We start from the raw sequence: 54624 nt of genomic DNA, 5'->3' as shown, positions 1-54624 counted from the left end.
AGACCGCGGAAGGCGTGAGGATTTTCATCGGTTCGGAGAACAAGCTGTTTTCCTTGTCGGGCTCCTCGACCATCATCTCGCCGTATCGGGATGCCGCCGGCCACATCGTCGGCGTTCTGGGTGTGATCGGGCCGACACGGCTGAATTATGCCCGTGTGATCCCGACCGTGGACTACGCCGCCCGGATCGTCAGCCGCCTTCTGGGGGGCTGACCGGCGGCTGAGGCGATCACGGGCGCTTGATTTTCGGCGTCCGAAGCACGATATCCGGGCCAGAAAAATCCCTGAGACAAATTCGAAAAGAGAGCCGATGACCGATCGAGACCGGCAACCCGAAGACACGACCGCGCCGACCGGCGAGCCCGTGGTGTCGAAGCCCTACATCATGCCCGACGATCCCGAGCCGGGCTCGGTCGAGCTGTTGCAGAAGGAAGCCGCCGAGGCGCGCGACCGTATGCTGCGGACGCTGGCGGAGATGGAAAATCTGCGCAAGCGCACCACCAAGGAGGTCGCCGACGCCCGTCTCTACGGCATCACCGGCTTTGCCCGCGACGTGCTCGACATCGCCGACAATCTCCAGCGCGCGCTCGACGCGGTTCCCGCCGAGGCCCGCGCCGCGGCCGATCCCGGCCTGACCTCGCTGATCGAGGGCGTCGAGCTCACCGAGCGCTCGCTGCTCAACGCGCTGGAAAAGCACGGCGTGAAGAAGTTCGATCCGCAGGGTCAGAAGTTCGACCCGAACTTCCAGCAGGCGATGTTCGAAGTGCCTGATGCGTCGGTGCCCGCCGGTACGGTCGTGCAGGTCATGCAGGCCGGCTACACCATCGGCGAGCGCGTGCTGCGTCCGGCCCTCGTTGGGGTCGCCAAGGGCGGCGCGAAGGCTGCGTCCGCCGCCAACACCAACGAGCCGAACAGCGCGGCGAACTGAGTTCTGACGTCATTCCGGGGCGATGCGAAGCATCGAACCCGGAATCTCGAGATTCCGGGTTCGGCTCTTCGAGCCGCCCCGGAACGACTGATGGCTGGTCTTACGCGCTCGCCGCGATATCCGCAGACTGAATCCGCTTCACGCCGGCCTTGGCCATGTCGGCCCAGGCTTTTGCCAGCGAGCCCTGCGTGTCGATGCCGCGGCAGGCGTCTTCCACGACATAGACTTCGAAGCCCGCCTTGCGCGCGTCGAGCGCGGTCCAGGCGACGCAGAAATCTGTCGCGAGGCCAGCGACGAAGACGCGCTTGATCTTGCGGCCCTTCAAATAGCCGGCGAGGCCGGTCGAGGTCTTGCCGTCGGCTTCGAGGAAGGCCGAGTAGCTGTCGACGTCCTTGTGAAAACCCTTGCGGATGATGAGCTCGGCGTGCGGGATTGCGAGGTCCTTCGACAGCGAAGCGCCGTCAGTGCCCTGCACGCAATGGTCGGGCCACAGCACCTGCTTGCCGTAAGGCAGGTCGATGGTCTCGAACGGCTTCTTGCCGGAGTGTACCGACGCAAACGAAACGTGGCCGGGCGTGTGCCAGTCCTGCGTCATCACCACATTCGAAAACGCTTTCGAGATCTTGTTGATGACGGGCACCACCTGCTCGCCTTCCTTCACCGCGAGGCTGCCGCCCGGCAGGAAGCAGTTCTGCACGTCGATCACGAGCAGCGCGGACGCATCGTCCGGCTTGATCGATGCGGCCGCAAGAAGTGCGGTTGGCGCGAGGGCTACGAGGGCGCTCGTCCCAAGCGCCGCCAAGACTTGCCGCCGATCTAGCATCGTTCGCCTCCCTCCAGGATGAACTCGATTGGGCAGGAGCCTAGTTCCGCTTGTGCACGAACAGAAGCCCGAAAATGCAGCCGGTTTTGGTGAGAGGGTGGGCTCAGCCGCGTACTCGGTGCACCTCTCCCGCTTGCGGGAGAGGTCGGCGCGTATCGCCGGGTGAGGGTTCTCTCCTCTGGGGGAGTCTTCGTTGTTGAGACACCCTCTCCCCAACCCTCCCCCGCACGCGGGGGAGGGAGCGCATCTCGCTTGCGGATGCAGCTACCCCTTCGGCTGGATGCCGTCGCGCACGGCGCGGAAGCGGGTGAAGGCGGCTTGCCACTGGTCGCGCGGGGCGCTGGCGATGATGCGCAGCGAGGCGCCGCCGCTCGAGAAGCGGATCCACTGCACCACGGTCACCGGGGTCTTGTCCTTGCCGCTGACGCCGTCGATCCGGGTCTCGAAGCCCTGCTGGCCGTTGATGCGGATCGGCTCGGACATGGTGACGCGCGATTCGCGCACGCCGGGGATCTGGAGCGCCGCCTCCTGGGCGAAGCGGGCGCGGTCGTCGGCGGCTTGCGGGGTGGCGCCGATCAGGCCGAGGATCATGAACGGCTTCGACTCGTAGCCCGTGCTCTCGTTGCCGTCGGCCAGGATGATGCTGGACCCCGGCGCCAGCGTGCGGATGTCCTTGAAGTCGGCGAGATCGGTGATCTTGAACGGCATCAGCGCGATCTGCTCTTCGGCCGAGACCTGCTTGCGGGTCACAGTGCTCGCAAACATCTGCCGCACCGCCTCGTCGGTGTAGATCTTGGTCGCGTTCTCCGGGATCTGCACCGCGACATAGCCGGAGAAGCCGGCGCCCGGCACGATCATCGAATAGCGTTTCACCGCCGTCTCGCCGGCCTTGCCGCTCTCGGTGGTGAAATAGGCAAGGCCCGCGGGGGTCTCGATCTTGTCCTGCTTGACGCCGTTGACGCCGGCCGGATTGGAATTGAAGGCGCTCACGACCTCGCCATAGGCCGCCGGCGGCAGCTCGGTGATCAGCACCTTGACGGTGCCGTCCTCGCTCTCGAAGCCCGGAAAGGTCTTGGCCGTGCTGAGGCCGACCAGCGGCACCATGCCGAGGCGCAGTCCGGGCGGGAAAACGGCGTCGGCAGCAAAGGCCGGAAGCGCGGAGACGGCGAGGAGGGCGAGCGCGGCGAGGGGACGGATCAGCTTCATGGGCACTCTGATTGGTTCACATTGAGGCCGTTCGATGGTCGGCCACCGGGCCGCTTTGTCGCGCGAAGCAGCCTGGGTGCGGCGCTCCGGCCGGTCCGCCTTTTAGCCGGTTTGGCCCTGCCGCAACAGGGCAGGCCGGATCGCGGTAACGGGGGCTTGCCGAAGCCCGGACCTGTTAATAATTCCTCACCCGCAAGGGCGGCTGGGCCCGGATATGATCTTCCAAAACCCAATGTTTTCACGGCCGAAACTTGCGTTCGGTCCTTGCGGGCCCCTCCCCCCCTCCTATATGAGCCTCAACCATCGCAATATCGCGAATGTTTGATCTTAGGGGGTTTCGGTTCGGGTGCCTTCTGGGCCCAACCAACCTGCCGCAAAAAGAAGGATATCAGGACCATGGGAAAGGTCATTGGGATCGACCTCGGCACCACGAACTCGTGCGTCGCCGTGATGGATGGCAAGAACGCCAAAGTCATCGAGAATTCCGAGGGCATGCGCACGACGCCTTCGATCGTCGCCGTCACCGACGACGGTGAGCGCCTCGTCGGCCAGCCGGCCAAGCGCCAGGCCGTCACCAATCCCGAGCGCACCTTCTTCGCAGTGAAGCGCCTCATCGGCCGCCGCTACGACGACCCGATGGTCGAGAAGGACAAGAAGCTCGTTCCGTACAAGATCGTGAAGGCTTCCAACGGCGACGCCTGGGTCGAGGCCGACGGCCAGACCTACTCGCCCTCGCAGGTCTCGGCGTTCATCCTGCAGAAGATGAAGGAGACCGCGGAGGCCCATCTCGGCCAGAAGGTCGACCAGGCCGTCATCACCGTTCCCGCCTACTTCAACGACGCCCAGCGCCAGGCGACCAAGGACGCCGGCAAGATCGCGGGCCTTGAAGTGCTGCGCATCATCAACGAGCCGACCGCGGCCGCGCTCGCCTATGGTCTGGACAAGACCAAGACCGGCACGATCGCCGTGTACGATCTCGGCGGCGGCACGTTCGATATCTCCATTCTCGAAATCGGCGACGGCGTGTTCGAGGTGAAGTCGACCAACGGCGACACCTTCCTCGGCGGCGAAGACTTCGACATGCGCCTGGTCGGCTATCTCGCCGACGAGTTCCAGAAGGAGCAGGGCATCAACCTGCGCAACGACAAGCTCGCGTTGCAGCGCCTGAAGGAAGCCGCTGAAAAGGCCAAGATCGAGCTGTCGTCGACGACGCAGACCGAGATCAACCTGCCCTTCATCACCGCGGACCAGACCGGTCCGAAGCATCTGACGATGAAGCTCACCCGCGCCAAGTTCGAGGCGCTGGTCGACGACCTCATCCAGAAGACCGTCGAGCCCTGCCGCAAGGCGCTGAAGGACGCCGGCGTCACCGCCGGTGAGATCGGCGAAGTGGTTCTGGTCGGCGGCATGTCGCGCATGCCGAAGGTCCAGGAAGTCGTGAAGCAGCTGTTCGGCAAGGAGCCGCACAAGGGCGTCAACCCGGACGAAGTCGTGGCGATCGGTGCCGCGATCCAGGCCGGCGTGCTCCAGGGCGACGTCAAGGACGTGCTGCTGCTCGACGTGACCCCGCTGTCGCTGGGCATCGAGACGCTAGGCGGCGTGTTCACCCGCATCATCGACCGCAACACCACGATCCCGACCAAGAAGAGCCAGGTGTTCTCGACCGCCGAGGACAACCAGAACGCGGTCACCATCCGCGTCTTCCAGGGCGAGCGTGAAATGGCGGCCGACAACAAGATGCTCGGCCAGTTCGACCTGATGGGCATTCCGCCGGCCCCGCGCGGCATGCCGCAGATCGAGGTGACCTTCGACATCGACGCCAACGGCATCGTCAACGTCTCGGCGAAGGACAAGGCCACCGGCAAGGAGCAGCAGATCCGCATCCAGGCCTCCGGCGGTCTGTCGGAAGCCGACATCGAGAAGATGGTCAAGGACGCCGAGGCCAATGCCGAAGCGGACAAGAAGCGCCGCGAGGCGGTGACCGCCAAGAACGAGGCGGACGGTCTGGTGCATTCGACCGAGAAGGCGCTCGCCGAGCACGGTTCGAAGGTCGCCGAGACCGAGCGCCGCGCCATCGAGGATGCCGTCAGCGACCTCAAGGAAGCGCTGAAGGGCGACGATGCCGAGGCGATCAAGGCCAAGACCCAGACGCTGGCCCAGGCTTCGATGAAGCTCGGCGAGGCCATGTACAAGCAGCAGGCCGAGGCCGACGCCAAGAAGGACGCGGCCAAGGACGACGTCGTCGACGCGGAGTTCACCGAAGTCGACGACGACAAGAACAACAAGAAGTCCGCCTGAACCCCAAGAGGGTGATGATGCGGACGGCTTGGACCCCACACACTCCTTCGGCCTCCCCCTTCGCGGGGGAGGCTCCCGTGTCGAGGTCGGCGGGCTACGCTCCCGTTACGATCGATCAATTTCCAGCCGTTATTCTCAACGCTGCCATGCTGCCCTCTGCCGCGAGGCGGAGGGACGCCTATATCGTCGCGTGGCAGCATTGTTTTGCCCCGACTTGAATCGCGATTGGATAGACCGAGTTCAACATGTCCACGTCCACCAAGCGCTGCTACTACGAGACCCTCGAAGTCGAACGTGACGCCGACGAATCCAAGTTGAAGTCGTCGTTCCGCAAGCTGGCGATGAAGTTCCACCCCGACCGCAATCCGGGGGACGACACCAGCGAGGTCAAGTTCAAGGAAATCAACGAGGCCTACGAGGTCCTGAAGGACAAGGACAAGCGCGCGGCCTATGACCGTTTCGGCCATGCGGCCTTCGAGCAGGGCGGTCCTGGCGGCGGCGCCGGTTTCGGCGCGGGCTTCGCCTCCTCCTTCTCCGATATTTTCGAGGACCTGTTCGGCATGGCCGGACAGCGCGGCCGCGGCGGCCGCGAGCGCGGCGCCGACCTGCGCTACAACATGGAAATCACGCTCGAGGAGGCCTTTGGCGGCAAGACCGCGCAGATCGAGATCCCGGTCTCGGTCACCTGCGAGGCCTGCTCGGGCATCGGCGCCAAGGCCGGCACGAAGCCGAAGACCTGCTCGACCTGCGGCGGCGCCGGCCGCGTGCGGCAGTCGCAGGGCTTCTTCACCCTGGAGCGGACCTGTCCGGGTTGCCAGGGCCGCGGCCAGATGATCGAGGACGCCTGCCCGTCCTGCTCGGGCCAGGGCCGTGTGACCCGCGAGCGGACGCTGTCGGTCAACATTCCCCAGGGCGTCGAGGACGGTACGCGGATCAGGCTCGCCGGCGAAGGCGAGGCCGGTGTCCGCGGCGGCCCGCCCGGCGACCTCTACATCTTCCTGTCGCTGGCCCAGCACCAGTTCTTCCAGCGCGACGGCGCCGATCTGCATTGCCGGGTGCCGATCTCGATGGTGACGGCCGCCCTTGGCGGCGAATTCGAGGTGCCGACCATCGAGAAGGGCAAGGCCAAGGTGAAGGTGCCGGCCGGGACCCAGTCCAACCGTCGATTCCGCATTGCATCAAAAGGCATGCCGGTGCTGCGCTCGCGCCAGACCGGCGACATGTACGTTCAGGTCGTGGTCGAGACCCCGCAGAATCTCACCAAGAAGCAGCAGGAATTGCTGGCCGAGTTCGAAAAGCTCTCCTCCGGCAACACCCAGCCGGAATCCGAGGGTTTCTTCACCAAGGTCAAGGATTTCTTCGGCAGTCGGGCGAATTGACTCGTCTTGACCGTATCGCCTTCGGCCTATACGTCTTTATGACCATTTTCTGACACGCCGCGTCCTGCGGTCCCGTCCGGTCCAGACATGCCATTGCCATCGTCCGCGCGTGCGTTGAAGAAGCCTCGTCTCGATGACGAGGTGCGCTTTCTCAGATCGTGGATCGAAAAGCCGCTCCACATGGGCGCAGTGATGCCGTCGGGCAAGCTGCTGGCCCGGACCATGGCGCATTACGTCGACGTCAACTCGGACGCCCCTGTGGTTGAGCTCGGCCCCGGTACCGGCGCCATCACCTCGGCCCTGGTCGAACGTGGCGTCGACCAGAAGCGTCTCGTCCTCGTCGAGTACAATCCCGGCTTCTGCGCGCTGCTGCGCGACCGCTATCCGCAGGCCAAGGTCGTGCAGGGCGATGCCTATCGCCTGCGCGACACGCTCTGGAACGTGCTGAGCGCGCCGGCATCCGCCGTCGTCTCCGGCCTGCCGCTGGTCACCAAACCGATGCTGACGCGGTTGCGGCTCATTCGCGACGCTTTCACGGCGCTCGCGCCCGGCGCGCCCTTCGTCCAGTTCACCTATGCGGTGGTGCCGCCGATCCCGAAATCGCTGCCCGGCGTGTCCACAGAGGCTTCGGAACGGATCTGGATGAACCTTCCGCCGGCCCGCGTCTGGGTGTATCGCAAGGATTAATTCCGCCGGCATTCCTCTTTGCGCGGCGGGCTCGTTTCGCCGAACGCATGGAAGCGGATGTCCGCACCCAAAATCCTGGTCATTCCCGGCTCGCTACGCACCGGCTCGCACAATGCGAAGCTGGCCGCGCTCGCCGCCTATGAATTCGCCCAGGCCGGCGTCGACGTCACCCGCATCTCGCTCGCCGATTTTCCGCTGCCGATCTACGACGGCGACCTCCAGGCCAAGTCGGGCGTGCCCAAGCACGCGATCAATCTCAAGCGCATGATCGGCGCGCATCATGGCGTGCTGATCGTTTCGCCCGAATACAATGCCTCGGTGCCGCCACTGCTGAAGAACGCGATCGACTGGGTCAGCCGCGTGCATGAGCTGCACGAGGCGCGCGGCGAGGTGTTCCGCAACCGCGCCTTCGCGCTCGCCGGCGCCTCGCAGAGCCGGCTCGGCGCCGCCCGCGCGCTCCAGGCGTTGCGGCTGATCCTGACCTCCTGCCACGCCAATGTGATTGCCAGCCAGCTCACGCTCGCCTTTGCCGGAGAGGCCTATGACGATATGGACAGGCTGAAGAACGAGGGCGATATCGCCGCGTTGAAGGAGCTGGTAGCGCAGTTGATCGACATTTCCCAACGCATGATGTGAGGTGACATGACGCCAGCCGAGATCGCCCCGAAGGACCGCCTGATCGTTGCGCTCGATCTGCCGAGCGTTGATGCCGCGGAGGCAATGATCGCAAGGCTCGGCGACAGCGTCACGTTCTACAAGATCGGCTATCGCCTCGCTTATGCCGGCGGCTTGCCGCTCGTTGCGAGGCTCGCGGACAAGGGCAAGAAGGTCTTTCTCGATCTCAAGCTGCACGACATCGGCAACACCGTGGCGCAAGGCGTCGAGAGCATCACCAGGCTGGGCGCGACCTTCCTCACCGTGCACGCTTATCCGCAGACCATGAAGGGCGCTGTCGAAGGCCGCGGCGGCTCGAACCTGAAGATCCTCGCCGTCACCGTGCTGACCTCCTACAACGAGGACGATCTGCACGCGGCGGGTTTCCGGCTCGGCGTCGCCGAGCTCGTCGAAGCGCGCGCGCAGCAGGCGCAGGTGCTCGGCATCGACGGGCTGGTGTCGTCGCCCGAGGAAGTGGGCGCCTTGCGCAAGATCGTCGGCCACCAGATGAGCCTCGTCACGCCCGGCATCCGGCCGGCGGGCTCGGCAAGTGGCGATCAGAAACGCATCATGACGCCGGGCCGCGCGATCACCGCGGGCGCCGATTATCTCGTCGTCGGGCGCCCGGTAGTGGAAGCCGCTGAGCCCAAGGCGATCGCAGACGCCATCCAGGCTGAGATCGGGCAGGCGCTGGGAGCATGATCCGGACCCGAAGGGCCGCGTTAGCGCAAAGTGTGCAGCGGTTTTCCATCGCGACAAACGCGGAACGCGTTTGCGCGGAGATCATGCTCAAATAGAGACAACAACAAGGGAGAAGAACAATGGCAAAAGGCTACTGGATCGGGCGCGTCGATGTGAACAGTGACGAGGGCTACAAGCCTTATGCCGTCGCCAACGGCGCGATCTTCAAGAAATGGGGCGGCCGCTTCGTCGTCCGCGGCGGCAAGTTCACCACCGTCGAAGGTGCCAGCCGCACCCGCAACGTCGTGATCGAATTCCCGGACTACGAGACCGCGATCGCCTGCTACAACTCACCGGAATACCAGGCCAACATCAAGGTGCGCCAGCCGCACTCGGTTGCCGACCTCATCATCATCGAGGGCTATGACGGCGCACAGCCGTCGGACGGCTGAGGTAGGCCGTCATTCCGGGGCGCCCAAAGGGCGAACCCGGAATCTCGAGATTCCGGGTTCGATGCTGCGCATCGCCCCGGAATGACGGTGGTGTCCCCCTCGGTTGCCGGAACTGCGTCCCCCCGCTACAACGGCCCCGAAGAGGATCACACCATGTCCGACATGCGCTTGATTGTTGCTGGAGCCGGCGGCCGGATGGGCCGGGCGCTGACGCGCGCGATTGCCGAGAGCAAAGGCGCGGTGCTGGCGGGCGCGCTGGAGGCGCCGGGCTCCGAGCTGCTCGGCAAGGACGCCGGCGTGCTCGCGGGCCTGCCCGCCAATGGCATCAAGGTCTCGGCGGATCTCTGGGCAATGTCCAAGGAGGCCGACGGCATCCTCGATTTCACCGTGCCGGCCGCGACCATCGCCAACGTCGCGATCGCCGCCGAGCGCGGCATCGTGCATGTCATCGGGACGACCGGGCTTTCGGGTTCCGACAACGCCGTGATCAAGAGCGTCACCAATCGCGCGGTCGTGGTGCAGTCCGGCAATATGAGCCTGGGCGTCAATCTGCTTGCCGCAGTGGTCAAGCGCGTCGCCAAGGCGCTCGACCAGAGCTTCGACATCGAGATCGTCGAAACCCATCACCGCATGAAGATCGATGCGCCCTCCGGCACCGCGCTGATGCTGGGCCAGGCCGCGGCGGCCGGCCGCGGCATCTCGCTCGACGAGCATGCGGACCGTGGCCGTGACGGCATCACCGGGGCACGTAAGCCCGGCAACATCGGCTTCGCCTCCTTGCGCGGCGGCACCGCGGCCGGCGACCACAGCGTCAGCTTCCTCGGCCCGTTCGAGCGCCTGACGCTGTCGCATCAGGCCGAGGACCGCATGCTGTTCGCGCATGGCGCGCTGAAGGCGGCACTGTGGGCGCATGGCAAGAAGCCGGGGCACTACTCCATGGCCGACGTGCTCGGCCTCGCCGATATCTGAACGAAAGAAAGCAACGGAAAGCAGTCAATGAGCGAACGTCTTCTCGTGCTCGTCCGCCACGGCCAGAGCGAATGGAATCTGAAGAACCTGTTCACGGGGTGGAAGGATCCTGATCTCACCGAGCAGGGCGTCGCGGAGGCCAGGGAAGCCGGCCGCAAGCTGAAGGCGCAGGGGCTCGTGTTCGACGTCGCCTACACGTCGGTGCTGACGCGTGCGCAGCACACGCTCGACCTCATCCTCGGCGAGCTCGGCCAGAAGGGTCTGCCCACGGAGAAGAACCTCGCGCTGAACGAGCGCGACTATGGCGACCTCTCCGGCCTCAACAAGGACGACGCCCGCAAGAAATGGGGAGAGGACCAGGTCCTGATCTGGCGCCGCTCCTACGACGTGCCGCCGCCCGGCGGCGAAAGCCTGAAGGACACGCTGGCGCGCGCGCTGCCCTATTACGTGCAGGAGATCTTGCCCAGCGTGCTCAACGGCAAGCGCACGCTGGTTGCCGCCCACGGCAACTCGCTGCGCGCGCTGATCATGGTGCTGGAGAAGCTGTCGCCGGAAGGCATCCTGAAGCGCGAGCTCGCGACGGGTGTGCCGATCATCTACCGCCTGAATGCGGATTCGACCGTGGCCTCGAAGCTGGATCTGGCGGGGTAACAGACGCCGTCATTCCGGGGCGCCCGAAGGGTGAACCCGGAATCTCGAGGTTCTCAGGTGCGCAGTTGCGCACCATAGTTCGATGCCTTGCATCGCCCCGGAACGACATCAGACAATCACTGCATCCCCAGCTGCCCAGCTTCCCACCCGAGCATCGCCTGCTTGCGGGTGATGCCCCAGTGATAGCCGGTGAGCGTGCCGCTCTTGCCGAGTGCGCGGTGGCAGGGCACGACGAACGACACCGGGTTCTTGCCGACCGCAGCGCCGACGGCGCGTGAAGCCTTCGGGCTGTTGATGTTGCAGGCGATGTCGGAATAAGACACCGCGCGGCCCATCGGGATCTTCAAGAGCGTTTCCCAGACCCGCACCTCGAAATCGGTGCCGATCATCACCACGCGCAATGGCTGGTCCGGCCGCCACAGCTTCGTGTCGAAGATGCGCTGGGCGAGCGGCGCTGTGCCTTCGTGATCCTCGACGTAAGTTGCGTTCCGCCAGCGCCGCGTCATGTCGGCGAGCGCGACCTTCTCTTCACCGGGATCGGCGAAGGCGAGCCCCGACAATCCGCGATCGGTCGCGATCACGATGGCCGTGCCGAAGGGCGAGGCATGGAAGCCGTAGCGCAGGGTGAGGCCCGCGCCGCCATTCTTCCATTCACCCGGCGACATCGCCTCGTGGGTGACGAAGAGATCGTGCAGCCGGCCCGGCCCCGACAGGCCGGAGTCGAGCGCGGCGTCGAGCACGCTCGCGGAATCCCGCAGCAGGCCCTTGGCGTGGTCGAGCGTCAGCGCCTGCATGAAAGCCTTCGGCGTGATCGAGGCCCAGCGGCGGAACAGATGGTGCAGCTCATCGGGCGTGACGCCGGCCGCATCCGCCATCGCCTCGATGGTCGGCTGCGCGCGCCAGTTCTCCGAGATGAAGGCGATCGCCCGGCGCACCGAGTCATAGTCGCGTAGCGCGGCATTCTGGTGGCCCGGCTTGGTCAGGCGCTGGTCATGTATGGCGAGTGTCATCATGACCGGAAATGTAGGAGAGGGGAGGGTTCGAAACCACCCGATTTCCGACGTGAACTCAGCGGATGGGGTTGAAGGTCGGTCCGCGCTTGGCGGCGTTCAGCGCCTCAACCAAGCCATTGTAAAAGCTTGTTTTTTCTTCAGGTCCCAAAAACCCGGCGAGCTGGAGCCGGCGGCCGCGCGAGATCAGGTAGAGGTGTTCGAGGCCAAAATCCTCGTCGATCTCCAGGTCGAGCCGGACCCAGAGCGGATTGAACGTCCATTCGGCGACCTGGCCGCGATGGCTGACGCGCCGCACCCGCAGTTCCGAGGGCGTGACTACGATCTCCTCGCTGGCCCGCGCGGCGCGGAAATTGACCTTGAAGGCCCACCAGATCACCAGCACGTCGAGGCCGAAGAAGCCGAGCACCGGCCACGCGCCCATCATCAGGAAGACGAGGCCGGTGACGAAGCTGACGGCGCTCAGGAACAGCATCACGGCGAGGAAGCCGGTGCGGTTCAGCGAGCGGTGCGGCGTCAGCAGCGCCGAGAAGATTTGAGCTTCGCTCTGATCTTCAGAGTCCCTGCGCTCAATTTCGTTGCCTGTGCTCATCGTCCCTCAGTATATCCCGATCATGGCGAAAATCACCCGCAAGCCGGTCCCGCGCAAAGCAGCTGTGCCTAAGAAAAAAGCAAAGGCGGCTGTGGCGAAGCCGAGGGCCCCCGCGAAGAAATCGCTCAAAGCGATGAAACCTTGGACGCCCGCCGAGATCCGCGAGGTCTTCAGCCGTTTCCGCAAGGCCAACCCGGAGCCGAAGGGCGAGCTCGAGCACGTCAATCCGTTCACGCTGCTGGTCGCCGTGGTGCTGTCGGCGCAGGCCACCGACGCCGGCGTCAACAAGGCGACGCGCGCATTGTTCGAGGTCGCCGATACGCCGCAGAAGATGCTCGACCTCGGCGAGGAGTCCTTGCGCGAATACATCAAGACCATCGGCCTCTATCGCACCAAGGCGAGGAACGTCATTGCGCTGTCGGCCAAGGTGCTCAGCGAGTTCGGCGGCGAGGTGCCGCGCACGCGCGCCGAGATCGAGTCGTTGCCGGGCGCCGGGCGCAAGACCGCCAACGTCGTGCTCAACATGGCCTTTGGCGAACACACCATGGCGGTGGATACGCATGTCTTCCGCGTCGGCAACCGCACCGGGCTCGCGCCCGGCAAGACGCCGCTGGAAGTCGAGCTCGGTCTCGAAAAGGTGATCCCGGCCGAGTTCATGCTGCATGCCCATCATTGGCTGATCCTGCACGGCCGCTATACTTGCCTCGCGCGCAAGCCGCGCTGCGAGGTATGCCTGATCAACGATCTCTGCCGATGGCCGGAGAAGACGGTCTGAGGCAGTATTCGCCGTCATTCCGGGGCGATGCGCAGCATCGAACCCGGAATCTCGAGATTCCGGGTCTGGTCCTTCGGACCATCCCGGAATGACAGTGGTGAGATTCGCGTTCGGGCAAAGTGGCTTTGGGGACATGTCGTGAGTCAGCAGGATCAAGTTACGTCATCGCCGCCGCCTGCCGCTCCAGCCCCATCGCCCAAGCCGATACAGCCTCCCGCCAGCTCGCTGTGGAGCCGCCTCGTAATCCCGCTGTTCGCGGTCATCGTCGCGCTCGCTTTCGTCGCGCTGGCGACGCTGCGCTTCGACGAATGGGTCGGCAACGCGGTGATCCAGACCACCAATGACGCCTATGTGCGCTCCGAGCTGACGCGGCTGGCGAGCCGTGTCTCCGGCGAGGTGCTGACCGTAGGGGTGACCGACTTCCAGCGCGTCAAGGCCGGCGACCTCCTGATTCAGATCGATCCGGCGGACTATGAGGCGCAGGTCGCGCAGTCCGAAGCCGCGGTCGCCGCCGCGCAAGCCATGCTCGACAATCTGGCCAACCAGGTCGAGCTGCAATATGCGACGATCGCGCAGGCGCAAGCCGCGCGGCTGTCGGCCGAAGCCATTGAGGTCGAGGCGCGGCAGGAGCAGGAGCGTCAGCAATCACTGTCGCAGACCGAGTCCGGCACGCGGCAGCGGTTCGAGCAGGCGGTCGCCGCCTACGCCAAGGCGCAGGCCGACGTGCGCGCCAGCCGCGCCGTGATCGCCGCCCAGCAGCATCAGCTCGAAGTCCTGCAAGGCACCAGGAAACAGCGCGCCGCCGATCTCGACGCCACCAAGGCGTCGCTGGCGAGTGCGAGGCTGAAGCTCGGCTACACGACGATATCGGCGCCGTTCGACGGCGTCGTCGGCGAGCGCCAGGTGCAGCCCGGCGACTACGTCAATATCGGCACCAACCTCATCAACGTGGTGCCGCTGCCGAAGGTCTATGTGATCGCGAACTACAAGGAGACCCAGCTCACGCACGTCGCACCGGGCCAGCCGGTCGAGATCACCGTCGACAGTTTTCCGCGCGAGAAGCTGCGCGGCCGGGTCGAGCGGATCGCGCCGGCGACCGGCGCGCAGGTCGCGCTGCTGCCGCCTGATAACGCCACCGGCAATTTCACGAAAGTGGTGCAGCGCATTCCCGTGCGGATTCAACTCGACGACAACCAGCAGCTAACGGCACGGCTCGTGCCCGGCATGTCGGTCGTCACCAGCATCAACACCGCGGGCGCGAATGGCGGGAAATGACGATTCCGATCGCGGACCGCTCTCGCGCGGCGGCGTCGCGCCACAGCCCATGTTCGCCGTGGCGGCGGTGCTGCTCGGCTCGTTCCTCGCCAATTTCGACAGCCGTCTCACCACGGTCGGACTGCCCGACCTGCGCGGCGCGTTTTCGCTCAGCTTCGACGAAGGCGCCTGGCTCTCCACCGCCGGCATCGGCTCGCAGATCTTCATCGCGCCCGCGGTGGCGTGGCTCGCGACGGCGTTCGGGCTCAGGCGCGTGCTCGGGATCCCCAGCCTGGTCTACGCCGCGGTCTCGCTGATCATTCCCTTCGTGCACGATTATCCGACGCTGATTGCGCTCAGTGTCGTGCATGGTCTGCTGCTCGGCACCTTCGTACCGGCGACGCTGATGATCGTGTTCCGCAACCTGCCGATCCGCTGGTGGCTGCCGGCGATCTCGATCTACTCGATCCGCGTCGGCTTTGCGTTGGACACGTCGAGCTCGCTGGTCGGCTTCTACGTCGACCATCTCGGCTGGCAATGGTTGTACTGGCAGGGTGTCGTGATCGCGCCGCTGATGGGCCTGATGGTCTATCTGGGCACACCGAGCGAGCCGGTGAACCGCGCGCTGCTGCGCGACGCCGATTGGGGCGGCATGCTGCTGCTCGGCGCCTCGGTCTCGATGATCTATGCCGGGCTCGACCAGGGCAACCGGCTGGACTGGCTGGGCTCCGGCACGGTGATGGCGCTGCTCGCCGCCGGCGCGGTGCTGTTCGCAGGCTTCCTCGTCAACGAGTCGCTGGTGCGCCAACCCTGGGCGCATGTGAACGTGCTGTTCTCGCGCAATATCGGGCTGTCGCTGGTGGTGATCCTGCTCTACACGCTGACTTCCCTTTCCAATTCATCGCTGGTGCCGAACTTCCTCGGTAATGTTGGCCTGCTCCGGCCGGAGCAGAGCGGTCTGCTGCTGTTGACCTACGGCGCGCTGCCGATGTTCGTGCTGGTGCCGATTTCGATCTGGCTGCTGCGTCATTTCGATGCGCGCGTGGTGACGGTGCTGGGCTTTGCCTGCTTTGCCGCCGCCAACCTCTGGGGCACCCAGCTCACCCATGACTGGGCACGCGAAGATTTCATCGGCATCGTGCTGCTGCAATCGGTCGGACAGTCGACGACGCTGTTGCCGATCATCATCATGGCGCTGTCGAACTCCGATCCGAGCCGCGCCACGTCGTTCGCCGCCTATATCCAGATCATGCGGCTCGGCGGCGCCGAGATCGGCGTGGCGCTGATGGGGACCTGGCTGCGCGTCCGCGAGCAGGTCCATTCCTTCTATCTCGGTCAGAACCTCGGCGTCGGCGACGTCGATGTGGTGCGGACGCTGAAACAGCTCGCCGACCATTTCGCCGCCCATGGCGCCGGCCTGGCCCAGGCGCGCGCGGTGGGGACGCTCGCAAGTTTCGTCCAGCGCGAGGCCAATGTGCTCGCCTATATCGACGGCTTCTGGCTCTGCTTCTGGCTGGCGATGGCTGCGCTCGGCGTCGTCGCGCTGATCACCCGCGCCCCGCCGGGCCCGTTCACGCCGGCGCCGTTCGGCTTCGCCAAGATGCTGCTGCGCAAATGCGGGGCGCAGGTGACTTAAGTCCAGCGTCACCGCATCTGCCGCGCCGGCTCGATCAGCTCCGGCCGCGGGCCGGAGAGCCGCTTGTGCATGTGGACCATGAAGGCCATGCCGAAGATCGGCGTCGCCAGGTTGACGATCGGAATCGAGACGAAGGCCGCGATTATCAGGCCGGCGGCGAAGACGGTCGCGGCATTGTCGCGCCGCATCGCCTTGGCTTCCTCCGGCGAGCGGAAGCGCATCGCAGCGAGCTCGAAATATTCGCGTCCCAGCAGCCAGGCGGTGGCGAGGAAGAAGATCAGGAAACCGGCGCCGGCCAGCAGCACGAAGGGCAGCGCGATCAGATAGACCAGGATGGTCAGCAAGGCGGTCTTGACGCCCTCGTAGATCGCCTGGCTGAAGGGCAGCGCCACGCCCGGCCGTTCGGCGGGATAGTGTTCGCGCTCGACATGGTCGGCGACATCGTCGACGAACAGGCTCGCCACCAGCGAGGTGATCGCCGGCATCAGAAACACGGCCCCGAACACGACGCCAAGTCCCGCCGCGATCGAGACGATCCAGGCCAGGACCTCGAGCGAGGTGTGCCAGCCGGGACCGAGCAGGCCCTCGAGCCACACCTCGCCATAGGTCGCAAACCAGCTGAGCAGCCGCTGCAATCCGATCGCCAGCACGGTGATCAGCACGAGCGCAAGCCCGATCGATCGCCACAGGATCGATCGCATCGGCGGCGAGATCATTTGCGACAGCGCCTTCACGGCGGCATCCAGCATGGGAGTTCCTCTCACGAAAACCACCCGCGAGAGGTAGACATGCCGGATCGCTTCGGCAAGGGACGCTGACCCGCCAGCCCCTGCGGCTTACCGCTCCGCGGCGATGCTGGCCCAGCAGGTGATGGCGCTGCAGACCGTGCTCCAGCGGCCGAACCCCTTGTAGATCTGGGCTGCGACCTGCTCCTGCTGCTTCAGCGTGCCCTCGGCCTTGATCTGCGGGTCGGAGACGTTGCGGATCGCGAGCCAGCGCGGCGCCTTGTCGCCCATCTCCTGGGCCACGAGGCCAAGGATGGCGTCGCCCATCTCGGAGACGTCGCCGAGTCCCTGGAGATGGAAATGATTGTCCGAGGTGTCGAAGCCGAAGAAGTCGGTGGTGACCACGGAGGAGGACAGCCCGCTCGGCTTCACGACGAAGATCTTCGGCGCCCTGGTATTGTCCTTCGGCAATTGCCCGGCATTGGCCTTGAACAGCGTCTTGGCCTGCGCGAATTTTTTCGACACGGCGGGCCTGCTCGAAAAGTGCTCCTGCGCGAAGGGCTGCTTCTTGAATTTCGACAGGCAGTCGAAGCGCACGATCGGGCTGACGACGACGTCGCCGACCTCGAATGCCTTGCCGATGCCGCCGGCGGTGCCCGTGGTGATGACCAGCGTCGGCTGCACCTCGGTGATGATCTGGCGCCAGACGTCGATGTTCGGCAATCGCGGACCGTCCTGCGACATGTGCGAGTCGGATTTGAAGATCACGACCTTTTTCTTGCCGATCGTCGTGGTCCAGTAGGTGCCGAGACGCTTCAGTTCCTTGGCCGGGCAGCCGTTGCGCATCTTCTTGGAGATGGCGGCGTAGTTATGCGTATAGGGCACGTAATCGTTGCGTGAATCCTTGCCCGGCGTCAGCACGCGGCTGAGCGCGTGGCCCTCGTCGACGGTCCAGGTCACGACCAGCACGTCGGCGCGCGGCAGCGGCCCCTTGCCATTGCCTTTCGGCTTCGGCCCGGTCTGCGGCGCGAGTCCCTTTGGCCAGGGAATGTCGGTGAAGCGCGACAGCCCGGTCGAGGTCGAGAAGGCCATGAACGCGCGGCCCTCGGCCGATTCGGAATCGAAATCGATGATCTCGCGCCGAAAGTCTTCCGCGGTGACCTTTGCGGTCTTCTTCGCCGCGGCATCCTTCATGCGTTTCACCACGAAGGTCTCGGGCGGGGGCGGTGTCGTGATCGGATCGAAACCAAGATTTCTCTCAACCCATTTGCGGTCGGCTAACATCGCATCGTCTCCGTCAATTTGATTTTGACAAATGTCTTTCGGTCGACCAGTCGGGCCGACGGGTGCAATCCTAGATCGAATTCATTGGCGTCGAATGGGTCGGAGCTATTGACCGAATCGAGGCCGGTTCGGGTCGCAGACAATTTCTCCTGTCAAACAACAGTTATTCTGAAAAAAATTTGCGCAATGTCTGAACCAAGTGGCGACTGAGATTACACCTATAGTTGAGGTGCGACAATCTGCCTTCCAATCACAAACGGAGGAAGTCATGGCAAGCTCGACTAAGCGAGTTGCGCTGGTGAACAGCGCGAGGAAATTGCCGAAGGGGGCCAAGCTCGTCGGCGCGGCCGATCCCAAGCAGGAAATCGAGATCAGCGTTCGCCTCCGTGCCAAGCGCGCGCAGCCGGCGGAGGACGAATCCGTGATGGCGCTCGGCGCACAACCGCCGCGCGAGCGGCAATATCTCTCGCGTGCCGAATTCGGCGAGCATATGGGCGCCGACCCTGCCGACGTCGCCAGGATCGATGACTTCGCCCACCATCACGAGCTCAACGTCAAGAGCGTGCATCTGGCGTCCCGCACCGTGAAGCTGACCGGTACGGTGAAGGCGATGAGCGCGGCCTTCGGCGTCAAGCTCAACAAGGTCAGGCACGAGGGCGCGACCTATCGCATGCGCAAGGGCAGCGTGCAGATCCCGGCCGAGCTCGAAGGTATCGTGGTCGGTGTGCATGGCCTCGACAACCGCCCGGTGGCGCAGCCGCACTTCCGGCGCAAGATGGCGAAGACGGGTGCGACGGCGCGTGCCGCACAGGGCGGCAGCTTCTCGGTCGAACAGATCGCAGAGCTCTACAACTTCCCGGGCGGCGAGACCGGCGCCGGCCAGTGCATCGCCATCATCGAGCTCAACGATATCGACCAGAAGGGCCATCCCACGGGCGCCGGCTACAAGACCTCCGACCTGCGCACCTTCTTCAAGAAGACGGGCATCCCGATGCCGCAGATCGCGCCCGCGAGCGTCGACGGCGGCGCCAACAAGCCGGGTCATTCCGAGGCCGACGGCGAAGTCGTGCTCGACATCGAGGTGGCCGGCGCCATCGCACCGGGCGCCAGGATCGTGGTCTATTTCGCGCCCAACACCACCAACGGCTTCATCGACGCGGTGAAAGCCGCCGTCCACGACGCCGCGCGAAAACCCTCGGTGATCTCGATCAGCTGGGGCGGACCGGAAGACGAGGACGGCTCGCAGCAATTCGTCGACGGCCTGAACGAGGCGATCCGCGATGCCGCCGCGATGGGCGTCACCGTCTGCGTCGCCTCCGGCGACAATGGCTCGGCCGATATGGGCGAGGATTGGGACGGCAAGCCGCACGCCGACTTCCCGGCCTCGAGCCCCTTTGCGCTGGCCTGCGGTGGCACCAACCTGAGGGCGCCGAACGGTCACATCCAGGAGGTGGTCTGGAACGGCGGGACGCAGGGTGGCGCGGGCGGCGGCGGCGTCAGCGTGGTGTTTCCGCGGCCGGCCTACCAGGCCCATGCCCACGTCCCGAAGTCGCCGTCGCACTCGGTCGGGCGCGGTGTTCCCGACGTCGCCGGCGACGCCGATCCAGCGACCGGCTACCAGATCTTCCTCAACGGCGTCGGCACCACGATCGGCGGCACCAGCGCGGTGGCACCGCTGATGGCCGGATTGATCGCCCGCATCAACGAGGCCACGACCAAGAAATTCGGCAAGACGGTCGGCTTCATCAATCCGCTGATCTACGCCTCGCACGCGCAAGGCGTGTTCCGCGACATCACGGTCGGCAACAACGACATCACCGGCGATCTGCACGGCATGTACAAGGCCGGCCCCGGCTGGGATGCCTGCTCCGGCCTCGGCGTCCCCGACGGCGCCGCGTTGCAGAATTTGCTCGCGGCCTGATTGATCCTCTTCCTCTCCCCGTCCTGACGGGGAGAGGGCTGGGGTGAGGGGCTATTCCGCGGAAATGGTGAAAGCTGTTCGTCCGCTCTCTCCCCGTCATTGCGAGCGCAGCGAAGCAATGACGAACGCGGAGCGAGACGCGGGCTACACCGCGTCCAGCGGTTTGCCGCGCACGTTCGGACCGAACAGCGCCATCGCGATCACCACGATCAGCATCGCCGCGGTGATCAGGCCGAACACGCCGGTGACGCCGCCCTCCTTCAGCATGTAGGCGACGATGAAGCCCGAGAACGTCGCGCTCAGCCGGCTCATCGAGTAGACGAGGCCGGATGCGCGTGCCCGGATCTGGGTCGGAAACACCTCGGTCTGATAGGCGTGATAGGCGTAGGACATCGTGGTGTTGCAGGCCGTCAGCAGCACGCCGCAGACGATCAGCAGCGCCGGCTCGGTCAGTTGCGCGAACGCCATGCCGAAGACGATGATGGCGACGCAGGCGCCGGCGATGATCCAGCGCCGCTCGAATTTGTCGGCGAAGCTCGAAGCGAGCAGCGGCGCGATCGGATAGGCGAAGGCGACGATGAAGGAATATTGCAGGCTCTTGGTGACGTTGATGCCCTTCTCGACCAGCAGCGTCGGCACCCAATTGGCAAAGCCGTAGAAGCCGAAGGCCTGGCAGAGGTTGAACACCATAAACAGGACCACGAGCGAGAGATAGGGCGGCCGGAACAGGTCGGCGAAGCCGACATTGGTGGTCGATCGCACCGCCTGGCGCGCAGGCGACGTCGCGGGCCGTGACCCGGCGCCGCCGCTGGCGGCCTCCAGCGTCGTCAGGATGCGAAGCGCCTCCTCGTTGCGGCCGTGCCGCGCCAGCCAGAGCGGGCTTTCGGGCAGGAACAGCCTGAGCACCCAGATGATCATGCTGGCGGCGGCGCCAATCAGCACCACCCAGCGCCAGCCTTCGACACCGTAAGGCGCGAGCGGCACCAGCCACCAGGCGAGGAATGCGACGACGGGGACGGCGACGAACATGATCGACTGGTTCACCGCAAAGGCGCGCCCGCGCATCCGGCTCGGAACGAGCTCGGTGATGTAGGCGTCGATGGTGATGACTTCGACGCCGATGCCGATGCCGGCGAGGAAACGCCAGAACAGCAGACCTTCCGGAGAGGTCTGACAGGCCATGATCACGGAGGCCGCGGTGTAGCCGAGCAGCGCATAGGTGAAGATGGCGCGCCGGCCGAAGCGGTCGGCGAGGAAGCCGAGGAAGAAGGTGCCGACGAACAGGCCGGCAAAGGTCGCGGCGACGAAGGCGCCGATGCCGGCGAAGCCGAAGAACGCCTGCGTCGTCGTGCTCAAAAGTCCGCTGCGGCTCAGGCCCGGCGCGATATAGCCGGTGAGGAACAGATCGTAGATCTCGAAGCAGCCGCCGAGCGAGAGCAGGATGACGAGGCGCCAGACATAGGGCGACCCCGGCATCGCCTCGAGCCGCCGCGAGATCTCGTCCGGCATGGACGGCGCAGCGCCGAGCTCGAAGCCTGTGTCGATGCCGACAACGCTCATGGTGTCCTCCCCGAGGCGCGCGGATCGCACGCGGTTCCCGGCGGCTCATCTGTGTTGCGTGTCGTGACCTCTGCCGGATCGCGCCATGTTGGCCGGTCAAGGGCGGAAATCCAGAAGAACATATCGATGGGAGCGTTCGAGATTTTCGAACTCGGCTAATGAGAGGCAGGACAGCCGCTCGGCGAACTCGGTCACCTCTCCCGCTTGCGGGAGAGGTCGGCGCGCAGCGCCGGGTGAGGGTTCTCTCCGCAACGGGACAATTCCGATGCGGAGATACCCTCACCCCAACCCTCTCCCGCAAGCGGGAGAGGGAGCGCACCGTTGCTCACCCCACCAGCTCCGCCTGCCATCCGCCGCTGCGCACCTGCTCGGCGATCAATGCGAGCATCAGGCGGCGCATCTCTTCCATGGCGTAGGTCATCGGACGGTTGCGCAGGCGGCAGAGATAGAGCGTGCGGGTCAGCTTCGGCTCGATCACCTTGCGTGCGATCAGCCGGCCGGCCGCGAGCTCCTCCCGCGCGAACAGCTTTGTCGCGATGGTGCAGCCGAGCCCTTCCACCAGCGCGCCGGTCATGCCGGTGATCGAGTTGGCGTGCAGGATGGCGCCGCCCTCCAGCCGCTTGAGCAGGACCGGATCGTCCAGCAACGCGCGCGAGGACAGGCCAAGACCGTAGCGAAGCAGGATCAGCGGCATCCGGCTCAGCTCCTCGAACCGGATCGGGGCCTTGCCCTTGCCGACCAGTTTTGGAATGCCGACCAGGAACATCTCCTCTTCGAGCACGGCTTCCGTGATCAGCTCCTTCTCCGAGGGCGGATTGTAGACCAGCGCCAGATCGACATTGGAGACCATCAGGTGCATCAGCGTCGCGCCAGACAGGCTCTCGGTGAGCGACAATTTGAGCTTCGGATATTTGGTCAGCACCGTGCGCATCAGTTCGACACCGATCGCCTTGACGCCGGAATTGGCCATGCCGATGGAGATGTCGCCGGCAATGACGCGGGCACCCTCGCGCACCTCGGTCTCGGCCTCCGCCATCGCGCGCAGGATGATGCGTGCGTGCTCATAGAGCCTTTCGCCAGCCGCCGTCGGTTCCATGCCGCGCGACTTGCGCTCGAACAGCGGCGTTGCGAACTCGGCCTCCAGGTTCGAGATATGATGGCTGAGCGCGGACTGCGCGACGTTCACCTGGTCGGCCGCGCGCGACAGGTTCCGCTGCTCGTAGACGGCGATGAAATAGCGGAGCTGGCGTGAATCCATGGGCGATCAAGCGTTCTGGAACTGCGAAGGCAATCTTCGACAGATTATATTTTTCAGAAGGCTTGTGAAGGCCTAGTCTCCTCGGTGGACGAACAGGGAGTGACGCATGACTGAGGCCGGATTGCCGCTGGAAGGCGTGCGGATCGTCGAGATGACCCACATGGTCATGGGCCCGACCTGCGGCATGATCCTCGCGCAGCTCGGTGCCGAGGTGATCAAAGTCGAGCCGCCGTCCGGCGACAAGACGCGGAGCCTTGGCGGCATGGGAACGGCGTTCTTCCCGCTGTTCAATCGCGGCAAGCGCAGCGTCGTGCTGGATTTCGAGAAGCCTGGGGATCGCGACAGCATGCACCGTCTGCTCGCGACGGCCGATGTGTTCCTGGAAAACTTTCGCGATGGCCAGCTGGAGAAGCAGGGGTTAGGTGCCGAGGAATTGCGCCGCCGGCATCCGCATCTGATCATCGCCGGCCACAAGGGCTTTCTGTCCGGCCCCTACGAGCATCGCCCCGCGCTCGACGAGGTCGTGCAGATGATGTCGGGGCTCGCGGCCATGACCGGCACCAAGGAGAAGCCGCAGCGCGTCGGCTCCTCCGCCAACGACATCATGGGCGGCATGTTCGGCGTGATCGCGATTCTCGCCGCGCTCTATCAGAAGCGCGGAGGCAAGCGCGACGGCGCCGACATTCGCATCGGCCTGTTCGAGAACTGCCTGTTCCTTGTCGCCCAGCACATGGTCGAATATGAGATGACCGGCAACAAGCCGCGCTCGATGCCCGAGCGCGAGCACGCCTGGCCGATCTACGACATCTTCGATGCCGCGGACGGCGAGCGCATTTTCATCGGCGTCGTGACCGAGGGGCACTGGCAAAGTTTTTGTCGCGAATTCGGCCTGACCGAGTTTCTCGAAGATCCCGCCTTGCGCACCACGACCGACCGTATCCTGGCGCGGCCGCGAATCCTTCCGCGCGTCGCCGAGATCATCCGGCAGCGGAACGTGGCAGAGCTGTCGCAAAAGCTCGACGCGCTCAACATCTGCTTTTCGCCGATCAACCGGCCCGAGGATCTCCTCACCGATCCCCATGTGTTGCGCCCGGGCGGGCTCGTCAGCAATTTCACGGCCGACGGCAAGCCGTTCCATGTGCCGGCTCTGCCGGTCGAGTGGAACGGCAGCCATCTCGGTGAAGGCCTGAAGGTCGCACCGCTGGGCGCCGACACATCGGCGGTTCGTGCCGAGATCGACAAGGATGACATCGCGTCAAAAGCCGCTGGGAGGCGTGCATGAGCCGGATCGAGACGATTTACCCCTCAGATCGCGTCAGCCTGCGCGAGGTGGGCCTGCGCGACGGGCTCCAGCTCGTGAAGAAATTTCCGTCAACCGAGGCCAAGCAGCGCTGGGTACGCGAGGAATATGCCGCCGGCGTGCGGCACTTCGAGGTCGGCTCGTTCCTGCCGGCCAAGACCTTCCCGCAATTCGTCGACGTGCGCGATGTCATCGGGGCGGTCGCGAACCTGCCGGGCGCTCATGGAATCGCGCTTGCGCTCAACGAGCGCGGCGTCAATGAAGCCCTCGAATCCGGCGTTGGCGAAATCGCGTCGGTGGTCTCGGCCACGGAAGAGCACAGCCAGGCCAACGCCCATCGCTCGCGCGACTCCGCGATCGCCAATGTCAGGCGGCTCTGCGAGATGCGCGATGCCAGCTCCCACAAGCCGCTCGTGAATGCCGCGATCTCGATGGCGCTGGGCTGCTCGATCACCGGTGCGGTTGATCCGGCCGAGGTCTTGCGGCTGGTCGACAAATGCCTCGAGGCCGGCGTCGATTTCGTCGCGATCGCCGACACCGTCGGCTACGCGGGCCCGAAGCAGGTCGCCGAACTGTCGCGCGCCGCGGTCAAGCTCGCAGGACAAAAGCCGATCTGCATCCACCTCCACGACACCCGCGGCATGGGCATCGCCAACGCCGCGGCTGCACTGGACGAGGGCGTGCGCATTCTCGACGGATCGCTCGGCGGCCTCGGCGGCTGCCCCTTCGCGCCCGGCGCGACCGGCAATGTCGTGTTCGAGGATCTCGTGTTCCTGTGCGAGAGCAAGGGATTTGCGACGGGGATCGACCTGGAGAAGCTGGTCGGTGTGCGCAGGATCTTGCGCGACGAGATGCCGAACGAAACGCTGTATGGCGGCGTCGCGCGGGCGGGCCTGCCGTGCGGGACGGTGGCGAAAGCGGCGTGAGCTTTTTTTCCTTCTCCCCTTGTGGGAGAAGGTGGCGCGAAGCGCCGGATGAGGGGTTTGTCTCCGCGAGCTCGAAGAGGAGTAGTCGCTGAGACATACCCCTCACCCGTCTCGCCGCTTCGCGGCGAGCCACCCTCTCCCACAAGGGGAGAGGGAGACGCACCGTCTATGCGACGGACTTACTCATGCCGATGCGCGTGCTTCCGCGCCTTCGCCGGCTTGCCTTCGCCCGTCGGAATCATCACCACGCGCCCATAGCGCACGCCGCGTTCGGCGATGATGTGGTCGGCGAAATGCCTGACCTCGTCGGCCGCGCCGCGCAGTGCCGTCATCTCCATGCAATTGTTGTCGTCGAGATGGACGTGCAGCGTCGCCAGCGCGAGGTCGTGGTGGCCGTGGAATTCCTGCACCAGGCGTTTCGAGAGATCGCGGGCGGCGTGGTCGTAGACATAGACGAGACCGGCGACGCAGGGGCCGGTCTGCGCCGTGTCCTCTGAGGTCTGTTGCAGGCCGGCCCGCGCGAGGTCGCGGATGATCTCGGAGCGGTTCTGGTAGCCGCGCGCCGCCGCCGCGGCGTCGATCTCCGCCAGTAGATCGTCCTCGATCGTGATCGTAATTCGCTGCATCAGGTCCTCTCCGCGCGTATCGCTCCTCTTACCTCGCCCCGCTTGCGGGGAGAGGTCGGAATTCAAGCCTAGCTTGAATTCCGGGTGAGGGGGACTCTCCGCGAGTCCGTCTCTTACCGGCTACGTGGTGGCAGCCCCTCACCCCAACCCTCTCAGCGCGAGCGAAGCTCGTCGCGGCCCTGTAAGAACGGGGAGAGGGAGTACGCCCTCACAGCCGGGTCGCACGAAGCCGCAGCGCATTCCCGACCACGCTCACCGAGGACAGCGCCATCGCCGCCGCGGCGATGATCGGCGACAGCAGGACGCCGAAGGTCGGATAGAGGATGCCGGCCGCGATCGGAATGCCGGCGGCGTTGTAGATGAAGGCGAAGAACAGGTTCTGGCGGATGTTGCTCATCGTCGCCTGAGACAGTTTTCGCGCTCGCACGATGCCGGTGAGATCGCCTTTGAGCAGGGTCACGCCGGCGCTCTCCATCGCCACATCGGTGCCGGTGCCCATGGCGATGCCGACTTCGGCGGCCGCCAATGCCGGGGCGTCGTTGACGCCGTCGCCGGCCATCGCGACGCTGCGGCCGGCCTTTTGCAGCTTTGTCACCACCGCGCTCTTCTGGTCCGGCAGCACCTCGGCCTCGACCTCAGCGATGCCGAGCCGGCGCGCCACCGCTTGCGCCGTGGTGCGGTTGTCACCGGTCAGCATGATCACCTTGATGCCCTCGGCGGCGAGGGCCTTCAGCGCCTCCGGCGTCGAGGCCTTGACCGGATCGGCGATCGCAAACAGGCCGGCGAGCCGGCCGTCGACGGCCATGTTGATGACCGTCGCGCCATCGCCGCGCAGCCGTTCGGCCTCGGTGTCGAGGGCCTTGGTGTCGATCCCGATCGACGACAGGTATCGTGCGTTGCCGAGCACGATGGTCTTGCCGTCGACCTTGCCGGTCGCGCCCTTGCCTGTCGGCGAATCGAACGCCTCGACCTGGCCGAGCGTGAGCTGCTTCTCCTTGGCCGCGCGCACGATGGCGTCGGCCAGCGGATGTTCGCTGGCGCGCTCGACGCTGGCCGCCCAGCGGAGAATGTCGTCGTCGGCAAAGCCGGAAGCCGGCACGATCGCGACGACCTTGGGCTTGCCCTCGGTCAGCGTGCCGGTCTTGTCGACGACAAGCGTGTCGATCTTCTCCATCCGCTCCAGCGATTCCGCGTTCTTGATCAGGACGCCGGCCTGCGCGCCGCGGCCGACGCCGACCATGATCGACATCGGGGTCGCAAGGCCCAGCGCACAGGGGCAGGCGATGATCAGCACGCTGACGGCGGCGACCAGCCCGAAGGCCAGCCGCGGCTCCGGCCCGAACCAGGCCCAGGCCGCGAAGGCGGCGAGGGCGACGACGATGACGGCCGGCACGAACCAGCCGGCGACCTGATCGGCCAGGCGCTGGATCGGCGCGCGCGAGCGCTGCGCATCGGCGACCATCTGCACGATCTGCGACAGCAGCGTCTCCCGCCCGACCTTGTCGGCGCGCATGATGAAGCTGCCGGACTGGTTGAGCGTGCCGGCGATGACCTTTGCACCGGTTTCCTTGGTGACCGGCATGGATTCGCCCGTCACGAGCGACTCGTCGAGCGAGGAACGCCCCTCCAGGATGACGCCGTCGACCGGCACTTTCTCGCCGGGGCGAACGCGCAAATGCTCGCCGGCATGGAGCGTATCGATCTCGACCTCGTGCTCGCTGCCGTCAGCCTCGACGCGGCGCGCGGTCTTCGGGGCGAGCTGCAACAGCGCCTTGATCGCGCCCGACGTGGCGTCGCGGGCGCGCAGCTCCAGCACCTGGCCGAGCAGCACCAGCACGGTGATGACGGCAGCCGCCTCGAAATAGATGGCCACCGCGCCGCCATGGCCGCGGAAGGTGTCCGGGAAGATCTGCGGCACGACCGTGCCGAGGACGCTGTAAATGTAAGCGACGCCCGTGCCCATCGCGATCAGCGTGAACATGTTGAGGTTGCGGGTGACCAGCGACTGCCAGCCGCGGACGAAGAACGGCCAGCCGGCCCACAGCACCACGGGCGTGGCGAAGACGAGCTGGATCCAGTTCGAGAGTGTCTGGTCGATCCAGTTGTGTGGGCCCGCGAGATGGCCGCCCATCTCCAGCACCACGGCCGGCAGCGCCAGCACGCCGCCGATCCAGAACCGCCGCGTCATGTCGGCAAGCTCGGGATTGGGGCCGGTCTCCAGGCTTGCCACTTCGGGCTCCAGCGCCATGCCGCAGATCGGGCAGCTGCCGGGTCCGACCTGGCGGATCTGCGGGTGCATCGGGCAGGTGTAGATCGTGCCCGCCGGCATCTCCGGCTCGCTCGCCTTCTCCTTGGCGAGGTATTTCGCGGGATCGGCGGCGAACTTGGTGCGGCAGCCGGCCGAGCAGAAATGGAAGGTCTCGCCGTGATGGTCGAACCGGTGCTTCGAGGTCGCGGGGTCGACCGTCATGCCGCAGACGGGATCGAGCACCTTTGTCGCTGCGTCGCCATGGTCGTGATGATGGGCGTGGCCGGCATGATCGCCGTGTCCGCCGCAGCATGAGGCTGCCGCAGGCTTGTCGTTCGGCGGCGTCGCCGCCTTGCTCGAACAGCCGCATCCGGTGTGACCGTCCGCGTCGTGATGATGCTTGTGCTCGGCGTCGCTCATTTCCATGCTCCGGCTTCGTGCCAGGTCTTGGCGTCAGGTCTTGCAACCCATACCCGGTAGGGGTATATAGACGGCATGCGCAAGGACATCAAGGCATCTGTCGGAAAACGTCTCGGCCGGATCGAGGGCCAGGTTCGCGGCCTGTCGAAAATGGTAGAGGAAGACCGCTACTGCATCGACATCGTGACGCAGATCTCGGCGGTGCGCGCCGCGCTGCGCCGGGTCGAGGAGGAGGTCCTGAAGGACCACGTCGCCCATTGCGTCGAGCACGCCATCACGAGCGGCGACAAGGCCGACCAGCGCGCCAAGATCGCGGAGCTGATGGCGGTGATCGGACGGGCGGAACGGTAGTTTCGTATTCGCCCGTCATTGTGAGGGGCACGGTATCTCCCCAGCGTCGTCCTGGCGAAAGCCAGGACCCATACCGCGGAATCTATCGATTGCGCTCGGTGGCGGTACCGAACGACGAGTCGTCGCCAAACTTCTCCCCGGGGTAATGGGTCCTGGCTTTCGCCAGGACGACGGCGGGGTTAAGCCGCGATCTCGCGCGCCCGTCTGCGGCGCCGGGGGCGGTACATCGCCAGCTTCTTCAGCAGCGAAACATGCTCCGCGGCGGCGGCATGTTCGACCGTCTCCGCCGGCTGCGCGGCCGCATCGCCCGCTACTTGCTCAGCCGGAATCTCATCCGGCGCCTCTTCGTCAGCCGCTTCAGGAACGAGCGGCGGCGCACTGATCGTTTCTGGAAACACACTGAATGTGCCCGCTACCTCCTCGAGCGGCTTCTGCTTGTCGGCCCAGTGCAGGGTGGTGTAGTCGAACCCGTGCACGATGGTGGGTTTGACGACTTCGAAATAGGGCGAGATGTCGAAGTCGCGGGGCATGTAGAGCGAGGAATCGCGGATGTGCAGGATCTCGCGGCGGGCGGCGCGGCTGCCGGCCTTGGTGATCTTGGGCAGGATCGGATAGCGCACGGCGTCGAACGCCTGCGCGATCAGCGCCGAGCAGATGATCTTGGTCGGATCGCCCGAGCCGATCGCGATCATGCGGCGCCGCCAGCGCTGCGGTATCGGCAGCGGAAACAGGAAGCGCATCAGGTCGACGATGTTCTTGGTGTCGTAGCCGAAGCCGATGCGGTTGATCGCATAGCGGCAGACCGTGGTGCGGTCCTCATGGGACAGCCCGACCGGGCGGCAGACCCGGGTGTGATAGGGGAAGTATTTCGACAGCGGCGCCGAGGTGACGCCTTCGCCGATATTGGCCTCGATCAGCACATGCGGCTCGCCGCTCGGCTCTTCCGCACCCTCGATCGGGCCGACATAGAGCGCGGCATGCGACCAGGTCGACTGCGTCAGGTATTTGATGATGCCGGAGATGCGGTTGTTGCCCTCGACCAGCAGCACGTCGCCGGGCTCGATGACGCCGCGCAGGTGCTCGGGGTCGCTTGGCGTGAACGGCTCATAGCCCGGCACCTCCTTCGAGAGGTACGCGGCAATCAGCTTGCCGACTGAATCTAGGACCGTCCCCATGTCGAGCTCCCCCGCGGCCTTTTCCGGCCGCCTTTTTTCCCTTCTCTATCATGGTCGAAACGTGTTGCAATTCGGTTCATCACTCTGTGAGATCAAGCACGATTGATTCACCATGATGGTTGCCGTGCAACATGAGATACGGCAAGGTTCGCTGGCTGTTCCCGTTTGCCGCAAGTCTCCGGAAACCATGACATGACAATCACGCGCCGCGGTTTCCTTTCGGCGTCGGCGGCCTTTGCCGCGATGCCGGTCCTGCGCGCAACCGCCGCACCCCTGCCGCGCGAGGCTGACATCGTCGTGATCGGCGCGGGGGCCGCCGGAATTGCCGCAGCGCGGCGCATCATGGCGGCCAATCGCAAGGTCGTGGTGGTCGAGGCGGCATCGCAGGTCGGCGGCCGCTGCATCACCGATACCACGACCTTCGACATGCCGTTCGATCGCGGTGCGCGCTGGATGCATAATCCCGAGACCAATCCGATGATCCGGCTGGCGCGCAGCGCGGGCCTCGACGTGCTGCCGGCGCCATCGGGCCAGAAGATGCGCATCGGCCGCCGCAACGCGCGCGCCGGCGAGACCGAGGAATTCCTGGCGGCGCTGGTGCGCGCCAACCGCGCCATCGACGAGGCCGCGCGTGGCAAGCTCGATACCTCCTGCGCCTCCGTGCTGCCGAAGGATCTCGGCGACTGGGCGGGTGCGGCCGAGTTCATGCTGGGCGCGAGCTTTGCCGGCAAGGACCTGAAGGAGCTTTCTGCGATCGACAAGGCGCGCGCGCAGGACCGCAATGCCGCGATCGCCTGCCGTCAGGGCCTGGGTACGCTCATCACGAAGCTCGGCGAGCAGGCGCCGGTCGCGCTGTCGACGCCGGCGAGCCGCATCAGCTGGAGCAATCGCGACGTCAGTGTGGAGACGCCGGGAGGCAAGATCGCCGCGCGTGCCGCCATCGTCACGGTCTCGACCAACGTGCTGACCGCGGGCGCGATCAAGTTCGCACCCGATATTCCCAAGCGCACGCTGGACGCGGCGGCAAAGCTCAGCCTCGGCAGCTACGACCACATCGTGTTGCAGCTGCCGGGCAATCCGCTTGGTCTTGCGCGCGACGACATCCTCATCGAGCAGAGCAATTCGACGCGCACCGCGCTGATGTTCGCCAATATCGGCGGCTCCTCGCTGTGCTCGATCGACGTCGGCGGCTCGTTCGGCCGCGATCTGTCGGAGCAGGGCGAGAAGGCGATGGCGGCCTTCGCGAAGGAATGGATCGCAAAACTGTTCGGCAGCGAGGCCGCGGCCATTGTGCAGAAGACCAGCGCGACGCGCTGGAATGCCTCGCCCTTCGTGATGGGCGCGATGTCGGCGTCCTCACCCGGCGGTCAGCTCTCGCGAAAGATCCTGACCGAGCCGATCGGCAATCTGTTCCTCGCCGGCGAAGCCACCCACGAGACGCTGTGGGGCACCGTCGACGGCGCCTGGGAAAGCGGCGAGCGCGCCGCGGACGCAGCGCTGCGCAAGATCGGCGCGCTCAAGGACGAGCCGGCCGATGTGCCGACGCAGTCGACGAAGAAGCGGCGGGCGCCGCGCCGGTAGGGGAATTGATCCAGCTGTCGTCCTGGACAAGCGCAGCGAAGCGGAGCGCAGATCCAGGACCCATTACCCCAAGAAGTAGTTTGGCGAAGACTCGGAGTGACCCGCTCGCACTACAAGCGTTGACCGGGGTAATGGGTCCTGGCTTTCGCTAGGACGACATTGGGGAGTTAGCGCAAAATCCCATCCAGCGCCGGCAGCCCAAAAACAACCGCCATCGCGATCAGCACATAGCAGATGCCGCGAAATACTCTTTCGCTGGCGCGGCCGAACAGTGAGGCGCCGAATGCGACGCCGATGGCGTAGACCGGACCGACGATGAGCGAAAGCACCAGCGATTCGCGGCTGATCAGGCCTGTCGTCGCGTAACTGACCATCGAGAAGAAGTCCGACGCGCCGAAGAACAGCAGGATGTTGGCGCGCGCGACGATCGACGGGATCGGGCGGCCGAGCCAGTAGCCGACGATCGGTGGCCCTCCAGTCTGCGCGAGGCCGCTGCAAAAGCCCGAGAGGCCGCCGATGCCGACCGAGAGCCAGGCGTGGTCCTTGCCGCGATAGCGCCAGCTCGACAGCAACAGCAGCAAGAGCGCGGCGACGAAGCCGGAGATGATCCAGCGCGTGGTGACGGGTTCGAGCACGCTGAGGAAATAGGTGCCGATGGGCACGCCGATCAGCGCGCCGAGCACGATCACGGCGGTGGCCTTGCGGTCGGCCTTGCGCCACGCATCGGGCAGCAGCGGCAGCGCTGCGACGAAATCGATCACGAGCAGCAGGGCGGCAACGAGCCGCGGCGCCGCGAAGCTGCTCGCCAGCGGCATGAAGATCAGCGCCGAGCCGAAGCCGGAGAAGCCGCGCGCGGTACCCGAGACGAAAGCGACGGCGCAGAGCGCCATCGCAATGGTGAGGCTGACGTCCTTCGGGAGGAAGTCCGTGAGACTCATGCTTTATTTCTGGAGCATGATGTTGTCCGAAAACCGCTTCACACTTTTCGGCATCATGCTCTCAGCGTGCCGCCGGTCTTCTTCGTCACCTCCGCCACGACCTTCGCGGCGACGGCCTCGATCTCCTGGTCGGTCAGGGTCTTCTCGCGCGGCTGGATCGTCACCGCGATCGCGATCGACTTCTTGCCGTCATCGATGCCCTTGCCCTCGTAGACGTCGAACACGTTGACGCCGGTGATCAGCTTCTTGTCGACGCCTTGCGCGGCGCGCACGATGTCGCCGGCCTTCACGGTGCGGTCGACGATGAAGGCGAAGTCGCGCGACACCGGCTGGAAGGCCGACAGCTCGATCAAGGGCTTGGCGCGGGTCGGCCTCTTCTTGGCCTCGGGGACGCGGTCGAGGATGACCTCGAACACCATCAGCGGACCGTCGGCGCCGAGCGCTTCCAGCGCGCGCGGATGCATCTCGCCGAAATAGCCGAGCACGTTCTGCGGGCCGATCTGGATCGTGCCGGAACGCCCAGGATGCAGCCAGCCGGGTCCACCGGCCACGATCTGGAGCGCCTGCATCGGCGCGCCGGCAGCGGCCAGCACCGCCAGCGCATCGGCCTTGGCGTCGAACAGGTCAGCCTGCACCGAGCCCGACCAGTGCCGTCCGAGACCCTCGGACGAGGCAAAGCCGCGGCGCACGCCGCTCGCCGCCATGAACTGATCCTGCGGGCGATCGCCCTTGAACACCTGGCCGACCTCGAACAGCGCGACGTCGCCGAAGCCGCGATCGGCATTGGCCTGCGCCGCCGCGATCAGGCCCGCCAGCAGGGTCGGGCGCATGTCGGAGAGATCAGATGCGATCGGGTTGGCGACTTCCAGTTCGCGCTGGCCGCCGCCGAACAGTTTTGCCGCAGACTTCGTGATGAACGACCACGTCACCGCTTCGATGATGCCACGGCTCGCGAGCGCACGCCGCGCGCGGCGGGTGCGGAGCTGGAGCGGGGTCAGCACCGGTTTGCGCGCATCATCGCCGCGCTCGAACGGCGTCATCGGCACCTTGTCGACGCCGTAGATGCGGACGATCTCCTCGACGATGTCGGCCTTGCCGTGCACATCGGTGCGCCACGAAGGCACCGCGACCTTCACCACCGGACCCGGGCCCGCCATCATGAAGCCGAGATGGGTCAGGATGCGCTTCATCTCCGGCTGCGGCACCTCGATGCCGGACAGGCGCTTGACCTCGGTCACCGGGAAATCGATCACGCGGTCATCGCCGAAGGCCTTGCCGACCACGACGTTCTCGGACGGCGCGCCGCCGCACATCTCCATCACGAGTTTCGTGGCGAGCTCCAGCCCCGGCACCATGAACGCCGGATCGACGCCACGCTCGAAGCGGTAGCGCGCATCCGAGTTGATGCCGAGCTTGCGGCCGGTCTGCGCGATATTGATCTCGTTCCACAGCGCCGATTCGATCAGCACGTCGGTGGTGTTCTCGTCGCAGCCGGAAGCCTCGCCGCCCATGATGCCGGCGAGCGATTCGACGCCGTGCTCATCGGCGATCACGCAGGTCGCGGGATCGAGATTGTAGGTGCGGCCGTCGAGCGCGAGCAGCGTCTCGCCGTCGCGGGCGCGGCGCACCACGAGATTGCCCTTCACCTTCTTGGCGTCGAACACGTGCAGCGGGCGCGCGCGGTCGTAGGTCATGAAGTTGGTGATGTCGACTAGCGCGTTGATCGGACGCAGTCCGATCGCCGTCAGCCGCTTCTGCAGCCATTCCGGCGACGGGCCGTTCTTGACGCCGCGCACGAGGCGAAGCGCGAAGCCCGGACAGAGCGTGGCGTCCTCGACCGTCACCTTCACGGGACAAGGGAATTCGCCCTTGACCGGCTTGATGGTCGGGTCCTTGAACTTGCCCATGTCGGCGGCGGCGAGGTCGCGCGCGATGCCGTGCACGCCGGTGCAGTCCTGCCGGTTCGGCGTCAAATTGATCTCGACGACGGGATCGCCGAGCGCGGCCCATTCGGCGTAAGCAGCGCCGATCGGCGCGTCCGCCGGCAATTCCATGATGCCGTCATGGTCATTCGAGATCTGGAGCTCGGCCGCCGAGCACAGCATGCCGCGGCTCTCGACGCCGCGGATGGTGCCGACGCCCAGCGTGATGTCCTTGCCCGGAATGTAGGTGCCAGGGGCCGAGAACACGCTGACGAGACCTGCGCGCGCATTCGGCGCGCCGCACACGACCTGCACCGGCGCGCCACCGTCGCCAGTGTCCACCATGCAGACGCGCAGGCGATCCGCATTCGGATGCTGCTCGGCCGAGATCACCCTCGCGATGGTGAAAGGCTTCAGCGCCTTCGCCTTGTCCTCGATGTTCTCGACCTCGAGCCCGATCATGGTGAGCTTGTCGGCGAGCCTGTCCAGCGGCTCGTCGGTCTCGAGATGATCCTTCAGCCAGGAGAGGGTGAATTTCACGAGCTCAGCCCTCCCGCGAGAGTCGGCACTTCGAGCGGCTTGAAGCCGTAATGGGACAGCCAGCGGACGTCGCTGTCGAACAGCTGGCGCAAATCGGCGATGCCGTATTTCAGCATGGCGATGCGGTCGATGCCCATGCCCCAGGCAAAGCCCTGGTACTCGTCGGGATCGATGCCGCAGGCGCGCAGCACGTTCGGGTGCACCATGCCGCAGCCGAGAATCTCCAGCCAGTCCTCGCCCTCGCCGAAGCGGATCTCGCCCTTGTCGCGGCGGCACTGGATGTCGACTTCCAGCGACGGCTCGGTGAACGGGAAGAACGACGGACGGAAGCGCATGTTGATGTGGTCGACCTCGAAGAACGCCTTGCAGAACTCGTGCAGGATCCATTTGAGGTGGCCGAGATGCGAGTGCTTGTCGATGACGAGCCCTTCGACCTGGTGGAATTGCGGCGTGTGGGTCGCATCCGAATCGATGCGGTAGGTGCGGCCCGGGCAGATCACGCGGATCGGCGGCTTCTGGCTCAGCATCGTGCGCACCTGCACCGGCGAGGTGTGGGTCCGCAGCAGCATGCGCGAGCCGTCCTCCTTCGGATGGAAGAAGAAGGTGTCGTGCATCTCGCGCGCGGGATGGCCTTCCGGGAAGTTCAGCTTGGTGAAGTTGTAGTCATCGGTCTCGATGTCGGGACCTTCGGCGACTGAGAATCCCATGTCGGCGAAGATCGTGGTCAGCTCGTCCCAGACCTGGCTCAGCGGATGGATGCGGCCGGCATCAGTCGGCGCCTCGCGCAGCGGCAGCGTCACGTCGATGGTTTCGGACGCCAGCCGCGCATCGAGCGCCGCCGACTTCAAGACGTCGCGCCTTGCTGCGAGCGCCTCGGTGACCTTGTCCTTGGCCTGGTTGATCGCGGCGCCCTGCGTCTTGCGCTCGTCCGGCGACATCTTGCCGAGCGTGGCAAGCAGCGCGGAAATCGAACCCTTCTTGCCGAGGGCTGCGACGCGCACCGCTTCGAGGGCGGCTTCGTCGCCGGCGGCGGCGACCTGATCGAGGATGGATGTTTCGAGCGTTGCGAGGTCGGACACAGTCAAATCCTTGCTGCTAAATTCGGCTGGGTTGTCGCCGCCGGAAGGCCGTAACGTCAAGCGAAAAGCCGGTCATTTCGGGCTGAAGAACGGCTGGGTTGAACCTCGCGCGGGGCGCTGGCACCAAGGGGGATACGAGGAGACTTCGTGATGCTCTCAAGGTCCTGCCTGGCCATTCTGGCCGTCGTTCTATCGGTCGCCGGCACCCCGGCACGCGCCATGGTCTGCATGGAGAAGTCCATGACGCTGGACGAGGTCGTCGACACCATCAACGCCCAGAAGGGCTGCGAAAGCGCGATGAAGGTGTTTCAGGATTGCCAGTTGACCGCGAGCGGCGATGTCCAGCTCGGCGCCGCCGTCGAGAAGAAATGCGAGGCGGACTTCATGCCCGGCCTCAACGCTGCGCAGAAACAGGCCTATCAACGCGAGATGCGCGTCTGCGACCGAAAGTACCGGAATAAATCCGGCACCATGTATCTGTCGTTCGCAGCATTCTGCCGGGCGGAGGTCGCCCAGCGTTACTCGCAACGCGCGCTGCAGGCTGCGGGCCCCAAGAACCGCTAGTCAGGAATCGTTAGGCCCGCGCGCGAGAGACCTCAGGCCGCGAGCGCGGCCTTGGCCTTCTCGGCGATCGCCTGGAACGACGCGGGCTCGTTGATCGCGAGATCCGACAGCACCTTGCGGTCCACGGTGATGCCCGACTTGGCGAGACCGTCGATAAATCGGCTGTAGGTCAGGCCGAACGGACGCACAGCGGCGTTGAGACGCTGGATCCAGAGCGCGCGGAACGTCCGCTTCTTGCGCTTGCGGTCGCGGAAGGCGTACTGCTGGGCCTTCTCCACGGCCGGCTTGGCGGCGCGGATGGTGTTCTTGCGGCGGCCGTAGAAGCCCTTGGCGGCCTTGTAGACTTTCTTGTGCTTGGCGTGGGCGGTCACACCGCGTTTGACGCGAGACATGACAAAAATCCTTCAGAGATGACTTGGTTTTCGGATCGCCGCGGAAGGCGCGGCTGCGGTGGCAGTGATCGTGGACGCGATCAGGCGTTCGGCAAGAAGTACTTCTTGACGTTGTCGCCGTCGGTCTTGAACAGCACGCGGGTGCCGCGGAGCTGACGGATCTGCTTCTTCGTCCGCTTGATCATGCCGTGACGCTTGCCGCGCTGGGCGTGCATCACTTTGCCGGTGGCAGTCACCTTGAAGCGCTTTTTAGCGCCCGATTTGGTCTTCAGCTTGGGCATTTGGCTCTCCTAATGGCCACAGAAATCCGCCCGCGAAGGCGGCTGGCCGTCAAAAATGCTCGTTAGAGCGTTGATTGTGCTCAGGTTTCTACGAACAAGCGCGAAACCCGCACGGACACCGCCACGGCAGCCCTTAATCAGCCGGGCGATGAAGGCTGGGCTTATGCCAGAGCGGGAGCCTATTGGCAACGATGAACCGCCGAAACCCGCCCGCCGACTATCCGGAATTGCTATCCTCATGTCCAAGCCGTGTCGCCTGGAGCAGGACCAAAATGGCCCATTTCTCGCAATTAATCCCGCAATTTGTCCCGCAATTTACCCGCCCGCGCCGCCTGGCGCTGCTTGCCGTGCTCGCCGCCGCCGCGCTGCCGTCCACCGCCGATGCCCGCGCCGGCGGCTATGACGGCATCTGGAACGTCACCTTCGCCACCACCCGCGGCAATTGCAGCTCGGGCTACAGCGTCCCCTTCACCGTGACCGGCGGCCGCGTTTCGTCAGCCGGCGGCGGCCGGGTCTCGGGCAGGGTCAAGCGCTCCGGCATGGTGGCGGTCTATGTCTCGGTCGGCGCGTCCCATGCCAGCGGGGGCGGCCGGCTTGCCGGCGTAAACGGCGCCGGCTCGTGGCGCGGCATCATTTCCGGCGACCAGTGCAGCGGCACCTGGCACGCGACGCGAAGCTGACACACAAACGGCCCGCCGGAGATCCGGACGGGCCGTTAACTCTCAATCCCAAATAACTGGCGTCAGCGCGGCGCCAGCACCATGACGACCTGACGGCCTTCGAACCGCGCGTCCTGCTCGACCTTGGCGAGCTCGGCGACGTCGGTCTTGATCTTGTCCAGAAGCTTGGTGCCGATCTCCTGGTGCGCCATTTCACGGCCGCGATAGCGCAGCGTGATCTTGACCTTGTCGCCCTCTTCGAAGAACCGCTGCATCGCGCGCATCTTCACGTCGTAATCGTGATCGTCGATCATCGGGCGGAGCTTGATCTCCTTGATCTCGACGGTCTTCTGCCGCTTGCGGGCTTCGGCGGCTTTCTTCTGAGCGGAATACTTGTACTTCCCGTAGTCCATGATCTTGCAGACGGGAGGGCTGGTATTCGGCGAAATCTCGACCAGATCCATGCCAGCTTCCTGGGCCATCTTGATGGCGACGACGGTCTCGACCGTGCCTTTGTTGTCACCGGTCTGATCGATCAGCTGGATCTGCGCATTGCGGATATCATCATTGATGCGCGGCCCGTCTTTGCTGGCAGCGGGCGGAGCTTTATTAGGACGGCGAATGGGTGGTTCTCCAAAGTTGTGAAAGAAGCGGCTATTTTGAAGGAAGATGCGTTTGCCGGCAAGCAAGTCGCGTACGCGAAGCGAAAAACCCTCAAATGCGAGGCATTTTGGACACGCCCCCGGGCACGCTGACCGACATAGACACCTTGCCTCTGTTCCGCAAGCGTCCCAAAGGGCCAATGCCGGTGTCCGGCGGCACCGCGGAACACGCCCAGGCAGCTCAAACCACACAGCCAGAGTAAACGTTCCATGACCGATGCAATTCCCGATACCGTGCTCGATTTCATCGATGTGGGCGAGGGCGCGTCCGCGCGCAGGATCGCGGTGCGCCGCCGCGCCGGAAAGGGCCCCGGCCTCGTCTGGCTCGGCGGGTTCAAGTCGGACATGCAGGGCAGCAAGGCGCTGGCGCTGGACTCCTGGGCTGGGGATCACGGCCGCGCCGCGGTCCGGTTCGACTATTCCGGCCACGGCGAATCGGGCGGCGATTTCGCCGACGGAACCATCGGGCGCTGGCTGGAGGAGAGCGTCGCGGTGTTCGAGCGGTTCTGCGACGGCCCGCAGATCCTGATCGGCTCCTCCATGGGCGGCTGGATGGCGCTGCTGCTCGCGCGCGAGATCAGGAAGCGCCAGGAGAACCGGCAAGAGAACCAGCAAGGCAACGCGTCGCTCGCCGGCCTCGTGCTGATCGCGCCGGCGCCCGACTTCACCGAGGAGCTGATGTGGAAGAATTTTCCGGCTGCGGTGAAGAAGGAGATCGAGACCAAGGGCGTCTGGCTGCGGCCGTCCGAGTATGGCGACGGCTCGCCCTATCCGATCACGCGGAATCTGATCGAGGAGGGCCGCAACCATCTCGTGCTCGGCGGCGCCATCGATCTCGGCTGTCCCGTCCGCATCCTGCAAGGCGCACAGGACCCCGATGTGCCCTGGCAGCACGCGTTCGCGCTGACGCACCGTCTGCCGGCCGACGACGTCGTGCTGACCCTGATCCAGGATGGCGACCACCGCCTCTCGCGCCCGCAGGACATCGCGCGCATTCTTGCCGCGGTGGCCGAGATCGGGTGACGTGTCGTCGTCGCTGTCATTGCCCGCCTTGTGCGCAATTGCGCACTGGGGCGGGCAATCCAGTATTCCAGCAGCCGTTGTGCTTGAACCGAGAAGCCGCGGCGTACTGGATGCCCCGCCTGCGCGGGGCATGACGGAGAATGGGAGAAGCGCCGATGACCACCACCGCCATGCTGCGCGCCTTCTGCGACGCTGTCGAACAGCGCAACGGCCGCGCGTTTGCCGATCTCTTCACCGAGGACGGCGTCTATCACGATGTCTTCTACGGCGCGTTCGCAGGCCGCGAGAAGATCGCCGCCATGATCGATGACTGGTTCTATCGCACGGCGACCGACTTTCGCTGGGACATGCATGATCCCGTAACCGACGGCACCACGCTCTATGCGCGCTACACTTTCAGCTATCGTTCGACCTTGCCGGAAGCGAACGGCGCGCGTGCGATGTTCGAAGGTGTCGCGATCATGACGCTGAAGGGCGGCAGGATCGCGAGCTATCACGAGGTCGCCAACACCGCGCCGGCGTTCGTCGATTTGAAGTTCGCGCCTGAAAGAATTGCGAAGATCGTCGCCAGGCAGGGCGCGGAGCTGAAGGCGCGGCCGGAGATGAAGCGGCATCTGGCGTAGGCGCGACTCTCTCCTCTCGTCATTCCGGGGCGCGCCACTTGGCGCGAGCCCGGAATCCATTTCGCCTCTCGGCCTGCGGCTCGATGGATTCCGGGTCTGCGCCTGACGGCGCATCCCGGAATGACAAAGTCGAGAGACCTCGTATCTCTACCGCTTCGACGGATTCGCCATCGGCTTGCGCTGCGCCAGCGCGGCGACGGTGGCCGTGCCGATCGGGCCCTGTTCGTCGTAGAGCCAGCATTCGCCGATCGCGACACCGTCGGTGGCCTGGTGGTTCACCACATCGAAGCCGATCCAGTTCGTCACCGGCAGGCGGTGCAGATAGATCGTCACGTCGCTGTTGATGTAGCCGAGCCCCTTGTCGCCGGCGTTCGCAAAGGGGCTGGCGAAATCGGCACCAACAGCGACATGCACGAACGGCGTCATCGGCACGCCGGCAACGAGCTCGCGCACCTCGCTCATCCAGAGCCGGCGCGGACCGAGCGAGCCCATATGGCCGACGATCGGCCGCGTCGTCCATTTGCCGTGCATGCCAAGCCTGGGATCGGTCGGCTTTGGAATGTCGGCCGGTTTCGGCACGTCCCAGTTCGGCGGCGACCAGACATTGCCATCAGGATTCTGCGTCTTGCGCAGCAACTGGCACGACGCGCGCGCCATGCCGACGCCGCCGGAGACAAATTCCGCCTCGACCACGCGGATGCGCAGGCCGTCGCGCACGAGCCGCGTCGTCACTTCGATCGGCTTGTCGATCGTCGGCAGCCGAAACATGTCGACGGTCAGCCGCGCCGGCACGAATTCAGGGCCGGAATGGCGTTCCTCGATGGCGAAGCCGAGCAGGCCGACGATGACGCGTCCGTGCAGCGATTTCGGATCCCACGGGCCATTGGCGACTTCCGTCGGATGGAATGTATCGCCGTCGCGGGTGAAGAAAGGCATGTCTGTCATGACGCGCGAGCTTGAAGGAACGCGCGGGGAAATCAAGGGCGCCCGTTCTCCTCGTTCTCCGCTGTCATCGCCCGCGAAGGCGGGCGATCCAGTACTCCGAGACGGTTGTGGTTCAATCGATGGGCCTCGGCGTACTGGATGCCCCGCCTTCGCGCGGCATGACACCGAGAATTAGGTGGCGAGGTCCCACTCCTCACGCACGCCTTCGTCGTGCTCGTTGCCCATCGCGACGGATCTCATCGCCTCAAACGCATCCCGCGCCACCAACTGCGTCAGCGCCCACACCGCAGCACCGCGCACCAATGCGCTCTCATCCCCCAGCAATCGCCGCGCCTCCTCGGCCAGCGCCGCTTCTCCCGAGTTGCCGATCGCGATCAGCACGTTGCGCAAGAAGCGATCGCGGCCGATGCGCTTGACCGGCGACTTCGTGAACAGCGCACGAAACGCCGCATCATCGAGCCGCGCCAATTCGGCGAGGCCAGGCGCACGCAATTCGTCGCGCGCGGCGAGCTTGGCCTCGCGTCCCGCCTGCGCAAACTTGTTCCAGGGGCAGGCGGCAAGGCAATCGTCGCAGCCATAGATGCGGTTGCCGATGGCTTTGCGAAATTCGCGCGGGATCGGTCCCTTGTTCTCGATGGTGAGATACGAGATGCAGCGGCGCGCATCGAGCTTGTAGGGCGCGGGAAACGCCGCGGTCGGGCAGATGTCGAGACAGGCCTGGCACGAGCCGCAATGATCGATCTCGGCTGTGTCGCGCGGCAGGTCGAGCGTGGTGTAGATCGCGCCGAGGAACAGCCAGGAGCCGAACTCGCGCGAGACAAGATTGGTGTGCTTGCCCTGCCAGCCCAGATGCGCGGCCTGCGCCAGCGGCTTTTCCATCACCGCGGCGGTGTCGACGAACACCTTCACTTCCGACGGTGCGGCCGCGACCAGCCAGCGCGCCAGCGCCTTCAGGCGCTTCTTGACCAGATCGTGATAGTCGTCTCCTTGCGCATAGACCGAGATCGCCGCGCGCGTGCGCTGCTCGAGGATCGCGAGGGGATCGGCGTCGGGCCCGTAATTGACGCCGAGCATGATGACGCTGCGCACGTCCTGCCATAGCCCGCGCGGATCGACGCGGCGCTCCGGCTGCGCCGCGAGCCAGTCCATGTCGCCATGGCCGCCCGAGGCGATGAACTCGAGGAAATGCTTTCCGGCCGTCTCGATCGTGCCGGGCTCGGTCACGCCGATGCAGTCGAAGCCGAGCGCCTTTGCCTCGGTCGTCAACTTCGCCTTCAGTTCAGACAGATCGGCAGAGCTCAGAAATCCAGGTCCACATAGGTCCGCGACGCCGGCACGCCGGCGAGCCATTCGCTCAGCAGCGGGCGGAACGACGGGCGGGATTTCACCCGCGCGTACCACGCCTTTGCCGCGTCGTCCTCGCTCCATGGCACGTCGCCCAGATAGTCGATCGCCGAAAGATGCGCCGCGGCGGCGAGATCCGCGTAGGTGAGCCGGTCTCCGGCGAGGAAGTTACGCGTCTGCGCCAGCCAGCCGATATAGGCCAGATGATAGCGCACATTTGCCTTGGCGGCGCGCATCACGTCGGCCGAGGGCGCACCGCCGCCGTTCTCCTCGCTCATGAAGCGCTTGTAGATGCGCTCGGTGACGAGCGGGTGGGAGACCTCCTCGAAGAACTTCTCGTTGAACCAGGCCATCAGCCGGCGCACCTCGACGCGTTCGGGAAGCGTCTCCGGCATCAGGCGCTTGGGTCCCATCCCCGCGCCATAGACCTCGTCGACATATTCGGCGATGATCGCCGCGCCCGGTATCGGCGGCTGTTCCTCGTCCACCAGGACCGGCGTGGTGCCGGCGGCATTGAGCAGCAGGAATGCCTCGCGCCGTTCCCAGCTGCGCTCTTCGACCAGCTTGAGGTCGAGCCCGTATTCGCCCGCGATCAAGCGGATGAAGCGCGAATGCGGACAGAACGGATGATGAAACAGCGTAAACATGAAGCCTTTGACTATTTGATGGTGCTTAAGAATCCATCAATGTTTGTGCGGCGCCACACTAGTCCTTCAAAACCGCGAAGCAAGAGCGTGATGTCGTATTTTGCGATTGCAGCATGAAGGCGAATAGGCGAGAAGAACCCCGCTTTTCCAGCGGAAATGGACCGTAAATATGTCAGATGCAATACGGGCAGTGATCCTCGGCATCATCGAGGGTGTGACCGAGTTCCTTCCCGTTTCCTCGACCGGCCACCTCCTGCTTGCGGAGCGCTTCTTCCATCTCGGCGAAGGCGCCTTCTGGGATTCGTTTACGGTTCTGATCCAGCTCGGTGCGATCCTCGCGATCGTCGGGCTGTACTTCAAGAAGCTGTGGGATGTCGTGATCGGCTTCTTCACGGGCGACACCTATTCGCGCCGTTTCGTGATCGGCGTGCTGGTGGCGTTCCTGCCGGCTGTCGTGGTCGGCCTCGTCGCCGGCAAGTACATCAAGAGTGTGCTGTTCAACCCGTGGGTCGTGTGCTTCACGCTGATCGTCGGCGGCGCCATCCTGCTCTGGGTCGACAAGCTCGACCTCAAGCCGCGCGAGCATGACGCCACCCGGTTTCCGCTGCTGATGTATCTCTATATCGGCATCGCGCAGTGCGTGGCGATGATCCCGGGCGTATCGCGCTCCGGCGCCAGCATCGTCGCCGCCATGCTGCTGGGCGCGGACAAGCGCGCGGCGGCGGAGTTCTCGTTCTTCCTCGCGATCCCCACCATGATCGGCGCTTTCGCCTATGACTTCTACAAGAACCGCTCCGAGATGACGATGGACCACATGGGCATCGTCGCGATCGGCTTCGTGGTGTCGTTCATCACCGCGGTCATCGTGGTGAAGACGTTTTTGACATACGTCACCCGCCACGGCTTCGTGGTGTTCGCCTGGTGGCGCGTCATCGTCGGCACGCTCGGCCTGATCGCGCTGGCGTTGGGGCGATAACTCTCGAAAGCTTGCTGACGGCGCCGGTCCTTGCCGCAAGGACGGTGCGCTCCCTCTCCCGCTTGCGGGAGAGGGCTGGGGAGAGGGTCTCTCCGCAGAGAGACTCCCGATGACGAGAAAGCCCTCACCGGCGCGCGGGACGATGCTTCGCATCGCCCGGAACGCGCCGACCTCTCCCGCGAGCGGGAGAGGTTAACCGAGCCCGCGGCCTAAGCGGGGCTCAAATGCTCATGCGCTGGAACTGCCCGGCGGCGCGGAAGCGCCAGAGATATTGCGGAGCGATCGCTTCCAGCGAATCCGCCGTGATGCCGAGGCCTTCCAGCGTCAGCCCAGCCGCCTTCGCCGCATCCGACACGACATTGTCGCGCTCGAGCAGCGTGACCTGGTCGGGCGTCAGCTTGAACGCGCCCGGCGCGAATTGCAGGAAGTTGGCCTGGAAGCGGGCAAGCCCAAACGGCAACGGCACCAGCGTCGGCTTGCGAGCGGTGATCTCGAGGATGGCCTCGATGATCTCGCGCATGGTCAGCACCTCCGGCCCGCCGAGCTCGTAGGTTGCGCCCGCCTTGGCCTTGCCGTCGACCGCATCCGCGATCGCGGTGGCGACATCGCCGACATAGACCGGCTGCATCTTCGTCTCGCCGCCGATCAGCGGCAGCACCGGCGACATCCGGGCCAGCGCCGCAAAGCGGTTGGTGAACTGGTCCTCGGGGCCGAACATCACTGAGGGACGGAAGATCGTGGCCGACGGCACCGCGGCCAGGACCGCCGCCTCGCCGGCCGCCTTGGCCTTGGCGTAGCGCGAGGGCGATTCCGCGTCGGCGCCGATCGCCGAGACATGCACCAGGCGGGCCCCTACGGCGGCCGCCGCCTTGGCGACCGTCTCGGCGCCCTTGGCCTGGACCGCGTCGAAGCTCTGTTTGCCACTCTCGGTGAGGATGCCGACCAGGTTGATCACGACATCCGAATCACGCAGCGCCGCCTCGACCGAGGCGGGGTAGCGCAGGTTGGCCTGCACCACATGGACCTGCCCGACCTTGCCGGAGGGCTGGAGGTATCCAGCCAGTTCCGGCCGCCGCACCGCGACCCGGACCCGGTAATCGCGCTTGCACAGCGCCCGGACGACATTCCGGCCCAAAAACCCCGATCCGCCGAAAACCGTGACGAGAGTTTCCAGATTCGATGCCATGGGGATCTTTTCCTGAGGGAGAGTGCGCCTGACGAGGCTTGTATCGGGCCGGTTTGCGATGCGCAATCCGCAAGCCGAAACATGGCTCAAGCATGAATTGACAACGGCGTCACCGAACCGTAGTAACCGCCTCCGTGCCCCAAACGGCATGCCCAGGTGGTGGAATTGGTAGACGCGCTGGCTTCAGGTGCCAGTGGCTTAACGGCCGTGAAGGTTCGAGTCCTTTCCTGGGCACCATTTTGCGGGATCTGGACCCAAAATGGGGTCGCTCCCGGTCTGCGTCGCCGTCGCGAAGATCCCTAGGGGACAAATCCGCCCGCCCTCAGACCACCCTTTTCCCAGCCCTCTCCGCCACCGCCTTCTGCACAAAATACATCGCGACCAGCGACACCATCGCCGATGCGACGACGACGTAGCCGATCCGGTCGAAATGGATCAGCGAGCCGTCAGGCGCTTGCGCGATGATCGCGCCGGCGAGCATCGAACCGAGCCCGCCGGAGAGCTGCTGGAGTGAGGCGCTGATCGCGCTGAACGAGCCGCGCTGGCTGGGGTCGGGGATCGCCGACATCAGCGCCTGCGACGGGATCATGCGCGAGAAGATGCCGACGAACATCAGGACGTTGACGAGGATCGCGGTCGCGAGCGAGACGTGGCCGAGATGGGTGTAGATCAGCACCATGATGACAGACACCACGCTGCCGAAGACAAACGTCGGATATTTGCCGAACGCGTCGCTCGCCCTGCCGACCAGCGGCCCCGTGACGATGCTGAACAGGCCGGAGACGAGATAGATCGTCGGCAAATGCAGCATGTCGATGCCGAGATTGTTCACGGTGTAGGCGCTGGAGAACGGCATCAGCATGTACCCGCCCGTCGCCAGCAATGTCGTGACCGCGAAGGCCAGCGTGTAGCGCGTCTGTCCGACGGTCGCGATCAGATGGTGGAACGGGTTCTTGTCCTGCTTCAGCCGCAGATGCGCGTCGACCGGCTCCATGGCGAAGGCAATGATGGCGATCGCCGCGATCGACAGGCCGACGATCGCGGCGAAGCAGACATGCCAGTTCCAGTGATTGGCGAGAAACAGCCCGGCCGGAATGCCGAGCACCTGGCTCGCGGCGAACGCCGTCTGGACGAATCCCATCACGCGGCCGCGCAAATGCAGCGGGAACAGGTCGGTGATGATGGCCAGCACGACCGAGCCGATCACGCCGCCGAACAATCCGGTCACGATCCTGCCGAGCAGCAGCACATGGTAGGTCTGTGCCATTGCGCAGAGCAGGGTGCCGAGCGTGAAGCCGACATAGAAGAACAGCAGCAGGCGCTTGCGGTCGAAGCGGTCGGCAAAGCCGGCGGCCAAAATACCCGACAGTCCCGCGCTGAATGCGTAGGCCGACACCGCGACGCCGAATTGGGTGGCCGTGATGTCGAGCGCGGGCATCAGGATGGCGCCAAGCGGCGACATGATGATGAAATCGAGGATGATCGTGAACTGCGTGAACGCGAGCAGCGCGATGAGGAGCGCTTGGTAGCGCGAAAAGCCGCGCTGGCGGTCCTGTTGATCGTCGATAGGCGCAGCTAACGTCTGTTCGGTCATGACATCTCATTGGTGATGAGCGGGGCAAGGGCGCGGGGGATCGGCAACAGATGGGGTGGGTGGGGACGATTTTCACGGGGCGCATGACGCAAGTTGTGCCGGACCATGAAGCTCGCGCCGGGTTGTGGGATCCATGCAACAGCCCGGGGGCCGGAAGCCCTCCATCTCCGCTCGCAACCTTGATCGCGTGCCACGCACCTGCCGCCAGCTGCATGGCGGTGATCTGCCCGGCCCCGCGAGGGCATGACCGCGGTTGCGCGGACGGCCCGCAATGGCTACATCGCGGGCAATCCGAATTAGCCTATTGTGCCGACAGACCGATTCGACCCGAGGTTTTGAAACGCCATGACCGTACGCCTGCACCGCGGCGACCTGCCCGACCTGTCCCGCTACACCGGAGCGGTGGCGATCGACACCGAGACCATGGGGCTGAACCCGCACCGCGACCGGCTCTGCGTGGTGCAGCTCTCGCCCGGCGACGGCAGTGCCGACGTCGTGCAGATCCCCAAGGGCCACACCGACGCGCCGAACCTGAAGGCGCTCTTGGCCAATCCCGCAATCACCAAGATCTTCCACTTCGCGCGGTTCGACGTCGCGGTGCTGTACCAGAGCTTCGGCGTTATGACCGGGCCGATCTATTGCACCAAGATCGCCTCCCGCCTGACCCGCACCTATACCGACCGCCACGGCCTCAAGGACCTCGTGCGCGAGGTGCTCAATGTCGACCTCTCCAAGCAGCAGCAATCCAGCGACTGGGGCTCCGACAGCCTGACCGAGCCGCAGCTCGCCTATGCCGCCTCCGACGTGCTGCACCTGCACGCCCTGCGCGAGCGGCTCGACGCCATGCTGGTGCGGGAAGGCCGCACGGGGCTGGCCAAGGCCTGCTTCGACTTCCTGCCGACCCGCGCCTTGCTCGACCTCCAGGGCTGGGCGGAAGAGGACATTTTCGCGCATTCCTGACACCTCGACGGGCGGCTAGGTTGGGCCAATCGCCCCGTTTCGGACACTTTCGTATCGGCCTGTCCGAGGCTGCATATTCAGGCGGCGCCGGGTACAATGGCGCGCACTTGACCGGACCAGGCGAGCGACACCTCAGGAGCCCAGGTGAATTCGGCCCAGAATCCCACCTACGACGCCGCGCTTGCGGCGAAGTTTGCCAGCGCGGCGCGCCACAGCCGCCTGGTGCGGATTCTGCGCGTCGCGGTCCCGGGCGCGGTGCTGTTGTCCCTGGCCGCCATCGTCGGCGTCTCGATCTTCAATCCATTTCGCATGCTGTTGCCGAAGCTGCCGCTCGATTCCGGAAACCTGGTGGTATCGGGCACCAAGATCACGATGGAATCGCCGCACCTCGCCGGCTACACGCCGGACCGGCGGCCGTACGAGCTCTGGGCCAAGACCGCGACGCAGGACATCACCGACCCCGACCATGTCGATCTCTCGGACCTTCGCGCAAAGGTCCTGATGGAAGATCAATCGACCCTGTTCCTTGATGCCCGCACCGGCCGCTTCGACAACAAGCAGCAGCAGCTCGACCTGCACAAGGACATCTTCCTGCGCACCTCGACCGGCTATGAGGCGCGGCTGAACTCGGCCTTCGTCGACATGGGCAAGGGCACGGTCTCGTCGGACGAACGTGTCGACGTCAAGCTGACCAACGGCACGCTGACCGCGGATCGGCTGCGCATCACGGAAGGCGGAGATCTCATCCGCTTCGAGGGCAATGTGGTGATGCATCTGGACAAGCTGGATGACCCCGCCGCTGCTCAGCCCGCGCCGGCCGAGCCGGCGCCGCCGGTGAAGACACGTACGCCGCAGAACAAGTCCGCCAATTCAAAGTGATTTTCATGATCAGGTTTTTCCCGCGCAACGACAGCAAACGGTGCGCCGCCATCGGTGCGGCCGCGCTTGCCGCCACTGTCGCGCTGATGGCAACGGGCGCGGCGATCGCACAGAGCACGATGCAAGGCGTGCCGAATGCGATGCAGGGCTTCTCGCAGAACCGCGATCAGCCGATCCAGATCGAGGCCGCTTCGCTCGAGATGCGCGACAAGAAGAAGGAGGCGACCTTCGCTGGCAACGTGAAGGTCATCCAGGGCGACACCACCATGACCTCGAAGACGCTGGTGGTGTTCTACGAATCCGGCGGCGACAAGCCGGCGACGCCGCAGCCCGCGGCGAAGGGGGCCAAGGCGGCCCCGATGCAGTCGGCGACGCCGGGCCCGGGCGGCAGTTCCTCGATCAAGCGGCTGGAGGCGCGCGGCAATGTCGTGGTCACCCAGAAGGACCAGGTGGTCACAGGCGACACCGCCGTGTTCGACACCAAGACCAACCTCATCACCATGCTCGGCGGCACGGGTCAGGTGGTCCTGACGCAGTGCAAGAACGTGCTACAGGGTGACCGATTGGTGGTCGACATGACCACAGGCGTCTCGCGGGTGGAGTCGGACAGCGGCAAGGTACGGGGCCTGTTCGACCAGAACAGCAAGTGCGGAACGCAGGCGGGCCCTGGCTCAGGTCCAGCCCTGCAACTGCCGGGCGCAACTAAACCAAAGTAAATTCAACAGCTTGTGTCGGGCGCTCCCGATCCGAGGTTGAAGCTTGCCCGGCGAGACTGTATCTAGCGCGCAGGGCTTTCGAAGCGGGGTCCTCCGCTTACCGGGCGTGTTTCACTGGGCATGAGACATCCCTTCACCCATGCTGCGTCGGCGAATCGTAACGCCGCCGCGGCAGATCGCGCGAAGACCGCGCAAAAACTGCGCGAGGCTAGAAGGCGGGGATGGTCGATCTTTTCAGCATGTTCCGTCGGCGCCCCGCCAAGCGCGGCCGGCCAGGATTTGCGCGTCAGGACATCACCGCGCTCGGTGACAGCGTCGGCGGGCTGGTGGCGAGCCCCGTGCGCGACGCGCCGCCGATCGCCCGGGACCAGCCGATGCACGCGCCCGACCACTTTCAGGCCGATTATCAAACCGAGCCGCCGCGGGCGCAGGCGGTCCACCCGGTCAGGGCCGCCGCAAGGCCGAACGGCGCCGGCGGGCCGCAGCTTCTGAAGCGGCCGGGCTTCCTGGCTGTGCATAGCGTGGAAAAGGCCTTCGGCAGCCGCCAGGTGGTGCGCGGCGTCAGCATCTATGTGCGCCGCGGCGAGGCGGTCGGCCTGCTCGGTCCGAACGGCGCCGGCAAGACCACCGTGTTCTACATGATCACCGGCCTGATCAAGGCCGATCGCGGCGCGATCGAGCTCGACGGCCACGACGTCACCAAGCTGCCGATGTATCAGCGCGCGCGGCTCGGCATCGGCTATCTGCCGCAGGAAGCCTCGATCTTCCGCGGCCTCACCGTCGAGCAGAATATCCGCGCCGTGCTCGAAGTGGTCGAGCCTTCGCGCAAGAAGCGCGAGCAGCAGCTCGACTCGCTGCTCGACGAATTCAACATCACGCGCCTGCGCAAATCACCGTCGATCGCGTTGTCCGGCGGCGAGCGGCGCCGCGTCGAGATCGCGCGCGCGCTGGCGACGCGTCCGAACTACATGCTGCTCGACGAGCCCTTCGCCGGCATCGATCCGATCGCGGTCGGCGACATCCAGGATCTCGTCCGCCATCTCACCAATCGCGGCATCGGCGTGCTCATCACCGACCACAATGTGCGCGAGACGCTCGGCCTCACCGACCGTGCCTATATCGTCTATGCCGGGGAAATCTTGACCGAGGGCAGCCCGGATGAGATCGTCGCCGATCCGGATGTTCGCCGCCTTTACCTTGGCGAGGAATTCCGCCTCTAGCCTGTTTTTGCGCTACGTCAAGACGTGTACATCAGGCTCAGACTAGGATAAGCAAAAATCGGACCAACTTTTTGGGATCGGTTCTTGCTTCATGGCGCTCACGCAGAGATTAGAGTTCCGGCAATCGCAGTCGCTGGTCATGACGCCGCAGCTGATGCAGGCGATCAAGCTGCTGCAATTGTCCAATCTCGATCTCACGACCTTCGTGGAAGAGGAACTCGAGCGTAATCCGCTGCTGGAGCGGGCCAATGACGAGGCCTCCGGCGGCGAAGCCCCGGCCGAGGCCGGCCAGTTCAGCGATTCCGACGGCGGCCACAACGACGAGCCGGGCGGCGGTCCGGGCGAGGCGTTCGAGCCGGGCCAGGAAGAATGGATGAGCAAGGATCTCGGCACCCGCGCCGAGATCGAGCAGACCCTGGACACGGGCCTGGACAACGTCTTCTCCGAGGAGCCGGCCGAGGCCGCGGCGCGCAACGCCCAGGACGCCGCGCCGACCACCTACACGGAATGGGGCGGCGGCGCCTCCGGCGACGAGGACTACAATCTCGAGGCGTTCGTCGCCGCCGAGGTCACGCTCGGCGATCATCTCGCCGAGCAGCTCTCGGTCGCATTCACCGCGCCCGCGCAGCGCATGATCGGCCAGTACCTGATCGATCTCGTCGACGAGGCCGGCTATCTGCCGCCGGATCTCGGCCAGGCCGCCGAGCGACTTGGCGCCTCGCAGCAGGAGGTCGAGGACGTCCTGGCCGTGCTGCAAAAATTCGATCCGCCCGGCGTCTGCGCGCGCAATTTGAGCGAATGCCTGGCGATCCAGCTCCGCGAGCTCGACCGCTACGACCCGGCGATGCAGGCGCTGGTCGAGCATCTCGATCTTCTCGCCAAGCGCGACATCGCGGGCTTGCGCAAGGTTTGCGGCGTCGACGACGAGGACATCGCCGACATGATCGGCGAGATCCGCCGTCTCAACCCCAAGCCCGGCATGAAATTCGGCGCGGCGCGGCTCCAGACCATGGTGCCCGATGTCTATGTCCGTCCGGGTCCGGACGGCGGCTGGCATGTCGAGCTCAACAGCGACACCTTGCCGCGCGTGCTGGTCAACCAGACCTACTATTCCGAGCTGTCGAAGAAGATCGGCAAGGACGGCGACAAGTCCTATTTCACCGACGCGCTCCAGAACGCGACCTGGCTCGTGCGCGCGCTCGACCAGCGTGCCCGCACCATCCTGAAAGTTGCAACCGAGATCGTGCGCCAGCAGGACGGCTTCTTCACCCATGGCGTCGCGCACCTACGGCCGCTGAACCTGAAGGCCGTCGCCGACGCCATCCAGATGCATGAATCCACGGTGTCGCGCGTCACTGCCAACAAATACATGGCGACCAATCGCGGCACGTTCGAGCTGAAATATTTCTTCACCGCCTCGATCGCCTCGGCCGACGGCGGCGAGGCGCATTCGGCCGAAGCCGTGCGCCACCACATCAAGCAGCTGATCGATTCGGAAGCGCCGGCCGCGATCCTGTCGGATGATACCATCGTGGAACGGTTACGCGCCTCGGGCATTGATATTGCCCGCCGCACGGTCGCGAAGTACCGCGAAGCCATGCGCATTCCTTCCTCGGTGCAACGTCGCCGCGACAAGCAGAGCGCTCTTGGTAACGTCCTCTCTACCGCAATGTCCGATCGCTCCCGCAACCCCGAGCCGGCCTGATTGCGCTGGCGCCAAATCGCGCTACTCTCAATCTCCCATCGAGACCGATCCATGCGCGCGCATGATCCGGACCCGGAGGGCCGCGCCAGCGCCAGGTGTGCAGCGGTTGTCCGCATGGATCACGCGCAGACAAGAACCTAACCAGGTGAGGTTCACATGACTCTCCGCATTTCGGGAAAGAGCGTCAGTGTCGGCGAGGCCCTGCGCGGCCGCGTTTCCGACCGGACCGAAGAGGTCCTGCGCAAATATTTCGACGGCAATTATTCCGGCCACATCACGCTGAGCAAGGATGGCTTCGGCTTCCGGACCGATTGCGCGCTGCATCTCGATTCGGGAATTACGCTGGAGGCCGATTCGAACGCGCCGGACGCCTATGCCAGCGCCGACCAGGCGCTCGTGATGATCGAGAAGCGGCTCAAGCGCTACAAGAGCCGGCTCAAGGACCGCTCGGCCCGCAAGGCCCATGTCGCCTCCGCCGCTCTCGCGGCCATGGACGCCACCAGCTACGTGCTGGAGGCGCCGGGCGAGGGTGAGGACGAGGACGAGGTCACCGGCTACAGCCCGGTGATCATCGCCGAGGCAACCACCTCGCTGAAGCAGCTGTCGGTCAGCGAAGCCGTCATGGAACTCGACCTCAGCGGGGCACCCTGCCTGGTGTTCCAGCATGGCTCCAGCGGCCGGGTGAACATCATTTACCGCCGGGCCGACGGCAATGTGGGCTGGGTCGACCCGCCCGGAGGCAAGGCAGATGGCAAAGCGGGCGGTTAGGGCCGGATTCGGGCCCCGTACGATCCGCAGGCCTTAACAATGACCGGGGCAAAGCCGCACGCAGGAGTTGGCACCGGGATTGGGTTGGAGTAGAAGCGCCCCACATCAGGACCGGGGCTAAGTCCCCCTCCTGCTTCACCTTCTTGACGCCGGCCCGGCGTGGTTTCTCTCCAAGCTGGCCAATTCGGAACCTGACGGTTTAATTCACCTCGGAAACCCTCCATGCCGATTACCGATCTGGTCGCACCCGAGGCGATTCTCCCGGCATTGAAGGTCAACAGCAAGAAGCAGGCCTTGCAGGAGCTCGCTGCCAAGGCTGCCGAGCTGACCGGGCAGAACGAGCGCGCCGTGTTCGAGGTGCTGCTGCAGCGGGAGAAGCTCGGCACCACCGCGGTCGGCTATGGCGTCGCCATTCCCCACGGCAAGCTGCCCAAGCTGGAAAAGATCTTCGGCCTGTTCGCGCGCCTCGATCGCCCGATCGATTTCGAGTCGATGGACGGCCAGCCGGTCGATCTCGTCTTCCTGCTGCTCGCCCCCGAAGGCGCCGGCGCCGATCATCTCAAGGCGCTCGCCCGTATCGCCCGCCTCTTGCGCGACCAGGACATCGCCAAGAAGCTGCGCGCCTCGCGCGATGCCCAGGCGATCTACTCCGTGCTCGCGCTGCCGCCGGCGACGGCGGCCTAAGGCCGCCCGATCTGCTTTCTTGAGTGCGTTTAGAGGGTGCGCGACAGATAGCGTACCGTTTTGCTGCCCTTGTGGATGCTTGCGCGGCCGACCTCGGCAAATCCCAATGCAGCGTGAAAGGCATCCGACGCCGGATTCGGAGGCTGCTGGTTAACTTCGCAGACAATGCGATCGTACCCGGCCTCGGCCGCGCGATCGAACAGATCGGCATAAAGCCGGCGCGCGCATCCCATGCCTCGAGCGGAAGCTGCGACCACGATCCGGTCGACATAGACAAAGCGCGCGTAGCGGGATCGAAACCACAGGAAGTTCGGGCTGTCGTATTGTCCGTCTTGGTCCAATGCGATCATGAAAGCATCGAGATTGCCGATCCTGCGGGCGTAGAAGGCTTGCGCGACGAGGTCTTGCAGCCGCTCGCGTTCGAGCCATGACAACTCCTCTGCGTGGCTGTTGTTGAGCGCAAGCAGGGCGTCACAAAGCGGTGTGCCGGACGAAATCTCGAATTTGGTAACCGGGACGGGGGCGATCATGTTCATGGCGACGATCTACCAGCCGCGAGATGCAAAGCAAAACCGGCACAGGTTTGCTTGCCCGAACCTGTGGCGGCGCCTGCGGCGTAACCCTCACCCGTTCGAACCGAAGCCGCGCCGTCTGCGACTTATTTCGCAGCCGGGCACTGTGATATTTCGTCACCATATCCACCGGCGACCGGCACGGCTTCGGCGCAGGAGTTTTGAGATATGGTTTGCGGTTCGATCGGCCGGGTCTTCGGTCTGCTTTGCTCGGTCACCATCGCCGCCACGGCCGTGGCCCATGCCGACGAGGCATCCAACGACCGCGTCATCGCGGAAAAGACCGAGATCATTGTAGCCGACCCGACCAATGCGGTCGCTTACGAGCTGCGTGGCGAAGCCTGGTACATGAAGCGGGACAAGGACCGCGCCTTCG

At 65.3% G+C, this 54624-nt stretch carries 54 protein-coding genes and 1 tRNA gene (2 of these 55 cut by a window edge); 32 read left to right on the top strand and 23 right to left on the bottom strand.

The annotated features are described in order from the left end of the window. Both hrcA and grpE read left to right on the top strand, forming a co-directional pair. Positions 1-212: the 3' end of a heat-inducible transcriptional repressor HrcA gene (gene hrcA / locus AAFG50_RS42010; RefSeq protein WP_011083502.1), read on the top strand. Its footprint begins 877 nt before the window's first position; only the last 212 of its 1089 coding nucleotides appear in the window; the start codon falls outside the window, past its left edge; its stop codon occupies positions 210-212. A gap of 97 nt (positions 213-309) precedes the next feature. Further along, complete coding sequence (grpE, locus tag AAFG50_RS42005; protein ID WP_028172454.1) at positions 310-927, top strand: nucleotide exchange factor GrpE; 618 nt, start codon at positions 310-312, stop codon at positions 925-927. A gap of 100 nt (positions 928-1027) precedes the next feature. On the opposite strand, the gene pncA is transcribed toward grpE, so the two are convergent. Both pncA and AAFG50_RS41995 read right to left on the bottom strand, forming a co-directional pair. Continuing rightward, the gene (gene pncA / locus AAFG50_RS42000) at positions 1028-1750 is read right to left on the bottom strand and encodes a bifunctional nicotinamidase/pyrazinamidase (protein ID WP_011083504.1); all 723 of its coding nucleotides are present in this window, start codon (positions 1748-1750) and stop codon (positions 1028-1030) included. A 264-nt stretch (positions 1751-2014) separates the two neighbouring features. After that, complete coding sequence (locus tag AAFG50_RS41995; protein WP_028172455.1) at positions 2015-2956, bottom strand: hypothetical protein; 942 nt, start codon at positions 2954-2956, stop codon at positions 2015-2017. A gap of 396 nt (positions 2957-3352) precedes the next feature. On the opposite strand from AAFG50_RS41995, the gene dnaK reads away from it, so the two are divergent. The 8 genes from dnaK (at position 3353) to AAFG50_RS41955 (ending at position 10727) form a co-directional block, all read left to right on the top strand. Then, complete coding sequence (gene dnaK / locus AAFG50_RS41990) at positions 3353-5254, top strand: molecular chaperone DnaK (protein WP_011083506.1); 1902 nt, start codon at positions 3353-3355, stop codon at positions 5252-5254. A gap of 245 nt (positions 5255-5499) precedes the next feature. Then, complete coding sequence (gene dnaJ / locus AAFG50_RS41985; RefSeq protein ID WP_011083507.1) at positions 5500-6633, top strand: molecular chaperone DnaJ; 1134 nt, start codon at positions 5500-5502, stop codon at positions 6631-6633. An 87-nt stretch (positions 6634-6720) separates the two neighbouring features. Next, positions 6721-7320 (top strand): rRNA adenine N-6-methyltransferase family protein, encoded by a 600-nt coding sequence (locus AAFG50_RS41980; protein WP_007598495.1) that lies wholly within the window; start codon positions 6721-6723, stop codon positions 7318-7320. A 57-nt stretch (positions 7321-7377) separates the two neighbouring features. Beyond that, positions 7378-7956: an NAD(P)H-dependent oxidoreductase gene (locus AAFG50_RS41975; protein ID WP_011083508.1), complete on the top strand. Its 579-nt coding sequence runs from the start codon at positions 7378-7380 to the stop codon at positions 7954-7956. A gap of 6 nt (positions 7957-7962) precedes the next feature. Then, a complete protein-coding gene (pyrF, locus tag AAFG50_RS41970) occupies positions 7963-8676 on the top strand; it encodes an orotidine-5'-phosphate decarboxylase (protein ID WP_011083509.1) in 714 nt (237 codons plus the stop codon). A 119-nt stretch (positions 8677-8795) separates the two neighbouring features. Then, positions 8796-9107 (top strand): DUF1330 domain-containing protein, encoded by a 312-nt coding sequence (locus AAFG50_RS41965; RefSeq protein ID WP_011083510.1) that lies wholly within the window; start codon positions 8796-8798, stop codon positions 9105-9107. Positions 9108-9260: 153 nt separating this feature from the next. Continuing rightward, positions 9261-10076 carry a 4-hydroxy-tetrahydrodipicolinate reductase gene (gene dapB, locus AAFG50_RS41960; RefSeq protein ID WP_028172456.1) on the top strand — a complete coding sequence of 272 codons (816 nt, stop codon included), beginning with the start codon at positions 9261-9263 and terminating at the stop codon, positions 10074-10076. A gap of 27 nt (positions 10077-10103) precedes the next feature. Further along, complete coding sequence (locus tag AAFG50_RS41955; RefSeq protein ID WP_011083512.1) at positions 10104-10727, top strand: 2,3-bisphosphoglycerate-dependent phosphoglycerate mutase; 624 nt, start codon at positions 10104-10106, stop codon at positions 10725-10727. A 116-nt stretch (positions 10728-10843) separates the two neighbouring features. On the opposite strand, the gene AAFG50_RS41950 is transcribed toward AAFG50_RS41955, so the two are convergent. Both AAFG50_RS41950 and AAFG50_RS41945 read right to left on the bottom strand, forming a co-directional pair. Then, on the bottom strand, positions 10844-11740 hold the full coding sequence (locus AAFG50_RS41950; RefSeq protein WP_028172457.1) for a bifunctional helix-turn-helix domain-containing protein/methylated-DNA--[protein]-cysteine S-methyltransferase: 897 nt from the start codon (positions 11738-11740) through the stop codon (positions 10844-10846). Positions 11741-11795: 55 nt separating this feature from the next. Next, positions 11796-12329, bottom strand: a complete 534-nt coding sequence (locus AAFG50_RS41945; protein WP_011083514.1) for a DUF2244 domain-containing protein — start codon at positions 12327-12329, stop codon at positions 11796-11798. Between the two features lie 22 nt (positions 12330-12351). Here AAFG50_RS41945 and nth point away from each other — a divergent pair, with 22 nt between their 5' ends. The 3 genes from nth (at position 12352) to AAFG50_RS41930 (ending at position 15994) form a co-directional block, all read left to right on the top strand. After that, a complete protein-coding gene (gene nth, locus AAFG50_RS41940) occupies positions 12352-13104 on the top strand; it encodes an endonuclease III (RefSeq protein ID WP_028172458.1) in 753 nt (250 codons plus the stop codon). 138 nt (positions 13105-13242) lie between these two features. Continuing rightward, positions 13243-14379: an HlyD family secretion protein gene (locus AAFG50_RS41935; RefSeq protein WP_028172459.1), complete on the top strand. Its 1137-nt coding sequence runs from the start codon at positions 13243-13245 to the stop codon at positions 14377-14379. After that, a complete protein-coding gene (locus AAFG50_RS41930; RefSeq protein ID WP_011083517.1) occupies positions 14366-15994 on the top strand; it encodes an MFS transporter in 1629 nt (542 codons plus the stop codon). The genes AAFG50_RS41935 and AAFG50_RS41930 overlap by 14 nt, the downstream gene beginning before the upstream one ends. A gap of 8 nt (positions 15995-16002) precedes the next feature. Here AAFG50_RS41930 and AAFG50_RS41925 read toward each other — a convergent pair whose 3' ends face one another. Together AAFG50_RS41925 and AAFG50_RS41920 are read right to left on the bottom strand one after the other, a co-directional pair. Continuing rightward, complete coding sequence (locus AAFG50_RS41925; protein WP_028172460.1) at positions 16003-16743, bottom strand: sulfate transporter family protein; 741 nt, start codon at positions 16741-16743, stop codon at positions 16003-16005. Between the two features lie 87 nt (positions 16744-16830). After that, positions 16831-18003, bottom strand: coding sequence for a hypothetical protein (locus tag AAFG50_RS41920; protein WP_039186477.1), 1173 nt, complete (start codon positions 18001-18003; stop codon positions 16831-16833). 268 nt (positions 18004-18271) lie between these two features. Here AAFG50_RS41920 and AAFG50_RS41915 point away from each other — a divergent pair, with 268 nt between their 5' ends. Then, the gene (locus AAFG50_RS41915) at positions 18272-19924 is read left to right on the top strand and encodes a S53 family peptidase (RefSeq protein ID WP_028172462.1); all 1653 of its coding nucleotides are present in this window, start codon (positions 18272-18274) and stop codon (positions 19922-19924) included. 144 nt (positions 19925-20068) lie between these two features. Here AAFG50_RS41915 and AAFG50_RS41910 read toward each other — a convergent pair whose 3' ends face one another. Both AAFG50_RS41910 and AAFG50_RS41905 read right to left on the bottom strand, forming a co-directional pair. Next, entirely contained in the window at positions 20069-21484 is a 1416-nt protein-coding gene (locus AAFG50_RS41910) for an MFS transporter (protein WP_028172463.1), read from the bottom strand. Between the two features lie 325 nt (positions 21485-21809). Then, positions 21810-22742 carry a LysR substrate-binding domain-containing protein gene (locus AAFG50_RS41905; protein ID WP_028172464.1) on the bottom strand — a complete coding sequence of 311 codons (933 nt, stop codon included), beginning with the start codon at positions 22740-22742 and terminating at the stop codon, positions 21810-21812. A 106-nt stretch (positions 22743-22848) separates the two neighbouring features. Between AAFG50_RS41905 and AAFG50_RS41900 the strand changes: the two genes are divergently transcribed. Both AAFG50_RS41900 and AAFG50_RS41895 read left to right on the top strand, forming a co-directional pair. Continuing rightward, positions 22849-24024, top strand: a complete 1176-nt coding sequence (locus AAFG50_RS41900; protein ID WP_028172465.1) for a CoA transferase — start codon at positions 22849-22851, stop codon at positions 24022-24024. Then, positions 24021-24968: a hydroxymethylglutaryl-CoA lyase gene (locus AAFG50_RS41895; RefSeq protein ID WP_011083524.1), complete on the top strand. Its 948-nt coding sequence runs from the start codon at positions 24021-24023 to the stop codon at positions 24966-24968. Before AAFG50_RS41900 ends, AAFG50_RS41895 begins: the two co-directional genes overlap by 4 nt. A 179-nt stretch (positions 24969-25147) precedes the next feature. On the opposite strand, the gene nikR is transcribed toward AAFG50_RS41895, so the two are convergent. Continuing rightward, entirely contained in the window at positions 25148-25594 is a 447-nt protein-coding gene (gene nikR / locus AAFG50_RS41890) for a nickel-responsive transcriptional regulator NikR (RefSeq protein WP_028172466.1), read from the bottom strand. A 208-nt stretch (positions 25595-25802) separates the two neighbouring features. Next, positions 25803-28262, bottom strand: coding sequence for a heavy metal translocating P-type ATPase (locus tag AAFG50_RS41885; RefSeq protein WP_028172467.1), 2460 nt, complete (start codon positions 28260-28262; stop codon positions 25803-25805). 75 nt (positions 28263-28337) lie between these two features. On the opposite strand from AAFG50_RS41885, the gene AAFG50_RS41880 reads away from it, so the two are divergent. Beyond that, the gene (locus AAFG50_RS41880) at positions 28338-28613 is read left to right on the top strand and encodes a metal-sensitive transcriptional regulator (RefSeq protein WP_028172468.1); all 276 of its coding nucleotides are present in this window, start codon (positions 28338-28340) and stop codon (positions 28611-28613) included. Between the two features lie 179 nt (positions 28614-28792). Here AAFG50_RS41880 and AAFG50_RS41875 read toward each other — a convergent pair whose 3' ends face one another. Further along, entirely contained in the window at positions 28793-29788 is a 996-nt protein-coding gene (locus AAFG50_RS41875) for a YiiX/YebB-like N1pC/P60 family cysteine hydrolase (RefSeq protein ID WP_028172469.1), read from the bottom strand. 192 nt (positions 29789-29980) lie between these two features. Between AAFG50_RS41875 and AAFG50_RS41870 the strand changes: the two genes are divergently transcribed. Next, positions 29981-31369, top strand: coding sequence for an NAD(P)/FAD-dependent oxidoreductase (locus AAFG50_RS41870; RefSeq protein WP_028172470.1), 1389 nt, complete (start codon positions 29981-29983; stop codon positions 31367-31369). 167 nt (positions 31370-31536) lie between these two features. On the opposite strand, the gene AAFG50_RS41865 is transcribed toward AAFG50_RS41870, so the two are convergent. The 3 genes from AAFG50_RS41865 to pheS are packed head-to-tail and all read right to left on the bottom strand — an operon-like array spanning position 31537 to position 35848. After that, positions 31537-32307, bottom strand: a complete 771-nt coding sequence (locus AAFG50_RS41865; RefSeq protein ID WP_028172471.1) for a sulfite exporter TauE/SafE family protein — start codon at positions 32305-32307, stop codon at positions 31537-31539. 53 nt (positions 32308-32360) lie between these two features. Then, a complete protein-coding gene (pheT, locus tag AAFG50_RS41860; protein ID WP_028172472.1) occupies positions 32361-34769 on the bottom strand; it encodes a phenylalanine--tRNA ligase subunit beta in 2409 nt (802 codons plus the stop codon). Further along, positions 34766-35848: a phenylalanine--tRNA ligase subunit alpha gene (gene pheS / locus AAFG50_RS41855; protein ID WP_028172473.1), complete on the bottom strand. Its 1083-nt coding sequence runs from the start codon at positions 35846-35848 to the stop codon at positions 34766-34768. The genes pheT and pheS overlap by 4 nt, the downstream gene beginning before the upstream one ends. A gap of 150 nt (positions 35849-35998) precedes the next feature. On the opposite strand from pheS, the gene AAFG50_RS41850 reads away from it, so the two are divergent. Next, entirely contained in the window at positions 35999-36412 is a 414-nt protein-coding gene (locus AAFG50_RS41850) for a hypothetical protein (protein WP_028172474.1), read from the top strand. A 32-nt stretch (positions 36413-36444) separates the two neighbouring features. Here the strand turns inward: AAFG50_RS41850 and rplT are convergent, their stop codons facing one another. Continuing rightward, complete coding sequence (rplT, locus tag AAFG50_RS41845; RefSeq protein ID WP_011083533.1) at positions 36445-36804, bottom strand: 50S ribosomal protein L20; 360 nt, start codon at positions 36802-36804, stop codon at positions 36445-36447. 80 nt (positions 36805-36884) lie between these two features. After that, positions 36885-37085: a 50S ribosomal protein L35 gene (gene rpmI, locus AAFG50_RS41840; RefSeq protein WP_008539890.1), complete on the bottom strand. Its 201-nt coding sequence runs from the start codon at positions 37083-37085 to the stop codon at positions 36885-36887. Between the two features lie 272 nt (positions 37086-37357). Here rpmI and AAFG50_RS41835 point away from each other — a divergent pair, with 272 nt between their 5' ends. Beyond that, positions 37358-37765 carry a hypothetical protein gene (locus tag AAFG50_RS41835; protein ID WP_028172475.1) on the top strand — a complete coding sequence of 136 codons (408 nt, stop codon included), beginning with the start codon at positions 37358-37360 and terminating at the stop codon, positions 37763-37765. 62 nt (positions 37766-37827) lie between these two features. On the opposite strand, the gene infC is transcribed toward AAFG50_RS41835, so the two are convergent. Continuing rightward, positions 37828-38367 (bottom strand): translation initiation factor IF-3, encoded by a 540-nt coding sequence (infC, locus tag AAFG50_RS41830; RefSeq protein WP_011083535.1) that lies wholly within the window; start codon positions 38365-38367, stop codon positions 37828-37830. A gap of 249 nt (positions 38368-38616) precedes the next feature. Here infC and AAFG50_RS41825 point away from each other — a divergent pair, with 249 nt between their 5' ends. After that, on the top strand, positions 38617-39429 hold the full coding sequence (locus AAFG50_RS41825; RefSeq protein WP_028172477.1) for an alpha/beta hydrolase: 813 nt from the start codon (positions 38617-38619) through the stop codon (positions 39427-39429). Positions 39430-39584: 155 nt separating this feature from the next. After that, a complete protein-coding gene (locus AAFG50_RS41820; RefSeq protein ID WP_028172478.1) occupies positions 39585-40052 on the top strand; it encodes a nuclear transport factor 2 family protein in 468 nt (155 codons plus the stop codon). A gap of 147 nt (positions 40053-40199) precedes the next feature. Here AAFG50_RS41820 and AAFG50_RS41815 read toward each other — a convergent pair whose 3' ends face one another. The 3 genes from AAFG50_RS41815 to AAFG50_RS41805 form a co-directional block, all read right to left on the bottom strand. Next, positions 40200-40997, bottom strand: coding sequence for an acyl-CoA thioesterase domain-containing protein (locus AAFG50_RS41815; protein WP_028172479.1), 798 nt, complete (start codon positions 40995-40997; stop codon positions 40200-40202). A 171-nt stretch (positions 40998-41168) separates the two neighbouring features. Further along, positions 41169-42347: a tRNA epoxyqueuosine(34) reductase QueG gene (gene queG, locus AAFG50_RS41810; RefSeq protein ID WP_028172480.1), complete on the bottom strand. Its 1179-nt coding sequence runs from the start codon at positions 42345-42347 to the stop codon at positions 41169-41171. Beyond that, complete coding sequence (locus tag AAFG50_RS41805; protein WP_342714111.1) at positions 42296-42988, bottom strand: glutathione S-transferase family protein; 693 nt, start codon at positions 42986-42988, stop codon at positions 42296-42298. The genes queG and AAFG50_RS41805 overlap by 52 nt, the downstream gene beginning before the upstream one ends. Positions 42989-43157: 169 nt before the next feature. On the opposite strand from AAFG50_RS41805, the gene AAFG50_RS41800 reads away from it, so the two are divergent. Beyond that, positions 43158-43964, top strand: coding sequence for an undecaprenyl-diphosphate phosphatase (locus tag AAFG50_RS41800; RefSeq protein WP_011083541.1), 807 nt, complete (start codon positions 43158-43160; stop codon positions 43962-43964). Positions 43965-44184: 220 nt separating this feature from the next. Here the strand turns inward: AAFG50_RS41800 and AAFG50_RS41795 are convergent, their stop codons facing one another. Then, positions 44185-45150: a complex I NDUFA9 subunit family protein gene (locus tag AAFG50_RS41795; RefSeq protein ID WP_028172481.1), complete on the bottom strand. Its 966-nt coding sequence runs from the start codon at positions 45148-45150 to the stop codon at positions 44185-44187. A 150-nt stretch (positions 45151-45300) separates the two neighbouring features. On the opposite strand from AAFG50_RS41795, the gene AAFG50_RS41790 reads away from it, so the two are divergent. Next, positions 45301-45387: transfer RNA gene (locus tag AAFG50_RS41790), tRNA-Leu, on the top strand. Positions 45388-45472: 85 nt separating this feature from the next. On the opposite strand, the gene AAFG50_RS41785 is transcribed toward AAFG50_RS41790, so the two are convergent. Beyond that, entirely contained in the window at positions 45473-46744 is a 1272-nt protein-coding gene (locus tag AAFG50_RS41785) for an MFS transporter (RefSeq protein WP_028172482.1), read from the bottom strand. Between the two features lie 345 nt (positions 46745-47089). Between AAFG50_RS41785 and AAFG50_RS41780 the strand changes: the two genes are divergently transcribed. From AAFG50_RS41780 to ptsN, 7 genes are all read left to right on the top strand, one after another. Continuing rightward, entirely contained in the window at positions 47090-47704 is a 615-nt protein-coding gene (locus AAFG50_RS41780; RefSeq protein WP_011083544.1) for a ribonuclease D, read from the top strand. A gap of 144 nt (positions 47705-47848) precedes the next feature. Then, positions 47849-48583 carry an LPS export ABC transporter periplasmic protein LptC gene (gene lptC, locus AAFG50_RS41775; RefSeq protein WP_028172483.1) on the top strand — a complete coding sequence of 245 codons (735 nt, stop codon included), beginning with the start codon at positions 47849-47851 and terminating at the stop codon, positions 48581-48583. 5 nt (positions 48584-48588) lie between these two features. Continuing rightward, a complete protein-coding gene (locus AAFG50_RS41770) occupies positions 48589-49299 on the top strand; it encodes an LptA/OstA family protein (protein ID WP_028172484.1) in 711 nt (236 codons plus the stop codon). A 221-nt stretch (positions 49300-49520) separates the two neighbouring features. Beyond that, on the top strand, positions 49521-50519 hold the full coding sequence (gene lptB, locus AAFG50_RS41765) for an LPS export ABC transporter ATP-binding protein (protein ID WP_011083547.1): 999 nt from the start codon (positions 49521-49523) through the stop codon (positions 50517-50519). 91 nt (positions 50520-50610) lie between these two features. After that, complete coding sequence (gene rpoN / locus AAFG50_RS41760) at positions 50611-52224, top strand: RNA polymerase factor sigma-54 (RefSeq protein ID WP_011083548.1); 1614 nt, start codon at positions 50611-50613, stop codon at positions 52222-52224. A gap of 156 nt (positions 52225-52380) precedes the next feature. Beyond that, on the top strand, positions 52381-52992 hold the full coding sequence (raiA, locus tag AAFG50_RS41755; RefSeq protein WP_011083549.1) for a ribosome-associated translation inhibitor RaiA: 612 nt from the start codon (positions 52381-52383) through the stop codon (positions 52990-52992). A 222-nt stretch (positions 52993-53214) separates the two neighbouring features. Continuing rightward, positions 53215-53676 (top strand): PTS IIA-like nitrogen regulatory protein PtsN, encoded by a 462-nt coding sequence (gene ptsN, locus AAFG50_RS41750; RefSeq protein WP_011083550.1) that lies wholly within the window; start codon positions 53215-53217, stop codon positions 53674-53676. Positions 53677-53705: 29 nt separating this feature from the next. On the opposite strand, the gene AAFG50_RS41745 is transcribed toward ptsN, so the two are convergent. Next, the gene (locus AAFG50_RS41745; protein ID WP_231166755.1) at positions 53706-54206 is read right to left on the bottom strand and encodes a GNAT family N-acetyltransferase; all 501 of its coding nucleotides are present in this window, start codon (positions 54204-54206) and stop codon (positions 53706-53708) included. Positions 54207-54416: 210 nt separating this feature from the next. On the opposite strand from AAFG50_RS41745, the gene AAFG50_RS41740 reads away from it, so the two are divergent. Beyond that, positions 54417-54624 carry the start of a tetratricopeptide repeat protein gene (locus AAFG50_RS41740; protein ID WP_028172486.1) on the top strand. Its footprint extends 905 nt past the window's final position, so 208 of the gene's 1113 nt are visible here — the first part of the coding sequence; its start codon is at positions 54417-54419; its stop codon lies beyond the right edge, outside the window.

This window comes from Bradyrhizobium sp. B039, from assembly GCF_038965675.1.
GTDB classification, from domain to species: Bacteria; Pseudomonadota; Alphaproteobacteria; order Rhizobiales; family Xanthobacteraceae; genus Bradyrhizobium; species Bradyrhizobium diazoefficiens.
The sequence above is the reverse complement of the archived record's forward strand: the minus strand, read 5'-3'. Positions and strand labels throughout refer to the sequence as shown.

What these genes read in the sequence shown, in the direction of transcription:
- grpE (WP_028172454.1), top strand. Translation starts at nt 310, where the DNA reads ATGACCGATCGAGACCGGCAACCCGAAGACACGACCGCGCCGACCGGC.
- pncA (WP_011083504.1), bottom strand. Translation starts at nt 1,750, where the DNA reads ATGCTAGATCGGCGGCAAGTCTTGGCGGCGCTTGGGACGAGCGCCCTC.
- AAFG50_RS41995 (WP_028172455.1), bottom strand. Translation starts at nt 2,956, where the DNA reads ATGAAGCTGATCCGTCCCCTCGCCGCGCTCGCCCTCCTCGCCGTCTCC.
- dnaK (WP_011083506.1), top strand. Translation starts at nt 3,353, where the DNA reads ATGGGAAAGGTCATTGGGATCGACCTCGGCACCACGAACTCGTGCGTC.
- dnaJ (WP_011083507.1), top strand. Translation starts at nt 5,500, where the DNA reads ATGTCCACGTCCACCAAGCGCTGCTACTACGAGACCCTCGAAGTCGAA.
- AAFG50_RS41980 (WP_007598495.1), top strand. Translation starts at nt 6,721, where the DNA reads ATGCCATTGCCATCGTCCGCGCGTGCGTTGAAGAAGCCTCGTCTCGAT.
- AAFG50_RS41975 (WP_011083508.1), top strand. Translation starts at nt 7,378, where the DNA reads ATGTCCGCACCCAAAATCCTGGTCATTCCCGGCTCGCTACGCACCGGC.
- pyrF (WP_011083509.1), top strand. Translation starts at nt 7,963, where the DNA reads ATGACGCCAGCCGAGATCGCCCCGAAGGACCGCCTGATCGTTGCGCTC.
- AAFG50_RS41965 (WP_011083510.1), top strand. Translation starts at nt 8,796, where the DNA reads ATGGCAAAAGGCTACTGGATCGGGCGCGTCGATGTGAACAGTGACGAG.
- dapB (WP_028172456.1), top strand. Translation starts at nt 9,261, where the DNA reads ATGTCCGACATGCGCTTGATTGTTGCTGGAGCCGGCGGCCGGATGGGC.
- AAFG50_RS41955 (WP_011083512.1), top strand. Translation starts at nt 10,104, where the DNA reads ATGAGCGAACGTCTTCTCGTGCTCGTCCGCCACGGCCAGAGCGAATGG.
- AAFG50_RS41950 (WP_028172457.1), bottom strand. Translation starts at nt 11,740, where the DNA reads ATGATGACACTCGCCATACATGACCAGCGCCTGACCAAGCCGGGCCAC.
- AAFG50_RS41945 (WP_011083514.1), bottom strand. Translation starts at nt 12,329, where the DNA reads ATGAGCACAGGCAACGAAATTGAGCGCAGGGACTCTGAAGATCAGAGC.
- nth (WP_028172458.1), top strand. Translation starts at nt 12,352, where the DNA reads ATGGCGAAAATCACCCGCAAGCCGGTCCCGCGCAAAGCAGCTGTGCCT.
- AAFG50_RS41930 (WP_011083517.1), top strand. Translation starts at nt 14,366, where the DNA reads ATGGCGGGAAATGACGATTCCGATCGCGGACCGCTCTCGCGCGGCGGC.
- AAFG50_RS41925 (WP_028172460.1), bottom strand. Translation starts at nt 16,743, where the DNA reads ATGCTGGATGCCGCCGTGAAGGCGCTGTCGCAAATGATCTCGCCGCCG.
- AAFG50_RS41920 (WP_039186477.1), bottom strand. Translation starts at nt 18,003, where the DNA reads ATGTTAGCCGACCGCAAATGGGTTGAGAGAAATCTTGGTTTCGATCCG.
- AAFG50_RS41915 (WP_028172462.1), top strand. Translation starts at nt 18,272, where the DNA reads ATGGCAAGCTCGACTAAGCGAGTTGCGCTGGTGAACAGCGCGAGGAAA.
- AAFG50_RS41910 (WP_028172463.1), bottom strand. Translation starts at nt 21,484, where the DNA reads ATGAGCGTTGTCGGCATCGACACAGGCTTCGAGCTCGGCGCTGCGCCG.
- AAFG50_RS41905 (WP_028172464.1), bottom strand. Translation starts at nt 22,742, where the DNA reads ATGGATTCACGCCAGCTCCGCTATTTCATCGCCGTCTACGAGCAGCGG.
- AAFG50_RS41900 (WP_028172465.1), top strand. Translation starts at nt 22,849, where the DNA reads ATGACTGAGGCCGGATTGCCGCTGGAAGGCGTGCGGATCGTCGAGATG.
- AAFG50_RS41895 (WP_011083524.1), top strand. Translation starts at nt 24,021, where the DNA reads ATGAGCCGGATCGAGACGATTTACCCCTCAGATCGCGTCAGCCTGCGC.
- nikR (WP_028172466.1), bottom strand. Translation starts at nt 25,594, where the DNA reads ATGCAGCGAATTACGATCACGATCGAGGACGATCTACTGGCGGAGATC.
- AAFG50_RS41885 (WP_028172467.1), bottom strand. Translation starts at nt 28,262, where the DNA reads ATGAGCGACGCCGAGCACAAGCATCATCACGACGCGGACGGTCACACC.
- AAFG50_RS41880 (WP_028172468.1), top strand. Translation starts at nt 28,338, where the DNA reads ATGCGCAAGGACATCAAGGCATCTGTCGGAAAACGTCTCGGCCGGATC.
- AAFG50_RS41875 (WP_028172469.1), bottom strand. Translation starts at nt 29,788, where the DNA reads ATGGGGACGGTCCTAGATTCAGTCGGCAAGCTGATTGCCGCGTACCTC.
- AAFG50_RS41870 (WP_028172470.1), top strand. Translation starts at nt 29,981, where the DNA reads ATGACAATCACGCGCCGCGGTTTCCTTTCGGCGTCGGCGGCCTTTGCC.
- AAFG50_RS41865 (WP_028172471.1), bottom strand. Translation starts at nt 32,307, where the DNA reads ATGAGTCTCACGGACTTCCTCCCGAAGGACGTCAGCCTCACCATTGCG.
- AAFG50_RS41850 (WP_028172474.1), top strand. Translation starts at nt 35,999, where the DNA reads ATGCTCTCAAGGTCCTGCCTGGCCATTCTGGCCGTCGTTCTATCGGTC.
- rplT (WP_011083533.1), bottom strand. Translation starts at nt 36,804, where the DNA reads ATGTCTCGCGTCAAACGCGGTGTGACCGCCCACGCCAAGCACAAGAAA.
- rpmI (WP_008539890.1), bottom strand. Translation starts at nt 37,085, where the DNA reads ATGCCCAAGCTGAAGACCAAATCGGGCGCTAAAAAGCGCTTCAAGGTG.
- AAFG50_RS41835 (WP_028172475.1), top strand. Translation starts at nt 37,358, where the DNA reads ATGGCCCATTTCTCGCAATTAATCCCGCAATTTGTCCCGCAATTTACC.
- AAFG50_RS41825 (WP_028172477.1), top strand. Translation starts at nt 38,617, where the DNA reads ATGACCGATGCAATTCCCGATACCGTGCTCGATTTCATCGATGTGGGC.
- AAFG50_RS41820 (WP_028172478.1), top strand. Translation starts at nt 39,585, where the DNA reads ATGACCACCACCGCCATGCTGCGCGCCTTCTGCGACGCTGTCGAACAG.
- AAFG50_RS41815 (WP_028172479.1), bottom strand. Translation starts at nt 40,997, where the DNA reads ATGACAGACATGCCTTTCTTCACCCGCGACGGCGATACATTCCATCCG.
- queG (WP_028172480.1), bottom strand. Translation starts at nt 42,347, where the DNA reads ATGGCTCGCCGGCGTGCCGGCGTCGCGGACCTATGTGGACCTGGATTT.
- AAFG50_RS41805 (WP_342714111.1), bottom strand. Translation starts at nt 42,988, where the DNA reads ATGTTTACGCTGTTTCATCATCCGTTCTGTCCGCATTCGCGCTTCATC.
- AAFG50_RS41800 (WP_011083541.1), top strand. Translation starts at nt 43,158, where the DNA reads ATGTCAGATGCAATACGGGCAGTGATCCTCGGCATCATCGAGGGTGTG.
- AAFG50_RS41795 (WP_028172481.1), bottom strand. Translation starts at nt 45,150, where the DNA reads ATGGCATCGAATCTGGAAACTCTCGTCACGGTTTTCGGCGGATCGGGG.
- AAFG50_RS41785 (WP_028172482.1), bottom strand. Translation starts at nt 46,744, where the DNA reads ATGACCGAACAGACGTTAGCTGCGCCTATCGACGATCAACAGGACCGC.
- AAFG50_RS41780 (WP_011083544.1), top strand. Translation starts at nt 47,090, where the DNA reads ATGACCGTACGCCTGCACCGCGGCGACCTGCCCGACCTGTCCCGCTAC.
- AAFG50_RS41770 (WP_028172484.1), top strand. Translation starts at nt 48,589, where the DNA reads ATGATCAGGTTTTTCCCGCGCAACGACAGCAAACGGTGCGCCGCCATC.
- lptB (WP_011083547.1), top strand. Translation starts at nt 49,521, where the DNA reads ATGGTCGATCTTTTCAGCATGTTCCGTCGGCGCCCCGCCAAGCGCGGC.
- rpoN (WP_011083548.1), top strand. Translation starts at nt 50,611, where the DNA reads ATGGCGCTCACGCAGAGATTAGAGTTCCGGCAATCGCAGTCGCTGGTC.
- raiA (WP_011083549.1), top strand. Translation starts at nt 52,381, where the DNA reads ATGACTCTCCGCATTTCGGGAAAGAGCGTCAGTGTCGGCGAGGCCCTG.
- ptsN (WP_011083550.1), top strand. Translation starts at nt 53,215, where the DNA reads ATGCCGATTACCGATCTGGTCGCACCCGAGGCGATTCTCCCGGCATTG.
- AAFG50_RS41745 (WP_231166755.1), bottom strand. Translation starts at nt 54,206, where the DNA reads ATGATCGCCCCCGTCCCGGTTACCAAATTCGAGATTTCGTCCGGCACA.